The sequence below is a fragment of the Rhodanobacter hydrolyticus genome, assembly GCF_044904645.1.
Window position 1 is genome coordinate 1481833 of record NZ_JADIKK010000008.1, and the last position, 56472, is coordinate 1538304.

Annotated in this window: 55 protein-coding genes (2 of these 55 cut by a window edge); 34 read left to right on the forward strand and 21 right to left on the reverse strand. The window is 67.3% G+C overall.

What is annotated here, in order from left to right; genetic code table 11:
- Nucleotides 1-604 carry the 5' portion of an inorganic phosphate transporter gene (locus ISP25_RS09420; protein WP_192154034.1) on the reverse strand. The gene continues 521 nt to the left of window position 1, outside the view, so the window shows 604 of its 1125 coding nt (coding positions 1-604); its start codon is at nt 602-604; its stop codon lies beyond the left edge, outside the window.
- The gene (locus tag ISP25_RS09425; RefSeq protein ID WP_192104970.1) at nt 601-1230 is read right to left on the reverse strand and encodes a DUF47 domain-containing protein; all 630 of its coding nucleotides are present in this window, start codon (nt 1228-1230) and stop codon (nt 601-603) included. The genes ISP25_RS09420 and ISP25_RS09425 overlap by 4 nt, the downstream gene beginning before the upstream one ends.
- Nucleotides 1231-1361: 131 nt before the next feature.
- On the opposite strand from ISP25_RS09425, the gene ISP25_RS09430 reads away from it, so the two are divergent.
- Nucleotides 1362-2687, forward strand: coding sequence for a hemolysin family protein (locus ISP25_RS09430; RefSeq protein WP_192154032.1), 1326 nt, complete (start codon nt 1362-1364; stop codon nt 2685-2687).
- 70 nt (nt 2688-2757) lie between these two features.
- Here ISP25_RS09430 and ISP25_RS09435 read toward each other — a convergent pair whose 3' ends face one another.
- Nucleotides 2758-3516 (reverse strand): RNA methyltransferase, encoded by a 759-nt coding sequence (locus ISP25_RS09435; protein ID WP_404613424.1) that lies wholly within the window; start codon nt 3514-3516, stop codon nt 2758-2760.
- 101 nt (nt 3517-3617) lie between these two features.
- Between ISP25_RS09435 and ISP25_RS09440 the strand changes: the two genes are divergently transcribed.
- Complete coding sequence (locus ISP25_RS09440; RefSeq protein ID WP_404613426.1) at nt 3618-4436, forward strand: inositol monophosphatase family protein; 819 nt, start codon at nt 3618-3620, stop codon at nt 4434-4436.
- A 22-nt stretch (nt 4437-4458) separates the two neighbouring features.
- Here ISP25_RS09440 and ISP25_RS09445 read toward each other — a convergent pair whose 3' ends face one another.
- From ISP25_RS09445 to ISP25_RS09465, 5 genes are all read right to left on the reverse strand, one after another.
- Nucleotides 4459-4983: a hypothetical protein gene (locus tag ISP25_RS09445; RefSeq protein WP_404613428.1), complete on the reverse strand. Its 525-nt coding sequence runs from the start codon at nt 4981-4983 to the stop codon at nt 4459-4461.
- Between the two features lie 88 nt (nt 4984-5071).
- Nucleotides 5072-5326 carry a DUF2164 domain-containing protein gene (locus ISP25_RS09450; protein ID WP_192154025.1) on the reverse strand — a complete coding sequence of 85 codons (255 nt, stop codon included), beginning with the start codon at nt 5324-5326 and terminating at the stop codon, nt 5072-5074.
- A 34-nt stretch (nt 5327-5360) separates the two neighbouring features.
- A complete protein-coding gene (gene hda / locus ISP25_RS09455; RefSeq protein WP_404613430.1) occupies nt 5361-6047 on the reverse strand; it encodes a DnaA regulatory inactivator Hda in 687 nt (228 codons plus the stop codon).
- Nucleotides 6044-7219 carry an AI-2E family transporter gene (locus ISP25_RS09460; protein ID WP_404613432.1) on the reverse strand — a complete coding sequence of 392 codons (1176 nt, stop codon included), beginning with the start codon at nt 7217-7219 and terminating at the stop codon, nt 6044-6046. The genes hda and ISP25_RS09460 overlap by 4 nt, the downstream gene beginning before the upstream one ends.
- A 161-nt stretch (nt 7220-7380) precedes the next feature.
- On the reverse strand, nt 7381-8376 hold the full coding sequence (locus ISP25_RS09465; protein ID WP_404613434.1) for a DUF2066 domain-containing protein: 996 nt from the start codon (nt 8374-8376) through the stop codon (nt 7381-7383).
- Nucleotides 8377-8523: 147 nt separating this feature from the next.
- Here ISP25_RS09465 and purM point away from each other — a divergent pair, with 147 nt between their 5' ends.
- Genes purM through ISP25_RS09480 form a run of 3 tightly spaced genes read left to right on the forward strand, consistent with a single transcriptional unit; the run spans nt 8524 to nt 10968 of the window.
- Nucleotides 8524-9558 (forward strand): phosphoribosylformylglycinamidine cyclo-ligase, encoded by a 1035-nt coding sequence (gene purM, locus ISP25_RS09470; protein ID WP_192154019.1) that lies wholly within the window; start codon nt 8524-8526, stop codon nt 9556-9558.
- Between the two features lie 7 nt (nt 9559-9565).
- Nucleotides 9566-10219, forward strand: coding sequence for a phosphoribosylglycinamide formyltransferase (gene purN, locus ISP25_RS09475; protein ID WP_404613436.1), 654 nt, complete (start codon nt 9566-9568; stop codon nt 10217-10219).
- Nucleotides 10220-10266: 47 nt separating this feature from the next.
- Complete coding sequence (locus ISP25_RS09480; RefSeq protein WP_404613438.1) at nt 10267-10968, forward strand: DUF3108 domain-containing protein; 702 nt, start codon at nt 10267-10269, stop codon at nt 10966-10968.
- A gap of 108 nt (nt 10969-11076) precedes the next feature.
- On the opposite strand, the gene murA is transcribed toward ISP25_RS09480, so the two are convergent.
- Both murA and ISP25_RS09490 read right to left on the reverse strand, forming a co-directional pair.
- A complete protein-coding gene (gene murA, locus ISP25_RS09485; RefSeq protein WP_192154013.1) occupies nt 11077-12336 on the reverse strand; it encodes a UDP-N-acetylglucosamine 1-carboxyvinyltransferase in 1260 nt (419 codons plus the stop codon).
- 85 nt (nt 12337-12421) lie between these two features.
- Complete coding sequence (locus tag ISP25_RS09490; RefSeq protein WP_192154011.1) at nt 12422-12664, reverse strand: BolA family protein; 243 nt, start codon at nt 12662-12664, stop codon at nt 12422-12424.
- A 158-nt stretch (nt 12665-12822) separates the two neighbouring features.
- Between ISP25_RS09490 and ISP25_RS09495 the strand changes: the two genes are divergently transcribed.
- From ISP25_RS09495 to ISP25_RS09595, 21 genes are all read left to right on the forward strand, one after another.
- Nucleotides 12823-13833, forward strand: coding sequence for a KpsF/GutQ family sugar-phosphate isomerase (locus ISP25_RS09495; protein ID WP_192154008.1), 1011 nt, complete (start codon nt 12823-12825; stop codon nt 13831-13833).
- 40 nt (nt 13834-13873) lie between these two features.
- Nucleotides 13874-14413 carry a KdsC family phosphatase gene (locus ISP25_RS09500; RefSeq protein ID WP_404613441.1) on the forward strand — a complete coding sequence of 180 codons (540 nt, stop codon included), beginning with the start codon at nt 13874-13876 and terminating at the stop codon, nt 14411-14413.
- Complete coding sequence (gene lptC / locus ISP25_RS09505; protein ID WP_404613443.1) at nt 14410-15042, forward strand: LPS export ABC transporter periplasmic protein LptC; 633 nt, start codon at nt 14410-14412, stop codon at nt 15040-15042. The genes ISP25_RS09500 and lptC overlap by 4 nt, the downstream gene beginning before the upstream one ends.
- Entirely contained in the window at nt 14999-15676 is a 678-nt protein-coding gene (gene lptA, locus ISP25_RS09510) for a lipopolysaccharide transport periplasmic protein LptA (RefSeq protein ID WP_404613445.1), read from the forward strand. The genes lptC and lptA overlap by 44 nt, the downstream gene beginning before the upstream one ends.
- Nucleotides 15677-15679: 3 nt before the next feature.
- Nucleotides 15680-16399, forward strand: a complete 720-nt coding sequence (lptB, locus tag ISP25_RS09515) for an LPS export ABC transporter ATP-binding protein (RefSeq protein ID WP_192154002.1) — start codon at nt 15680-15682, stop codon at nt 16397-16399.
- An 86-nt stretch (nt 16400-16485) separates the two neighbouring features.
- Nucleotides 16486-17952, forward strand: a complete 1467-nt coding sequence (locus ISP25_RS09520) for an RNA polymerase factor sigma-54 (RefSeq protein ID WP_404613447.1) — start codon at nt 16486-16488, stop codon at nt 17950-17952.
- A gap of 130 nt (nt 17953-18082) precedes the next feature.
- A complete protein-coding gene (gene hpf, locus ISP25_RS09525) occupies nt 18083-18406 on the forward strand; it encodes a ribosome hibernation-promoting factor, HPF/YfiA family (RefSeq protein ID WP_192153998.1) in 324 nt (107 codons plus the stop codon).
- 127 nt (nt 18407-18533) lie between these two features.
- On the forward strand, nt 18534-19484 hold the full coding sequence (gene hprK / locus ISP25_RS09530; RefSeq protein ID WP_192153996.1) for an HPr(Ser) kinase/phosphatase: 951 nt from the start codon (nt 18534-18536) through the stop codon (nt 19482-19484).
- Between the two features lie 13 nt (nt 19485-19497).
- Complete coding sequence (gene rapZ / locus ISP25_RS09535; protein ID WP_404613449.1) at nt 19498-20397, forward strand: RNase adapter RapZ; 900 nt, start codon at nt 19498-19500, stop codon at nt 20395-20397.
- Nucleotides 20398-20440: 43 nt separating this feature from the next.
- A complete protein-coding gene (locus ISP25_RS09540; RefSeq protein WP_192153992.1) occupies nt 20441-20839 on the forward strand; it encodes a PTS sugar transporter subunit IIA in 399 nt (132 codons plus the stop codon).
- A gap of 23 nt (nt 20840-20862) precedes the next feature.
- Nucleotides 20863-21132, forward strand: a complete 270-nt coding sequence (locus ISP25_RS09545) for an HPr family phosphocarrier protein (protein WP_404613451.1) — start codon at nt 20863-20865, stop codon at nt 21130-21132.
- A 5-nt stretch (nt 21133-21137) separates the two neighbouring features.
- Entirely contained in the window at nt 21138-22868 is a 1731-nt protein-coding gene (ptsP, locus tag ISP25_RS09550; RefSeq protein ID WP_404613452.1) for a phosphoenolpyruvate--protein phosphotransferase, read from the forward strand.
- 232 nt (nt 22869-23100) lie between these two features.
- Nucleotides 23101-24042, forward strand: a complete 942-nt coding sequence (locus tag ISP25_RS09555) for a 4-hydroxyproline epimerase (RefSeq protein ID WP_404613453.1) — start codon at nt 23101-23103, stop codon at nt 24040-24042.
- The gene (locus tag ISP25_RS09560) at nt 24039-25151 is read left to right on the forward strand and encodes an NAD(P)/FAD-dependent oxidoreductase (protein ID WP_404613455.1); all 1113 of its coding nucleotides are present in this window, start codon (nt 24039-24041) and stop codon (nt 25149-25151) included. The genes ISP25_RS09555 and ISP25_RS09560 overlap by 4 nt, the downstream gene beginning before the upstream one ends.
- Nucleotides 25148-25393, forward strand: a complete 246-nt coding sequence (locus ISP25_RS09565; protein ID WP_192153980.1) for a (2Fe-2S)-binding protein — start codon at nt 25148-25150, stop codon at nt 25391-25393. Before ISP25_RS09560 ends, ISP25_RS09565 begins: the two co-directional genes overlap by 4 nt.
- Nucleotides 25365-26654: an FAD-dependent oxidoreductase gene (locus tag ISP25_RS09570; protein ID WP_404613457.1), complete on the forward strand. Its 1290-nt coding sequence runs from the start codon at nt 25365-25367 to the stop codon at nt 26652-26654. Before ISP25_RS09565 ends, ISP25_RS09570 begins: the two co-directional genes overlap by 29 nt.
- A 20-nt stretch (nt 26655-26674) precedes the next feature.
- Entirely contained in the window at nt 26675-27580 is a 906-nt protein-coding gene (locus ISP25_RS09575) for a dihydrodipicolinate synthase family protein (protein ID WP_404613459.1), read from the forward strand.
- Between the two features lies 1 nt (nt 27581).
- A complete protein-coding gene (locus tag ISP25_RS09580) occupies nt 27582-29180 on the forward strand; it encodes an aldehyde dehydrogenase family protein (RefSeq protein ID WP_404613460.1) in 1599 nt (532 codons plus the stop codon).
- Entirely contained in the window at nt 29177-30385 is a 1209-nt protein-coding gene (locus ISP25_RS09585) for a M24 family metallopeptidase (protein ID WP_404613462.1), read from the forward strand. The genes ISP25_RS09580 and ISP25_RS09585 overlap by 4 nt, the downstream gene beginning before the upstream one ends.
- A 59-nt stretch (nt 30386-30444) precedes the next feature.
- Nucleotides 30445-32223 carry a DUF885 domain-containing protein gene (locus ISP25_RS09590; RefSeq protein ID WP_404613464.1) on the forward strand — a complete coding sequence of 593 codons (1779 nt, stop codon included), beginning with the start codon at nt 30445-30447 and terminating at the stop codon, nt 32221-32223.
- 120 nt (nt 32224-32343) lie between these two features.
- Entirely contained in the window at nt 32344-33912 is a 1569-nt protein-coding gene (locus ISP25_RS09595; protein ID WP_404613466.1) for an APC family permease, read from the forward strand.
- 21 nt (nt 33913-33933) lie between these two features.
- On the opposite strand, the gene ISP25_RS09600 is transcribed toward ISP25_RS09595, so the two are convergent.
- Nucleotides 33934-34821 carry a LysR family transcriptional regulator gene (locus ISP25_RS09600; RefSeq protein WP_192153966.1) on the reverse strand — a complete coding sequence of 296 codons (888 nt, stop codon included), beginning with the start codon at nt 34819-34821 and terminating at the stop codon, nt 33934-33936.
- A 92-nt stretch (nt 34822-34913) separates the two neighbouring features.
- Between ISP25_RS09600 and ISP25_RS09605 the strand changes: the two genes are divergently transcribed.
- Nucleotides 34914-35939 carry a YeiH family protein gene (locus ISP25_RS09605; RefSeq protein ID WP_404613468.1) on the forward strand — a complete coding sequence of 342 codons (1026 nt, stop codon included), beginning with the start codon at nt 34914-34916 and terminating at the stop codon, nt 35937-35939.
- A gap of 7 nt (nt 35940-35946) precedes the next feature.
- Here ISP25_RS09605 and ISP25_RS09610 read toward each other — a convergent pair whose 3' ends face one another.
- The gene (locus tag ISP25_RS09610) at nt 35947-36981 is read right to left on the reverse strand and encodes an alpha/beta hydrolase (RefSeq protein ID WP_404613470.1); all 1035 of its coding nucleotides are present in this window, start codon (nt 36979-36981) and stop codon (nt 35947-35949) included.
- A gap of 295 nt (nt 36982-37276) precedes the next feature.
- Complete coding sequence (locus tag ISP25_RS09615) at nt 37277-38182, reverse strand: LysR family transcriptional regulator (RefSeq protein ID WP_404613472.1); 906 nt, start codon at nt 38180-38182, stop codon at nt 37277-37279.
- Nucleotides 38183-38321: 139 nt separating this feature from the next.
- On the opposite strand from ISP25_RS09615, the gene ISP25_RS09620 reads away from it, so the two are divergent.
- Entirely contained in the window at nt 38322-39185 is an 864-nt protein-coding gene (locus ISP25_RS09620; RefSeq protein WP_404613474.1) for a pirin family protein, read from the forward strand.
- Between the two features lie 147 nt (nt 39186-39332).
- Nucleotides 39333-39974: a hydrolase gene (locus ISP25_RS09625; RefSeq protein ID WP_404613475.1), complete on the forward strand. Its 642-nt coding sequence runs from the start codon at nt 39333-39335 to the stop codon at nt 39972-39974.
- A 93-nt stretch (nt 39975-40067) separates the two neighbouring features.
- Here the strand turns inward: ISP25_RS09625 and tsaB are convergent, their stop codons facing one another.
- From tsaB to ISP25_RS09665, 8 genes are all read right to left on the reverse strand, one after another.
- On the reverse strand, nt 40068-40766 hold the full coding sequence (gene tsaB / locus ISP25_RS09630; RefSeq protein WP_404613477.1) for a tRNA (adenosine(37)-N6)-threonylcarbamoyltransferase complex dimerization subunit type 1 TsaB: 699 nt from the start codon (nt 40764-40766) through the stop codon (nt 40068-40070).
- A 271-nt stretch (nt 40767-41037) separates the two neighbouring features.
- A complete protein-coding gene (gene lldD, locus ISP25_RS09635; RefSeq protein ID WP_404613479.1) occupies nt 41038-42174 on the reverse strand; it encodes an FMN-dependent L-lactate dehydrogenase LldD in 1137 nt (378 codons plus the stop codon).
- A gap of 53 nt (nt 42175-42227) precedes the next feature.
- Nucleotides 42228-42626, reverse strand: coding sequence for a nuclear transport factor 2 family protein (locus ISP25_RS09640; protein ID WP_192153956.1), 399 nt, complete (start codon nt 42624-42626; stop codon nt 42228-42230).
- Nucleotides 42627-42737: 111 nt separating this feature from the next.
- A complete protein-coding gene (locus tag ISP25_RS09645) occupies nt 42738-44684 on the reverse strand; it encodes an ATP-dependent DNA helicase (RefSeq protein ID WP_404613481.1) in 1947 nt (648 codons plus the stop codon).
- Between the two features lie 879 nt (nt 44685-45563).
- Complete coding sequence (locus ISP25_RS09650; RefSeq protein ID WP_192153952.1) at nt 45564-46094, reverse strand: tetratricopeptide repeat protein; 531 nt, start codon at nt 46092-46094, stop codon at nt 45564-45566.
- Between the two features lies 1 nt (nt 46095).
- Nucleotides 46096-48435 (reverse strand): penicillin-binding protein 1B, encoded by a 2340-nt coding sequence (gene mrcB / locus ISP25_RS09655; RefSeq protein ID WP_404613484.1) that lies wholly within the window; start codon nt 48433-48435, stop codon nt 46096-46098.
- A gap of 219 nt (nt 48436-48654) precedes the next feature.
- The gene (locus ISP25_RS09660) at nt 48655-51282 is read right to left on the reverse strand and encodes a glycosyltransferase family 2 protein (RefSeq protein WP_404613486.1); all 2628 of its coding nucleotides are present in this window, start codon (nt 51280-51282) and stop codon (nt 48655-48657) included.
- A gap of 105 nt (nt 51283-51387) precedes the next feature.
- On the reverse strand, nt 51388-52878 hold the full coding sequence (locus ISP25_RS09665; RefSeq protein WP_404613488.1) for an alpha-L-fucosidase: 1491 nt from the start codon (nt 52876-52878) through the stop codon (nt 51388-51390).
- A 122-nt stretch (nt 52879-53000) separates the two neighbouring features.
- Here ISP25_RS09665 and ISP25_RS09670 point away from each other — a divergent pair, with 122 nt between their 5' ends.
- From ISP25_RS09670 to ISP25_RS09690, 5 genes are all read left to right on the forward strand, one after another.
- Nucleotides 53001-53384 (forward strand): GntR family transcriptional regulator, encoded by a 384-nt coding sequence (locus ISP25_RS09670; protein WP_192153944.1) that lies wholly within the window; start codon nt 53001-53003, stop codon nt 53382-53384.
- A gap of 1 nt (nt 53385) precedes the next feature.
- Nucleotides 53386-53604 (forward strand): hypothetical protein, encoded by a 219-nt coding sequence (locus ISP25_RS09675; RefSeq protein WP_404613490.1) that lies wholly within the window; start codon nt 53386-53388, stop codon nt 53602-53604.
- Nucleotides 53601-54494 carry an ABC transporter ATP-binding protein gene (locus ISP25_RS09680; protein ID WP_192153940.1) on the forward strand — a complete coding sequence of 298 codons (894 nt, stop codon included), beginning with the start codon at nt 53601-53603 and terminating at the stop codon, nt 54492-54494. The genes ISP25_RS09675 and ISP25_RS09680 overlap by 4 nt, the downstream gene beginning before the upstream one ends.
- A gap of 59 nt (nt 54495-54553) precedes the next feature.
- Entirely contained in the window at nt 54554-56050 is a 1497-nt protein-coding gene (locus ISP25_RS09685; protein WP_404613492.1) for a hypothetical protein, read from the forward strand.
- A gap of 87 nt (nt 56051-56137) precedes the next feature.
- Nucleotides 56138-56472, forward strand: partial view of a M16 family metallopeptidase gene (locus ISP25_RS09690; protein WP_404613494.1) — the beginning only. The gene runs 2332 nt beyond the window's last position; only the first 335 of its 2667 coding nucleotides appear in the window; the start codon lies at nt 56138-56140; its stop codon lies beyond the right edge, outside the window.

Here is a 56472-nt window from a genome sequence, read left to right on the forward strand (position 1 = left end):
CGATCTGCGCCTTGCCGAAGAAGCTGTTGACGAAGGGCGTGCGGCCGAGCAGCCGCAACCAGCCGCTGCGGCGCGAGAACCACGCCAACAATGCATAAAGGCCGCCCATCAGCAGGAAGCCGATCACCAGGCCCGCGAACGGCGACACCACCATCGGCACCACCACCTTCGGAATCACGCCCTTGCCCAGCCACCAGTGCGCGCCGCCCTGCGACCAGATCACCGCGTTGAAATGGTCGCCGGCTTCAGCCATTGCCGCACCTACCAGCGCCCCTACCAGGGCATGGCTGGAGCTGGAAGGCAGGCCCAGCCACCACGTGATGAGATTCCACACGATGGCCGCCAGCAGTGCGCAGATCAGCAACTGCGGGCCGGCCTCGACCACGCCGGTGTTGACGATGCCGGCGGCGATGGTGGCCGCCACCGCCGTGCCCCACAGCGCACCGATCAGGTTGGTCACCGCCGCCAGCAGCACCGCCTGACCCGGCGTGAGCACCTTGGTCGCCACCACCGTGGCGATCGAGTTGGCGGTGTCGTGGAAGCCGTTGATGTAGGTGAAGGCGAGTGCGATCAGCACCACCACTGCCACGAGTCCGAGGCTCATGAGTTCTTCAGCACGATCGAATAGACGATATTGCCAACGTCGCGGCACTTGTCGATGGCCTTCTCGATCAGCTCGAACAAGTCCTTTGCGAGCATCGCCTTCATGGCGTCGTTGCCTTCCACGTAAAGCGTGCGGTACGGCGCCAGCAGCATGCGGTCGCCTTCGGATTCCAGCGTCTGCAGGCGGTCCTGCAGCTTCTTCACCGGATCGATGCGCAGCCCGCGACGCAGTTCGCCGATCATCTCCACCACCACGGTGGCGGAGCGCTCCAGCACCAGTGCACGCTGGCCGAAGTCCACGCCCTGCAGGCGCACGGACACGATGTCGTAGCGCTCGGCGAACTTCTCCACCGATTTGGGGATCTTGTACAAGGCCGAATTCAGCGCCTCGATGTCCTCGCGATCCAGCGCGGTGACGAAGGTGTTCACCAGTTCCTCGCTGATCTTCGAGGCCAGCGATTTCTCGCGCGCACGGGTCGCCGCGAACGCGGCCATCACCGGCGCGTGATCGGCCTGGGTGACCAGCGCGTGCAGCGCCTTGGCACTTTCGTGCGCCGCCTCGGCGCTCTGCTCCAGCAAGCCGTAGAACTTGTCGCCTTTGCCGAAGATCGTCTGCAGTGAAAACATGCGGGTCGCGCCTTGGGTCGAATGGCGGCGATGTTACAGGACAGTTACCTCGCATCGCAGCATGGCGCCCCGTAACGGCGCCGGTTTAGCCGCTAAACTCCCTCAATGCATTCCGCCTCACGCCCCACGCGATGCTGACCGAAATCGCGCTCGTCCTCGTGCTCGCCCTGTGCAACGGCTTCTTCGCGCTGTCCGAGATGGCGCTGGTCGCCTCGCGCAAGAGCCGCCTCAAGCAGATGGCGCGCAGCAGCCGCCGCGCGACGGTGGCGTTGCGGCATGCCGAGAATCCGGAATATTTCCTCTCCACCATCCAGGTCGGCATCACCTTGATGATGCTGGTCACCGGCGCGGTGGCCGGCGACGCACTGGGCGCGCACATCGCCGACCTGCTGCACGGTGGCCACGCCGCGTGGCTGGAGCCCTACGCCCGCATCATCGGCGTGGTGCTGGGCTTCGTGCTGATCTCCTTCATCCAGATCGTGGTGGGCGAACTGGTGCCCAAGCGCCTGGCGCTGTCGGCACCGGAGAAGGTGTCGGCCATCGTGGCCATTCCCATGCTGCTGCTGTCGCGCGCCACCGCGCCGTTCGTGTGGCTGCTCAACACCGCCAGCAACCTGCTGCTGCGCGCGCTGGGTGTGCGCGGCCACAGCCATGCCGCCGCCACGGAAGAGGAAATCCGCCTGCTGGTGGCCGAAAGCGCCGAACAGGGCGTGCTGGACGCGGACGAACACGCCATGGTCAACCGCGTGCTGCGTCTCGGCGACCGCAGCGTGGACAGCGTGATGACGCCGCGCGTGCGCATTGCGTGGCTGGACATGGCCGCGCCGCGCGAGGAGAACGTGGAAGTGCTGCGGCAGACGCCGTACTCGCGCTACCCGGTGTACCGCGGCGACGAGAGCGAAGTGGTGGGCGTGGTCGAAGTGAAGCGCCTGCTGCAGTCTTTCGCCGAGGGCCGTCCGCAACTGTTCGAGCACCTTGCCAAGCCGCTGTACGTGCCGGCCACCGCGCGTGCACTCGACTTGCTGGAAGAGTTCCGCGACGCCGAAACCCCGCTAGCGCTGGTGGTGGACGAATACGGCGACATCGAGGGCGTGGTCACCGTCAACGACCTGCTCGCCGCGGTGGTCGGCGCCAGCCAGCTCGCCCACGGCGACACCGCGGAAAACGCGCCCATCGTCGAGCGTGCCGACGGCAGCTGGCTGATCGACGGCAGCCTGGCCACCGACGACCTGCGCGAACTGCTGCGCCTCGACCACCTGCCCGGCGAAGCCGAGCACGAATTCCGCACCGCCGCCGGCATGGTGATGGCCGCGCTCGGTCACATTCCGCAAGTCGGCGAGGTGTTCGCCTGGCAAGGCATCCGCTTCGAAGTGGTGGATCTGGACGGCGCGCGCATCGACAAGCTGCTGGTCACCCGCGAACCCACGCGCGAGAGCACGGACGAAGCCGAAGGGTAGGAGCGCACCCTGTGCGCGATTGCTTTTCGCTCTGATCGAAGCGCGAGGCAATCGCGCACAGGGTGTGTTCCTACCGTTTTCCGCCTGCCAGCATCGCCATCCGCTGCGCGTCCGCCAGAATCCCGTGCAGCACGCGCAACTCGCGCTGATCCGGCTGCGCACGCTGAAACAGCTTCCGCAACCGCAGCATGATCGTGGTCGGCTCGCGCCCCTTGTGGAAGTCGATGTCGTCCAGTGTCTCGGCAAGATGGGCGTAGAAGCGTTCCATCTGCCCCGCATCGGCGGGCGGCTCGTCGTTCTCGGGCGGCGGCCCAGGCAGCGCATCGCCCAGCATCGCCAGGCGCAGTTCGTAGGCCATCACCTGCACCGCCTGTGCAAGGTTCAACGAACTGAAGTCGTCCACGCTGGGAATGCGCACCATCGCATGGCAGGTCGCCAGTTCCTCGTTTTCCAGGCCCGTGCGCTCGTTGCCGAACAGCAGCGCCACCTGCTCGCCGCGCGCGGCTGCGGCCAGCGCCTGCGCGGCCCCCTCGCGCGGCGACAACTCCGGCAGGTTCACTCCACGCCGCCGCGCGGACAGGCCCAAGGCGAAACTCGTCCCGGCCAAGCCACCGACCAGGGTCTCGTGCACACCCGCCTCGGCCAGCACCTGCACCGCGTTCGCCGCCAGTGCGTCAGCCTCGCGGTCGGGGAAGCGCTGCGGCGCCACCAGCTCCAGCCGCGTGAAGCCCATGGTGCGTATCGCCCGCGCCGCGCCGCCGATATTGCCCGGATGGGAGGTGCGTACCAGCACGAAGCGGAACAAGGAGACGAGATCGGGTGGGTTCATGGGTACCGCCGGCAAAGCAAAGACCGTCTAGGATACGCCAGCCTGCGGCCCGGCTCTGCTAGAATCGCCGGCCGCAACCCGTTCTTTCGACAGCCGAAGCCATGACCCGACCCGCCATCACCATCGCGGTGCGCGCCGCGCGCGCCGCCGGCAACGTGATCCTGCGCTACATGAACCGCATCGAAGGCCTCGCCGTCGTCGAGAAGCAGCGCATGGACTTCGCCTCCGAGGTCGACAAGCTGGCCGAGGCCGAGATCGTCAAGGAACTGCGCCGCGCCTACCCCGACCACGGCATCCTCGCCGAGGAAAGCGGCGCCATCGGCAAGAAGAACCCGCTCACCTGGGTGATCGACCCGCTGGACGGCACCCACAACTACCTGCGCGGCATCCCGCATTTCAGCGTCTCCATCGCCATGCTGGACAAGGGCGTGCCGGTCTATGGAGTGGTGTTCGATCCGTTGCGTGGCGAACTGTTCACCGCCAGCAAGGGCGACGGCGCCTATCTGGACAAGGGCACCGGCCCGACGCGCATCCGCGTCGGCAAGCGCGAGAACCTGGGCGGCGCGATGATCGCCACCGGCTTTCCCTACCGCCAGCGCGCCCACCTCGACGCGCAGCTCGCGATGACCCGCGCCCTGCTCGGCCAGGCCGAGGACATCCGCCGCTCCGGCTCCGCGGCGCTGGACCTCGCCTATACCGCCGCTGGCCGCTACGACGGCTACTTCGAGATCGGCCTCAAGCCCTGGGACATGGCCGCCGGCGTGCTGCTGGTGCACGAGGCGGGCGGCCGCTACGGCGACTTCGCCGGCCGCGACGGCATCCCCGAAAGCGGCAACATCATCGCCGGCAACCTCAACGTGGCGAAGGCGATGACGGACGCGATCGGCGCCCAGGCGACACCGGAGCTGTTGAAGGCCTGATCACTCGACCGGAACCACCAGATCAAGACGGCGAATTGCACGCGGCGATATCCGGCTCGCCCAAACGCTCAGCAATCAATTGATCTCGAGCCTCGTGCCCCGCGCCTGCGGGGCCTGGATCAACCCAGATCCCAGCTTCGCCACGCAAGCCTTTCGGCGTCAGTTGCATGCGTACTCCGTAACCACCATCCGGCGAACGCACCAGCTCAAGATCAGCGGCACCTTCAAGCAACGCCCATGAGAAGAAGCCGCGCTGCTCGTTGCCAAACGGGCCGCCTGTTGCTTTCGACCAGACGAAGCAGCCGTTGGCATATTGCGTGTCGAGGTCGGCACGAAAGAGACGCCCCTGCGCATTCCGTATCGGACGCTCGAACAACACCAGCGTTCCGGTGAAATCGGGCGTTGCGATGCATGGGCCATGGCACACGCGAAGAACGTAGGTTCCCGCATAGGCCGCCGGGTGCGTGGCCGCATACGACGACGGATCGGCCGCGCCTGCTGCCAGGAGAAGCGCTGGAGCAAGCAGGCCGGCATGCATCCATGACATTGGAGGCGTCTCCGTCGCGATTCGTGCGGCCCATCTTCCTGCTCACCCGGCAAATTTCGCAAGGAAAACCCCTGTTGCAGACCGGGCCTCACCGCCGGAATTCGGTCGGCCGCTCCAACTGGTAGATCGCTTCGCCCAGCTCGTCCAGCTTGCCCGAGAGGATGGCTTGGGCGTCGTACAGGCCGCGGTTGTAGAAATAGCCGCCGATTTCGCCCGCGAAGAAATCCAGCAGGAATTCGGCATCGAAGCGCCCGATCTCCTGCTTCAGCTCTTCCGTGAAGTAGAGCTTGATCTTGCGCACGAGGATTTCCTTCTCGTCGCTGCTGAACTGGATGTCGGGCATGGCAATCCACCATGGGTGCAGTTGGCTTCTGCGGCTATTTCAGCAGCTCGCGCAGGAACGGGATCGTCACCCGCCGCTGCGCCGCCAGCGAAGCCTGGTCCAGCCGGTCCAGCAGGTCGAACAGCGCGCCGAGGTCGCGGGTATGGCGGGCGAACAGCCAGTCGAGCACGCCTTCATCCAGTTCGATGCCGCGCAGTGCGGCTTGCGCCTTGAGCACGTCGCGGCGTTCGGCATCGTCCAGCGGCCGCAGCGCGAGCTGGGTGCAGGCGCCGAGGCGCGAGCGAAGATCGGGCAGCCCCAGGCCCAACCGGGCAGGCGTGGTTTCGGCAGCGAAGAGCAGAGCTGCGTCTTCCGCCTTGGCGCGGTTGTAGAGGTCGAACAGCGCGTGCTCGGCCTCGCGGATGCCGGCGATGGCGCCGAGGTCGTCCAGCGCCAGCAAGGCACCGCCCGCAACGCCGCGGATCGCGGCGGCATGATCGGCAAGCTTCGCCAGCGGCAGGTACTGCACACTGCGCCCGGCGTCGCCGGCGGCCTGGCAAGCGGCCATCAGCAGATGGCTCTTGCCGCTGCCCGCCGGTCCATGCAGGTACAGCCATGGCGCGGCGGCCTCGCGCGCGAGCCGTTCAACCGCGGCGAGTGCGGCGGCGTTGGCGCCGGCATGGAAATGTTCGAATCGCTGGCGGCGCGGCCAGCGCAACGCAAGCGGCAGCTGCGGAATCATGGCCGGGCGGATGGCTCGTGCGGCGACGCGGCCTCCCCCGCGTCAGACGCAGTGCTCACGGCGACATCCACTTCGACGACGGTCTCATGGATGGCGGGGTCGGCCTCGCCCTCTTCGGTGTACAGCTCGCTGAGGCGGTAACGCTCCATCAGATAGTGCAACAGCACCATCACCACCGACGCGGCCGGCAACGCCAGCAACACACCGAGGAAGCCGAACAGCTCGCCGCCGGCCAGGACCGCAAAGATCACCGCCACCGGATGCAGGCCGATCTTCTCTCCCACCAGCTTGGGCACCAATACGTAGCCTTCCAGCAACTGCCCCACCACGAACACGCCGCAGACGATCAGCACATGGTTCCAGTCGCCGTACTGCACCAGTGCGGCGATGATGGCCGCGCCGAAGCCGGTGATGAACCCGAGGTAGGGCACGAAGCTCAGCAGGCCAGCGATCATGCCGATCAGCGCACCCACCGACAGCCCGGCGACCAGCGACAGCGAGCCCCCGTAGTACACGCCCAGCGCCAGCATCACCAGCAATTGGCCGCGCACGAAAGCGCCAAGTACGGCATTCGTTTCGCGCGCAAGGTGGGCGATGGTGGGTTCGATCGAGCGCGGCAACAGGCGGTCGATGGCCACTACCAGCCGATCCCAGTCGCGCAGCAGGTAGAACGCCACCACCGGGACCAGCACCAGGTTGGTGAGCCACAACACGAAACCCAGACCGGAACGCGACACCTTGCCCAGCACCAGGCCGGCGACGCCGCCCACTGAACCGATGTGCTCCTTGATGGTGGCAATCAGCTGGTCGCTGTCGAACGTGCGCGGATCGAGGTGCAGCTTCACCTGCAGCCATGGCCACGCCGTGTGCTCGGCCCAGTCCACGTAGCGCGGCACGTTCTGGATCAGGTTTTCGACCTGGTGCGAGATCAGCGGTATCAGCAGCAGCAAGGCACCGCCCAGCAGCAGGAGCAGCACCAGGAACACGATGGTCACCGCCAGCGTGCGGCCCATGTGCAGGCGCTCCAGTCGGTCCGCCAGCGGATCGCCGAGATAGGCCAGCATCGCCGCCACCACGAAGGGCGTCAGCATCGGGGCCAGCCGCCACAGCAGAAAGCCGATGACCGCGATGATCGCCAGCATCTGCCAGCGGCGATAGGCGTCGTGGTTCATCATCCCAAGGCCCTATGCAAAGCCGGCTCTCCCGAAGAGTCCGCACGGAGAAGTGCGGGATTTTGCGAAGGGTCCGCATATGACCGCACATGGATGCGCGGGCCTTCGCGGGCGACTCGCATGCAGGTGTGCGTGGTATCGCGAGGAGCCTGCATGCGAGATCAGTGCAGCCACTGCAGGCTGGCATCCGTATCCGGATGCGCCTCGCTGCGAATCAACCGTCCACTCGCCGCAAGGTTCGCAGCCAGCGCATCGGCCGGCATCACCGATTTCACCTCGAACAACATGCCGTCGTTGTCCGCGCCCAACATGGCGACGCCACGCACCGAAGGATCGTTGCGCAGCAAACTGAGCAGGTTCGCATAGTCCATCGCGCTGGCGAGGCCGCTCACCCACAGCTTCTCGTCGTTGACGGTGGAGCCGATCACGTTGAGTTGCTGCCCGATGCGGTCGACCATGCCGTTGCCGGCATCGGTCATCAGCGCGTCTTCGGTGGCGGCCTTGTCGTTCCAGTGCTGCGCCTTGCCGCCGGACACCAGCGTCCAGTCGGCGCCGCCGTCGTGCAGGCTGCCCAGCAGCACCAGACCGGTGTGGTATTGCTGATTGATCGCCACCAGGGTGGCAGGATCGGCGGCGTCCACCTTGGCCGGATCGGGTGCGTTCGAGGGATCGACGTAGGTCACGCCATAACCGCGCGCGGCGGCGGCACCGGCGAGGCTGGCCAGCGCGTCCTTGTCCAGCAACTGGCCGTCGCTGCCGCGCACCATCAACAACACCGGCGGCTTGCCGCCCACACTGTCCGTTACGCCGAGCTGGGTCACCAGGTGGCGCACCGCGCCCGGCTCGAAATCCACCGAAAGGTTCATGCCGCCGGTGGTGCGTGCGTACTGGAAGTGCAGCACCAGCGCTGCGGCGTTCTTCAACGCATCGTCGTAACCCGCCTTGCCGCGCAGATCCTGCCCGCCGGCCACCCGCGCCAGTACCTGGCTGAGCGCGCTGGCGAAGGCCGCGCCACGCTGGGTGTCGCTGGTGTCGGTCACCGGCACCGTCACCGAATACGGCGATACGGTCTGCGCATGCAGGGGCGGCAACCCGGCCAGGCCCAGCAGCAGGACGATGAGGAACAGGCGCGGCAGGCGCATGGCGAACGGGCGCATCGGCGGGGCACTTGGCGGGGAATACCACGGAAGTCTGCCCAATCGCCCCCGCGGCGTCCATGCCGCCGTCCACGGAACTGGCGCGCGACCGCGTCGGCAACCGTCCGCATGCAGTAGAATTGCGCGTTTCCCACGCCGGTTTCCGCCATGTCCGACGCCCTCACCTACCGCGCCGCCGGCGTCGATATCGACGCCGGAAATGCCCTGGTCGAACGTATCAAGCCGCTGGTGAAGCGCACCAGCCGTCCCGAGGTGATGGGCGGACTGGGGGGTTTCGGCGGCCTGTTCAACCTGGGCGGCAAATACAAGGAGCCGGTACTGGTCTCCGGCACCGACGGCGTGGGCACCAAGCTCAAGCTCGCCCAGCAGTTGAACCGCCACGACACCATCGGCATCGACCTCGTCGGCATGTGCGTGAACGACGTGCTGGTGCAGGGCGCGGAACCGCTGTTCTTCCTGGACTACTTCGCCACCGGCAAGCTGGACGTGGACACGGCCGCTGCCGTGGTGGGCGGCATCGCCAGGGGTTGCGAGCTGGCCGGTTGCGCCCTGATCGGCGGCGAGACCGCCGAGATGCCGGACATGTATCCGCCCGGCGAATACGACCTTGCCGGCTTCACCGTGGGCGCGGTGGAAAAAGCCGCGCTGCTCTCGGGCGACGGCATCGTGTCCGGCGACGTGGTGCTGGGCGTGGCGTCGAGCGGCCCCCATTCCAATGGCTATTCGCTGGTCCGCAAGATCCTCGAACGTGCCGGCAGCCCGCTGGACCTCGACGTGGGCGGCGTGAAGCTCGTCGACGCGCTGATGGCCCCCACCACGATCTACGTGAAACCGATGCTGGAGTTGATCGCCACGCAGGGTGCGTCCATCCACGGCATGGCCCACATCACCGGCGGCGGTCTCAAGGAAAACATCATCCGCGTGGTGCCCGACGGCCTCGGCCTCGCACTTGACGCCCACAGCATCGAACTGCCGCCGGTATTCGACTGGCTGCAACGCGAGGGCAAGGTAGCGCGCGAGGAAATGTGGCGCACCTTCAACTGCGGCGTGGGTTTCACCGTGATCCTGCCGCGCGACGCGGTAGCTGCGGCGTCCGCCCTGCTGGGCAAGCACGGGCTTTCCAGCCGCGTGATCGGCGAAGTGGTCAAGGCCACGGACGACGAGCGCGTCCATATCGGCTGAGCCTGTCGTGAGCCAGTCCCTCCTCAAGGTTGCCGTGCTCGCCTCCGGCCGCGGCAGCAACCTCGCTGCGCTGGTCGCGGCGCGCGATGCCGGTGCGCTGCCGGTGGAAATGGTGCTGGTTGGCAGCGACAAGGCATCTGCCGGCGCGCTGCGGCTGGCCGAGGCGGCGCACATCCCCACGCTGGCACTGAACCCGAAGGACTATCCGGATCGACCCAGCTTCGACCGCGCCCTGTTCGCGCACGTCGCGGCCAGTGGCACGGAACTGCTGGTGCTGGCCGGTTTCATGCGCGTGATCGACGCTGCTGTGGTGGCCCAATGGGAAGGCCGCGCGATCAATATCCACCCGTCGCTGCTGCCGAAGTACCCCGGCCTGCACACGCACCGCCGCTGCCTCGAAGCCGGCGACACCGAGCACGGTGCCAGCGTCCATTACGTCACCGCCGAACTGGACGGCGGCCCGGTAGTGGCGCAGGCACGCATCCCGGTCGGCCCGGGCGATACCGAAGCTTCGCTTGCCGAACGCCTGCTTGCCGAAGAACACCGGCTGCTGCCCGCCGTGGTCGGGGCCATCGCCCGCGGCCGCCTGCGCTGGAACGGCGAAGCGATGTTCGATGGCCGACCGGTGACCGCGCCGCTCACGCTGGCGCAGCTTTCGTAGATACACAGGTCGTGCGGCATTCAGCCACACGGCCTATATTCGGCGGAATGAAAATCTCCCTCCTCCGCGCCGGCCTTGCCGCAACCTTCGTCCTGTCCGCCACTGCAGTTTCCGCCGCGAGCGTGCCGCAGTCCTTCACCGCCACCTACCACGTGCTGCAGGGTGGCGAGCCGATGGGCGAAGCCAAGCTCACGTTGAACCCAGTCGGCAACGGCCAGTTCGAATACACCGACAAGGTCACCGGCACTTCCGGCCTCGCCGCCGCCTTCGGTGCCAGCACGTCGGAAGTGTCGCACTTCACCTGGGCCGGCCAGGTACCGCAGGCGGTGTCGTACAAGTACGCCTTCGCCTCTTCGTTCAAGCCGAAGAACCGCGAACTCGTCGTGCAGGGCAATACCGTGCAAATGGATGACAACGGCAAGCATCACAGCTATCCCATGCAACCGGGCATGGTGGAACGCAATACGCTGCCGCTGGCGTTGGGCGTCGCGCTGCGTGACGGCGCGAAAAGCGCCACCTTCGGCGTTGGCGGCAGGCAGTCTGTCGAGATGCAGACGTTCAAGGTGGCCGCCAGCGAAAAGGTCAGCGTGCCTGCCGGTTCGTTCGATGCCGTACGCGTGGATCGCACCGATCAAGAACGCGATTTCAACGCCTGGTATGTGCCGGCGAAATATCCGGTGCCGGTCAAGATTTCCCAGAAGGATGGCGGCAATCTCACGCTGGAACTCGTGAGCTATTCGCAGCCATAGGGCACTCGCTCAAATAACTTCCGGTGCCAGACAGACGGAGATCGCAGAGGTTCCACGGTCTGCGCTGGCACATGGCATACCCGGCCCATGTGCCCGCACAACCAAAGCTCAGTTCGGTAGACGCCGGATGCGTGCGCCCAGCGTGCCCAGCTTTTCCTCGATGTTCTCGTAGCCGCGATCGATGTGGTACACGCGGTCCACCGTGGTGTCGCCCTGTGCCACCAGTCCGGCGAGCACCAGACAAGCGGAGGCGCGCAGGTCGGTGGCCATGATGGGCGCACCGCTCATCTGGTTCACGCCCTTGATGACGGCGGTGTTGCCTTCGAGCTGGATGTCGGCGCCGAGGCGCTGCAGCTCATGGGCATGCATGAAGCGGTTTTCGAACACCGTCTCGGTGATGATGCCGATGCCCTCGGCCACACAGTTGAGCGCGGTGAACTGGGCCTGCATGTCGGTGGGGAACGCCGGATACGGTGCGGTGGTGATGTTGACCGCCTTCGGCCGGCGCCCGCCCATGTCCAGCTCGATCCAGTCCTCGCCGCTGGAGATGTGCGCGCCGGCATCCTCCAGCTTGGCCAGCACCGCGTCCATCGTGTTGGCGCGCGCGCCGCGGGCGCGCACCTTGCCGCCGGTCATCGCCGCACCGACCAGGAAGGTGCCGGTTTCGATGCGGTCGGGCAGCACCTGGTAGTCGGTGCCGTGCAGGCGGTCAACGCCATGGACCACCAGCGTCGAGGTGCCCACGCCTTCGATCTTCGCGCCCATCGAGATCAGGCAATGGGCGAGATCCACCACCTCGGGCTCCTGCGCGGCGTTCTCGATCACCGTGGTGCCTTCGGCCAGCGTGGCGGCCATCAGGATGTTCTCGGTGCCGGTGACGGTGACCATGTCCATCACGATGCGCGCACCCTTGAGCCGCTTGGCGCGCGCCTTGATGTAGCCGTTCTCCACGGTGATCTCGGCGCCCAGCGCCTGCAGGCCGCGGATGTGCTGGTCCACCGGGCGCGAGCCGATCGCGCAGCCGCCGGGCAGCGACACCTCGGCCTGGCCGAAGCGCGCCACCAGCGGCCCCAGCACCAGGATCGAGGCGCGCATGGTACGCACCAGGTCGTAAGGAGCGATGCAGGTACTGGTGGTGCGCGGATCGACGTGGATCTTCATGCGGTCGTCCAGCACCAGCTGTACGCCCATCTGGCCGAGCAGCTCGATGAAGGTGGTGACGTCATGCAAGTGCGGCACGTTGCCGATGCTGACCGGCGCATCGGCCAGCAGGCAGGCGGCGAGGATGGGCAGCACAGCGTTCTTCGCGCCGGAAATGCCTACCTCGCCCTGGAGCGGCACGCCGCCATTGATCAGGATCTTGGCCATCGAACGGTGTCCTAAACTTGTACGCTCCTCCATGAGCGCGAAGAAGAACCGGCATCCGTGCCGGACTTTTCAATAAGAGCGGAAATCACCCTCGGCGCGCGGCGGCTTCCTCGGGGGTCAGCGTCTTCAATGCCAATGCGTGGATCGCGCCGCCCATCAGTTCGCCCAGCGTGGCATAGACCAGCCGGTGCCGCGCCAGCGGCAGCTTGCCGGCGAACTGGCTGGCAACCACGGTGGCCTCGAAGTGCACGCCATCGTCGCCGCTGACCTCGGCCTGCGCGCCGGGCAGGCCGGTTTCGATCAGGGTCTGGATGCGTGCTGGGTCCATCGGGCTTCCACGAGCAAAGGGCGGCGGACGCGACCGGAATCGGCATCGCGTCGGCTTGTGACGTTAAAATGCGAATATGCCATGGTAATGGAAATCCCCTGTCGCAGAAACGACAGCGATCCCGCCATGGGCATTCCCGCGCCCCGTATCGAGCCCCCATGAACCCACGTCCCGTCCCGCACGCTGCCATCGAACTCGCACCCGAAGCCATCGTGCGCAGCGCCCGTGCGGTGATCGCCACCGAGGCCGCGGCCATTGCCGAGCTCGGGCCGCGCATCGACGGCGCCTTCGCGGAAGCCTGCCGGCTGATCCTGGCCTGCCGCGGCCGCGTGGTGGTCACCGGAATGGGCAAATCGGGTCATGTGGCGCGCAAGATCGCCGCCACGCTGGCGTCCACCGGCACCCCGGCCTTCTTCGTGCACCCCGGCGAGGCCAGCCACGGCGACCTCGGCATGATCCAGCCCGACGACGTGGTGCTGGCGCTCTCGTATTCCGGCGAGACCGACGAGCTGCTGTTCATCCTGCCGATGATCAAGCGCCAGGGCATTCCGCTGGTCGCGATCACCGGCAAACCGACTTCTTCGCTGGCTACCCAGGCCAACGTGCATATCGACGGCAGCATCAGCAACGAAGCCTGCCCGCTGGGCCTGGCCCCGACCACCAGCACCACGGCAGCACTGGTATTGGGCGACGCGCTGGCGATCGCCTTGCTGGAGGCACGTGGCTTCACCTCGGACGACTTCGCCCGCTCGCACCCCGCCGGCAGCCTGGGCCGCCGCCTGCTGCTCAGGATCAGCGACGTGATGCACTCGGGCGAAGACGTGCCGCGCGTGCCGCCCGAGGCCAGCCTTACCGCCGCCCTGGTGGAGATGACCCGCAAGCACCTGGGCATGACCGCCGTGGTGGATGAACAGCAGCAATTGCTCGGCGTGTTCACCGACGGCGACCTGCGCCGCGCCCTGGACGACGAGGGGGTGAACCTGCGCGACGCCACCGTGGCCGCGCTGATGACCCGCGGCCCCAAGACCATCGGCCCCGACAAGCTGGCCGCCGAGGCCGCGCAATTGATGGAGAAGCACCAGATCCATGCCCTGCTGGTGGTGGACGACGAGCGGCGCGTGGTCGGCGCGCTCAACATTCACGATCTGCTCCGTGCACGCGTGGTCTGATCGCACGTTTATCTCTCCCGCCACTTCTGCGAACCGACTCATGTATCTGGCCGATCTCCCCGCCGACCTCCTCGCCCGTGCTGCGAAAATCCGCGTGGCTGCGTTCGATGTGGATGGCACGCTCACCGATGGCCGGCTCTGGTACGGCGAAGACGGCCGCGAAACCAAGGTGTTCCACGTCCACGACGGCCTCGGCCTGAAGCGGCTGCAGGCGAACGGCGTGCAGGTGGCCATCGTCACCGCGCGCATCAGCCACCCCGTGGCGCTGCGCGCCGAAGAACTGGGCATCGCCCACGTCTACCAGGGGCAGGCCGACAAGCGCGCCTGCTTCACCGCCCTGCTGGAAGCGCTGGGTCTCGCGCCCGAGCAGGCCGCCTTCGTCGGCGACGACCTGCCCGACCTGCCGCCCATGCGCATCGCCGGCCTCGCCGTGGCGGTGGCCAACGCGCACCCGTGGGTCGCCGAGGTCGCGCACTGGCAGACCCAGCGGCCCGGCGGCATGGGTGCGGCGCGCGAAGCCTGCGACCTGATCCTGCATGCGCAGGGCAAGAGCGCCGCCGAGCGGGAGCGCTGGCAGTGATCGCCTCCCTGCGGCTCTGGTTCCGCGACCGCAAGCTGCCCGCCATGATCGTGGTGGTGGCGCTGGCCGCCGGACTCGCCCAGGTGTTGCTGTGGTGGGTGGTCGGGACACCCAAGGAGAACGACTTCGTGGGGCCGCCGCGCTCGGGCTACGTGCTCTACAACGCCAAGATGTGGTCCTACAACCCCGAAGGATTGCTCGCATTCCGCATGCAGGCGCCCCATATGGAGCGCCGCGAGGACGATGACACCCTGTACATCAACGCACCGGTCTTCCAGATCTCCCCCAAGAAGCCCGGCATCCCGGACTGGGACGGCCATTCGCTGTACGGCTGGGTGGACAAGAGCGGCACCCTGATCAAGCTGCAGGGCCCGGTGCACATGCAGCGCGCCGCCTACACCGATGCCAAGGGCCAGCCGGTGGACATGGCGACCCTGGACACTTCCGAAGTCACCGCTTGGCCGAAGGAAAACCGCATGGTGACGGCCGAAGCGGCGCACGCCGTGCAGGGCGCCCGTACACTGGACGGCATCGGCATGCGTGCCAACCTCAACGAAAACCATCTGGAGCTGTTCGATGCAAGCCATGGCACCTTCCCGCCGCGCCCGCGTCCGCAACGCAAATCGTGAGGCTCTCGGCATAGCCTGCGTGGCGGCCTTGCTCGCCCTGGCTCCCTTGGCTGCCAGCGCCAAGAAATCGGATCGCCAGCAGCTGATGAACACCTGGTCCGTGAAGACCGACGCCTACAACGCGCCGAACACGGTCACCACGCTCACCGGCAGCGTCAGGATCACCCAGGGCACCATGCTGCTCACCGGCGACATCGCCAAGATCTACCTCGATGGCGACCAGCAGGTATCGCGCGTGGTGGTCACCGGCACGCCCGGCCATCCGGCGCACATCCAGGAACTGGACGAGAACAACAACCTGGTGACCGGCGACGCCGCCACCCTGGACTACGACAACGTCAACAACATCGCCGTGCTCATCGGCAACGCGGTGGTGGTGCAGCAGTGCCGTGGCGAATTCCATGGCGACAAGCTCACCTACAACCAGAACACCAACTACATCACCGGCGACACCGCCAGCAACGGCCTGGTGCATGGCGTGATCCTGCCCAAGAACACCACGGGCGCGCCGGTCATCTGCGCCAAGCCGCCCACCGCGATGCCGGTGCCCGACAACGAGCCGGTGGCCGGCAAACTGCCTCCCAAGGCAGTCGCCGCTCCGGCGAAACCCGCCGCACCGGCAAAGGGCAACTGATCGATGCTGTCCGCCGAAGGTTTGCAAAAGAGTTTCAAGGCGCGCCAGGTGGTGCGCGATTTCGCCTTCTCCATCCGCGAGGGTGAAGTGGTGGGATTGCTCGGCCCCAACGGCGCCGGCAAGACCACCTGCTTCTACATGATCGTGGGCCTGATCGAAGCCGATGGCGGCACGATCAAACTCGACCAGCAGGACATCACCGGCCTGCCGATGCATCTGCGCGCACGCCTGGGCATCGGCTACCTGCCGCAGGAAGCCTCGGTGTTCCGTCGGCTCAGCGTGGCCGACAACATCATGGCCGTGCTGGAATTGCGCGAGAGCCTCACCCAGCAGCAGCGCGAAGTCGAACGGGAGAAGCTTCTCGACGAGCTGAAAATCGGCCACATCGCCACGCAGAAGGGCATCAGCCTGTCCGGCGGCGAGCGCCGCCGCGTGGAGATCGCCCGCGCCCTGGCCGCCAACCCGCGCTACATGCTGCTGGACGAACCCTTCGCGGGTGTCGACCCCATTTCGGTGGGCGAGATCCAGCGCATCGTGCGCCACCTCAAGGAACGCGGCATCGGCGTGCTCATCACCGACCACAACGTGCGCGAAACACTGGGCATCTGCGACCGCGCCTACATCATGAACGAGGGCGAGGTGCTGTCGCGCGGCACGCCCGCCCATATCCTCGCCGACGAAAAGGTGCGCGAGGTTTATCTGGGTCGCGAATTCAAACTTTGACGTTGGCTTCACGGCGGGTGAACTGGCTATGGCCGCGCCCGCCGGCTGCGGAGTAGGATGACTGCCAGTCCATTCCACGGGCCGGCATGAAACCTGCACTGCAATTTCGTCTCCATCAGCAGCTCACCCTGACGCCGCAACTGCAACTGGCGATCCGGCTGCTGCAATTGTCGCAACTTGAGCTGGAAACCGAACTGCGGCAAATCGCCGAAGGCAACCCGCTGCTGGAATTCGCCGACGAGAGCGAAGACAACGACGCCAGCGCGGAGGAAGCCGCACCGGAAGCCGAATACGCGCAGACGCCCGGCCCCGCCGAGGCCGTCACCGACCACGGCATCGACGCCGACGACAGTGCCGAGTGGACCGACGACGGCGGCGGCAATGTCGAAACCCCCATCGACTTTTCCAGCAGCTCCGCCAGCGGCAACGCGCGTGGCGACGAAGACTTCGAGCCGCAGAACGCCGCGCCCGAGACCCTGCAACAGCATCTGTTGTGGCAGCTCAACCTGGCCGGTTTCAACCCGCGCCAGACCGCCATCGCCACGGTGATGATCGACGCGCTGAACGCCGACGGCTATCTCGCCGACGGCATCGAAGCCGTGCGCACGGCGCTGCCCGACAACCTCGACGCCAGTCTCGCCGAGATCGAGGCCGTGCGTCGCCGCCTGCAGGGTTTCGACCCGTTGGGCGTGGCCAGCCTGGACCTGCGCGACTGCCTGCGCAGCCAGCTGCAGCAGTTCGACGCCAGCACGCCGCAACGCGAGCTGGCGCTCGCCATCGTGGAAAACGAACTGGAACTGCTTGCGCGCAACGACGTCGCGAAACTCGCGCGCAAGCTTCGCGCCGACGAGGAAGAAGTGGCCGCCGCCGCCACCCTGATCCGCAGCCTCGACCCACGCCCCGGCGCGGCGCTGGACGCCACCCCGGTGGAATACGTGGCGCCGGACGTCTATGCCGTGCGCGAAGGCAGTCGCTGGCAGGTGCGCCTGAATGCGGACGCGCAGCCGCGGCTCGGCCTCAACCAGCATTACTGCAACCTGATCGCCCGCGCGCGCGGCGACGACGCCAACTGGATGAAGGGCCAACTGCAGGAGGCGCGCTGGCTGCTAAAGAGCCTGGAGTCGCGTGCCGAAACCCTGCTCAAGGTGGCGGGCGCCATCGTGCGGCGACAGAGTGCCTTCCTCGACTACGGGCCGGAGGCGATGCATCCGCTGGTGTTGCGCGAAGTGGCGGAGGAGGTTGGCATGCACGAATCCACCATCTCGCGCGTTACCACGCGCAAGTACCTGCATACGCCGCGCGGCACTTTCGAGCTGAAATATTTCTTCTCCAGCGGCGTCTCCACCGAAGACGGCGGCAGCGCCTCGGCCACGGCGATCCAGGCGATGCTGCGCAAGCTCATCGATGCTGAGAATCCGCGCAAGCCGCTGTCCGACCAGGCCTTGGCCGCGGAGCTGAAAAGCAAGGGCATCCAGGTCGCGCGACGCACCGTGGCCAAATATCGCGAAGGATTGCGCATCCCGAGTTCCAGCGAACGCCAGCGCAAGAGTTGAGCAGGGAACTTGCTCCCCGGAAAAACGCTCTCATATTTGTAGCGAAGGATGTTCGAAGGCGCGCCCGCATCCATCGAAGCGCGCCGATCCCGCCGCGAAACGCGGCCTGCACCACCAGAGGAGGCGTACCATGCAATTCCAACTCAGCGGCCAGCAGATCGATGTCACCCCCGCGCTGCGTCAACACGTCGAGTCCAGGCTCGACCGCCTCCACCGCCTCGATGACAAGCTGGTCAGCCTCGCCGTGATCCTCTCGGTGGACAAGCTGCGACATCGCGCGGATGCCACGCTGGGTATCACGGGTGCCACCCTGCACGCCGAGGCCGCCGAGGCGGACATGTACGCCTCCATCGACGCACTGTTCGACAAGCTGGTGGCACAGCTGCGCCGCCACCGCGAAAAGATCGTGGACAAGCACCATCGCGCCACGCGCACGGAAGTGCAGTACGGTTGACGCTTGCCGCAGGCCGCCCGGCGCACGGGCGGCCTGCTCTTCCCCGCACAGCTCCGCCCCAAGCTGGCACAATGGCCCTGCTCCGCCGCAACCTCCACGCGCGGCGCGCGACGCAAAGGACCGAAGCTTGGATCGGCTCACCGCACGACAACTCTTCGACGGCGTCAACGAGCGCATGGCGCTGCGTTGGATCGCCGGCATGCGCGGTGAATCGCGCATGCTGGAACCCAACGTGGCGCAATCGCGCCGACCTTCGCTGATCGGCTATCTCAACGTCATCTACCCGAACAAGATCCAGATCATCGGCTCGGAGGAACTGAATTTCCTCGACGCCATGGACTCGCGCCAGCGCTGGGAAGCGATCCACAAGATCGCCGCCACCCGTCCGGTGGCGATGATCGTCACCAAGGATCAGACCATCCCCTCGGATCTGCGCGAGGTGGCCGAGGAAACCGACACCCCGTTGTGGGTCAGTTCGAAGCGTGGGCATGAGCTGCTGACCTTCCTGCAGTACCACCTCGCCCGCCAGCTGGCGGCCAAGGTCACCCTGCATGGCGTGTTCCTGGAAGTGTTCTCGATCGGCGTGCTGATCACCGGCGAGGCAGGTTCCGGCAAGAGCGAACTGGCGCTGGAGCTCATCAGCCGCGGCCACCGGCTCGTGGCTGACGATGCCACCGAGTTCACCCTGATCGCACCCGACGTGATCGACGGCACCTGCCCCGAGCTGCTGCAGGACCTGCTGGAAGTGCGCGGCCTCGGCGTGCTCAACGTGCGCGAGATGTTCGGCCATATGTCCGTCAAGCCGTCCAAGTACCTGCGGCTGGTGATCCACCTGAAGCCGCTGCGCGAAGGCGAGGACATCGACGCGCTGACCCGCCTGACCGGCGACACCGGCCACCGCGAGGTGTTCGACGTGCGGGTGCCGATGATCACCATCCCGGTGGCGCCGGGCCGCAACATCGCCGTGCTGGTCGAAGCAGCCGTGCGCAGCCACGCGCTGAAGAGCAAGGGCATCGACCCAGCGCAGACCTTCATCGACCGCCAGGCGCATCAGCTGCGCCGGCTGCCGCCATGGTGAGTAGAGCCTGTTCATGAACGAAGAATCCACACCGAGCAACCTGTTCACCAACCCGCACGAAACCCACCTGATCGTGCTCACCGGCATGTCCGGAGGCGGCAAGACGGTGGCCCTGCGCGCGCTGGAGGACCTGGAGTTCTACTGCGTGGACAACCTGCCGCCCTCGCTGCTGCCGCAACTGGTGGACGCGGCAGGACGCGGCGCGGGCCGTTACCGGCGCATCGCGGTGGGCGTGGACGTGCGCAATCGCGGCGCCGACCTCGAACACCTGCCCGAGGCGCTGTCCGAACTGGCCGCCACCGGCGTGCAGCTGCACCTGATCTTCCTCGATTGCAGCGACGATGTGCTGCTCAAGCGCTATTCGGAAACCCGCCGTCGCCATCCGCTCGCCACGCGCGGCAAGTCGCTGGCCAACGCGATCGCCGAGGAACGCCGCCTGCTGCGCCCGCTGATGGCGATTGCCGAGAAGGTGATCGATTCCAGCGAACTCAACGTGCACCAGTTGCGCCGGCTGGTCGCTACGGGCTACGCGCAGGCCACCGAGGGCATGACCCTGATGTTCCAGTCCTTCGCGTTCAAGCGCGGGTTGCCGCTGGATTCGGATTTCGTGTTCGACGCGCGCTGCCTGCCCAACCCGCATTGGCAACCGAAGTTGCGCCCGCTCTCCGGCAAGGACGCGCCGGTGCGCGAGTTCCTCGAAGCCGAGCCGCTGGTCAACGAATACCTTGCCGACACCACGCGCTGGCTGGATGCATGGTTGCCGCGCTTCGAACAGGACGATCGCAGCTACGTCACGATCGCGATCGGCTGCACCGGCGGCCGCCATCGCTCGGTATACCTCGTCGAGCAACTCGCCGCGCATTACCGCGCTACGCGCGAAGGCGTGCTCACCTTCCACCGTGAGCTGGACTGACTGCCATGTCGCCGCGACAAACCAACCAGACGGAAGCACGGCCATGAGCGTCGGCGTGCTGCTGATGACCCACGAGGCGGTCGGCCAGGCACTGATTTCCGCCGCCCATCACGTGATGCCGAAACTGCCCTTGCAGGTGGAGGCGGTGGAAGTGCCGCCGCAGGCCGATCCCGACGTGATGCGCACGCTCACCGCGCGCCATGCGCGTGCGCTCGACCAGGGCGAGGGCGTGCTGGTGCTGGCCGACCTCTACGGCGCCACGCCCTGCAATATCGGGCTGTCGCTCAGCTCGCTGGGCGTGCGTCTGCGCTGCGTATCCGGCCTCAATCTGCCGATGTTGCTGCGCGTGCTCAATTACTCCGACAAGACGCTGGACGAACTGGCCGAGATCGCGGCCAGCGGCGGCCGCGGCGGCATTTTCATCGACAAAGCCTGTCCATGAGCCATTCTCGAAAAGCCTGACCCATGCTTGAAAAAGAAATCGTCGTCTCCAACAAACTCGGCCTGCACGCGCGCGCTTCGGCCAAGCTGGTGCAACTGGTGCAGGGCTACAAATCCACCGTGCTGCTGCTGAATCGCGGCCGCGAGGTCAACGCGCAGAGCATCATGGGCGTCATGATGCTGGCCGCCGGCATCGGCACGCCGCTGACGATCCGCGCCGATGGCCCGGACGAGCAGGCCGCGCTGGATGCCGTGGCCGATCTTTTCGACCGCAAGTTCGACGAAGGAGCCTGATCGGAATGAGGCATGTCCTGCCCGGCACCCTGGCCTCGCGCGGCATGGCGCTGGGGCGCGCACGCCTGGTGCGCCCCAGCCGCTACGCCGTGGACAACCGCCCGTTGGCCGAGGACGAAGTCGAGGCCGAGCTGGAGCACCTGCATCGCGCGCTGGACACGGCGCGGCAGGAGCTGCGCGAACTGCGCGGCAAGCTGCACGGCGCGCTGGCACGCGAGGTCAACGAGTTCATCGACGCGCACAGCCTGCTGCTGGACGATGCCGAATTGCTGCGCGGCCTCGACGACCTGGTGAAGATCGGCCACTACCGCGCCGCCGCCGCGCTCAAGAAACAGCGCGATCGCCTGGCCGCAGTGTTCGAGGCGATGGACGATCCTTATCTGCGCAGCCGCAAGGAGGACATCGACCAGGTCATCGCCCGCGTAGTCTCGGCTCTGCAGCGCCACACCACACCGGAAGAACGCAAGATCGCTGCGCGCGTGGGCGAGATCCTGATCGCCGACACCATCGCGCCGGCCGACATGGCCCAGCTGGCCGGCAACGGCCTGCTCGGCGCGGTCACCAGTTCCGGCAGCGCGTACTCGCACAGCGCCATCCTCGCGCGCAGCCTCGGCCTGCCGATGCTGGTGGGCGCGCGCGATGCGCTGTCGCTGCTGCACGACGACGACCTGATCCTGCTCGACGCCGACCGCGGCGAGGCCATCGTGCACCCCACCGCACAGGACCTCGCCCGCTACCGCGCGTGGCAGCGCGAGGCCGCCGCCGAGGGCCGCCGCCTGGCCACGCTTGCCAACGCGGCCACGCGCACCCGCGACGAAGTGGCCATCCGCCTGCTGGCGAACGCGGAAACACCCACCGATGTTGCGCTGGCGCGCACGCGCGGCGCCGACGGCGTGGGCCTCTACCGCACCGAATTCCTGTTCCTGCGCCACAAAGGCCTGCCCACGGAAGACGAGCAGTTCAATGCCTACCGCGACCTGGTGCTGGGCATGGGCGGCCTGCCGGTCACGATCCGCACGCTGGACCTCGGCGCCGACAAGGCCGACGCCGCCGGCCTGGTGATGCGCGGCGAAGACAATCCTGCGCTGGGCGTGCGTGGCGTGCGTCTGTCGCTGCGCTACCCTGCGGTGTTCACCACGCAGATCCGCGCCATCCTGCGCGCCGCCTGCTACGGCCCGATGCGCGTGCTGGTGCCGATGGTGACCCAGCCGGACGAACTGATCGCGGTGCGCACACTGTTCAAGCTGGCGCGGCAGGACCTGAAGCGCGAGAACATCGACCTGCCCGAGAAACTGCCGCTGGGCGCGATGATCGAAGTGCCCGCCGCCGCGATCAACGTGCGCTCGCTGCTCGAACATGCCGACTTCCTCGCCATCGGCACCAACGATCTCGCCCAGTACGTGCTCGCCGCCGACCGCGGCAACGACGCGCTGGACAACATCTACACCCCGCTGCAGCCGGCCTTGCTGCGCCTGCTCTCGCACGTGATCGGCGCGGGGCGCCGCGCGAAGAAGCCGGTAAGCCTGTGCGGCGAAATCGGCGGCGACGTGAACTTCACCGCGATGCTGCTCGCGCTCGGCCTCACCGAATTCAGCATGCACCCCAGCCAGTTGCTGCTGGTGCGCGACCGCCTCGCCACGCTGGACCATGCCATGCTGCGCAGCCACTGCGCCCGCCTGCTGCGCGCCACCACCCACGAGCACGTGGCCGAGCTGCTGGCGCAACTCGGCGGCTAACGGCGATCCCCTCGTTGCGCCGGGATGAAATTGGCGTACGCGTAGCGGGCCGCCGTTTCCTTCACGAGAAGCGCCATGCCGGGCCGTCCGCCAAGCGGCGCATTCACTTCGTTCGCCGGAATTTCCGCGGCCACTGTGCCGATCCGGCAGACCATCGAAGTATGCCGATTTCCGCATCGGCGAACCGCAAGAGCCCATAGACGCCCGGCCGCAGCGGGGCGAGCATAAGCGCATGACTACGATAGACGTGATCGACTCCCATACCGGCGGCGAACCCACCCGCGTCGTCATCAGCGGGTTCCCCGATCTGGGCAACGGCACGCTGATGGAACAGCGCGAACGCTTCCGCCGCGACTTCGACCGCTGGCGCAGCGCCATTGCATGCGAGCCGCGTGGCAGCAGCACCGTCGTCGGCGCGTTGCTGCTGCCGCCGCAGACGGCCGGCGCCTGCGCCAGCGTCATCTACTTCAACAATGTTTCCTACCTCGGCATGTGCGGCCACGGCACGATCGGCCTGGTGCGCACATTGCAGCATCTTGGCCGCATCGCTCCGGGCAGGCACCGCATCGACACGCCGGTAGGCACCGTGGAGGCCGAGCTGCATGACGACGGCCGCGTCACCGTGGGCAACGTGGAAAGCTACCGCCACGCCGCCGGAGTCGGCGTCGACGTGCCGGGCTATGGCCGCGTCACCGGCGACATCGCCTGGGGCGGCAACTGGTTCTTCATCACCGGGGACACGCCGCTGCCGCTGGAAATCCGGCACCAGCGCGAACTCACCGCTTACACCGAGGCGATTCGCCGCGCGCTTGAATCGAACGGCATCGCCGGTACGGACGGCGCCGAGATCGATCACATCGAGATCAACGGCGCCTCACCGCACCCCGGTCTGGATGCGCGCAACTTCGTGCTGTGCCCCGGCCTGGCCTACGACCGTTCGCCCTGCGGCACCGGCACCAGCGCCAAGCTGGCCTGCCTCGCCGCCGACGGCAAGCTGGCGCCCGGTGCGCCGTGGCGGCAGGAAAGCATCCTCGGCAGCGTGTTCGAGGGGAGCTATGCGCCCGGCCCGCGCGGCGTGCTGCCGCAGATCACCGGCACCGCGTTCGTGGTTGCCCGCGCGACCCTGCTGTTCGACGAGGCCGATGCTTTCGCCTGGGGCAGCGGCGCCGAATGAAGGGCGCCATCGCCAGCCATGACCTGATCGTGGTCGGCGCAGGCATCGTCGGTGCCTGCTGCGCCGATGCAGCGGCAGCGGAAGGCCTGCGTGTGGCCATCATCGAGCCCGGACCGATCGGCGGCGGCGCCACCGCGGCGGCGATGGGGCATCTGGTGGCCATGGACGACGACCCGGCGGAACTCGCATTGGCGCACTACTCGCTGCAGCAATGGGAGGAATTCTCCGACCTGCAGGAAGCCGAATTCAGCCGCTGTGGCACGCTGTGGGTGGCGCGCGGAGAACACGAGCTGCGTGCGGCCGGACAACGCAGCGCGCGGCTCGCCGCCGCCGGCATCCAGGCTCATGCCGTCGATGCGAAAACCCTCTACGAGCTGGAACCGGAGCTGGCGCCGGGCATGCACGGAGGCATGCTGGTGCCGCGCGAGGCGGTGGTGTATCCGCCGCGCGTGGCGCGCTACCTGGTGCGTCGCGCGCAATCGCGCGGCGCGCAGCTGCATGCCGGCCGCCGCGTGCAACAGCTGACCCGCGACGGCGTGCAGCTCGATGACGGTACTCGGCTGGATGGGCCGACCCTGGTCGCCACTGGCTGCGCGCTGCCCGAGTTGCTGCCGCAACTGCCGCTACGGCCGCGCAAGGGCCATCTGGTGATCACCGAACGCTACCCGGCCCTGCTGCGCCACCAACTGCTCGAACTGGGCTATGCCGACAGTGCGCATGGCGACGCGGGCAGCAGCGTCGCCTTCAACGTGCAGCCGCGTCCGACCGGGCAAATCCTGATCGGCTCCGCGCGCGAGTTCGACGCCGCGGACGCGGAAGTCTCGCCCGTCATGCTGCAACGCATGCTGGAACGTGCGTTCGCCTTCATGCCGGTGCTGCGCAAGCTGCAGGCCTTGCGCGCGTGGACCGGCTTCCGCCCCGCCACGCCCGACGGGCTACCCTATCTCGGCGCCGTGCCCGGACGCGCCAACCTGTGGGTGGCAGCCGGCCACGAAGGCCTCGGCATCACCACCGCACCGGGCAGCGCGCGCCTGTTGCTGGACCTGATCCATGGCCGCACGCCGGCGATCGACCCGGCGCCCTACGCGCCGTCGAGAGTCGCGGCATGAGCGGCCTGGTCCGACTCACGGTGAACGGTTGCGCGGTCGAGATGCCGGACGGCAGCAGCGTCGCCGCCGCGGTCGCCACAGTCACCCCGCACTTCCGCCGTTCGGTGCGCGGCGAGTCGCGGGCGCCGCTGTGCGGCATGGGCGTTTGCTTCGAGTGTCGCCTGCGCATCGACGGCGTCGCCCACCAGCGCGCATGCATGATTCCGGCACGTAATGGCATGCAGGTGCAGACCGATGACTGAGCACTACGACGTGCTGGTGGTCGGCGCCGGCCCCGCCGGCCTCGCCGCGGCGCAGGCGGCGGCCGGCCATGGCGCGCGGGTGGGCGTGATCGATGCCCAGCCGCGTCCCGGCGGCCAGGTCTGGCGCCACGATGTCCGCCATGCGTCGCCGCACGCCGCACGACAGGCCTTCGCAACGCTGGCACGCGTGGAATGGCTGGCCCGGCACAGCGTGATGGGCGCCGAGACGCAGGTCTTGCGCGTTGAGCACCCCGACGGTGTACGCCTGCTCGGCTACGGCGCGCTGGTGCTGGCCACCGGCGCACGCGAACTGATGCTGCCATTCCCCGGTTGGACGCTGCCCGGCGTCAGCGGTGCCGGCGGACTGCAGGCACTGGCAAAGCAGGGCTGGCCCGTCGCCGGCAAGCGCGTGCTGGTCAGCGGCACCGGCCCGCTGCTGCTTGCCGCGGCCGCCACCTTGCGCACGCATGGCGCACACCTGCTCGGCATCCACGAGCAGGCGCCGACGCCGGCGGTGCATGCCTTCGCGCGGCAGATGCTGCATTGGCCTGCGCGCGCAATGCAGGCGATCTCCCTGCGCACACGCCTGGCAGGTGTGGCCTATCGCTGCGGCTCGTTCGTCCGTCGCGCCAACGGCGACGACCGCCTGCGATCGGTGGACATCGAAGGCCCCGACGGCGCGCAACAGGTCAAGTGCGATCTACTCGCCACCGGCTATGGCCTGGTGCCGAACGTCGAACTGGCGCAACTGCTCGGCTGCGCGCTAGCCACGCATGACACGCATCCGCACGTGCAGGTCGATGCACTGTTGCGCACCAGCGTTGCCGGCATCCACGCCGCCGGCGAGCTGTGCGGCATCGGCGGCCTCGCCGCTGCGCGCATCGAAGGCGCGATCGCCGGCCACATGGCGGCTGGCGACCTGGCCGCCGCCAGCGCCCTGCTGCCCGCGCGTGCCAGGGCCCGGCGGTTCGCCGGATTGCTGTCCACCCACTTCGCCCTGGATCCGCGCCTGCGCACGCTGGCCACGCCACAGACCACGATCTGCCGCTGCGAGGACGTCACCCTGGGCGAATTGGATGGCTATACCGATGCGCGCGACGCCAAGCTGGCCACGCGCTGCGGCATGGGTGCCTGCCAGGGCCGCATCTGCGGCAGCGCGCTGGCCGAACTCGGCCGCTTCCCACGCAGCGGTTCGCGGCCGCCCCTGTTCCCTGCCCGGCTGGCCACGCTGGCCGAGGCTTCCCCACCTCTTTCCGACTGACACATCCGAGGTAGTTGACCATGAGCAATGCATCCATCTGGCACGGCGTCATTCCCGCCATCACCACGCCGTTCGCCGCCGACGGCCAGGTCGATCACGCCTTTCTCGCCGAGCACGCCCGCACCCTGATCGACAGCGGTTGCAAGGGCATCGTGCCGCTGGGCTCGCTGGGCGAGGCGGCGACGCTGACGTTCGACGAAAAGCTGGCGATCATCCGCACCCTGGTGAAGGCGCTGGACGGACGCGCGCCGGTGATCCCCGGCATTGCCGCGCTGTCCACCGACGAAGCCGTGCGCCTCGCCCGCGAGGCCAAGGCCCTGGGCTGCGGCGGCCTGATGGTGCTGCCGCCCTACGTGTACTCCACCGACTGGCGCGAGATGGGCGCGCACCTGCGCGCAGTGATCGCCGCCACCGACCTGCCGTGCATGCTCTACAACAATCCGATCGCCTACAAGACCGACTTCACGCCTGAGCAGATCGCCGAACTCGCGCACGCCTACCCCAACGTGCAGGCGGTGAAGGAGTCCTCCGGCGACGTGCGCCGCTTCGCCGCCTTGCGTGCATTGCTGGGCGACCGCCTCGAACTGCTGGTGGGCATGGACGACGCCATCGTCGAAGGCGTGGCGATGGGCGCGCGCGGCTGGATCGCCGGCCTGGTCAATGCCTATCCGAAGGAATCGGTGAAGCTGTTCGAACTGGCACGCGATGGCGGCGCCGATGCAGCCGCCGAGCTGTATGCCTGGTTCCTGCCGCTGCTGCGGCTGGACACCGTGCCGAAGTTCGTACAGCTGATCAAGCTGGTGCAGCAGAAGGTCGGCTTGGGCAACGAGCGCGTGCGCGCGCCGCGGCTGCTCATCGAAGGTGCCGAACGCGATGCCGCGCTGCGCGTGATCGACCATGCCATCGCCAACGCGCCGGCGCTCTGAGATGGCCGCGCAACCTGTATTGATCGCGGGCGAGTGGCGGCCGGCCAACGAACCGACCGCCAGCTTCCGCGCCGAGGATCCCGCCACCGGCAACGCCATCGGCGCGGAGTTCCCGGTCAGTGGCGCCGCCGACGTGGAAGCCGCCATCGCTGCGGCAGCTGCGGTGGCGGACGAACTGGCGCGGACGCCGCCGGAGCAGATCGCCACCTTCCTCGACGCCTATGCCAACGGTATCGAACGCGATGCCGAAGCGCTGGTCGCGCTGGCCCATGCCGAAACCGCGCTGCCCGCCGAGACCCGGCTGGCCAAGGTGGAACTGCCGCGCACCAGCGGCCAGTTGCGCCAGGCCGCGCGCGCCGTGCGCAATTTCGGCTGGACGCAGCCGGTGATCGATACCGCGGCAGGCCTGCGCAGTCATTGTGCTCCGCTGCACAAACCCGTGCTGGTGTTCGGGCCGAACAATTTCCCGTTCGCCTTCAACGCAATCGCGGGCAGCGATTTCGCCTCGGCGATCGCAGCGCGCAATCCGGTGATCGCGAAGGCGCATCCGTCGCATCCGGCCACCTGCGAGCGGCTGGCGCAGTTGGCCCATGTCGCGCTGCGCGAGGCCGGACTGCCCGCGGCGGCGGTGCAGATGCTCTACCGGTTCGACGCGTCGCTTGGGCTGAAACTGGCCGGCGATCCGCGCCTGGGCGCCATCGGTTTCACCGGCGGCCGTCCGACCGGCCTGGCACTGAAAGCCGCTGCCGACGCGGCCGGCGTGCTGGCTTATCTGGAGCTGTCCAGCATCAACCCGGTCTTCCTGCTGCCTGGCGCCCTGGCCGAACGTGGCACGGCGCTGGCGCAGGAATTCTTCAGCTCCTGCACGATGGGCAGCGGCCAGTTCTGCACCAATCCCGGCGTGGTGGTGGTGCCGCGCGGCGCCGACGGCGATGCCTTCGTTGCCGCCGCCACCGCGCACTTCGCCGCGGCCGCCCCGGGCGTGCTGTTTTCGCGCGGCGTGCTGGAGCACCTGCAACGCGGCGTGGACACCCTGCGCAAGGCCGGCGCCGCCACGCTTGCCGGTGGCGCCGCCGCAGGGCCGGGCCATCGCTACCAGCCCACCCTGCTGCAAGTGGATGCCGCGCAGTTCCTGCATGCACCGCAGGCGCTGCAGACCGAGGCGTTCGGCCCGGTCAGCCTGCTGGTGCGCGCCGACGATGTCGCGCAGATGGCCGCGCTGGCAGCGGCGTTCGAAGGCAACCTCACCGGCACGATTTACAGCGCCGCCGGCGACAGCGACGACCATGCATGGGCGCAAGTCGCCGCTGCGCTGCGTCCGCGCGTGGGCCGGCTGATCGGCAACCGCATGCCGACCGGCGTGGCGGTGAGCCCGGCGATGAACCACGGCGGCCCCTACCCAAGCACCGGCCATCCCGGCTTCACCGCGGTCGGCATGCCGGCGGCGATCCAGCGCTTCACCGCCCTGCACTGTTACGACCATGTGCCGGACGGGCAGTTGCCGCCGGAACTGCGCGACCGCAATCCGGGCGGCGTGGCGCGGCAGATCGACGGCCACTGGTGCGTCGACGATGTCGATGCCGGGGCGCCCGCCGCATGATGCCGGCGCGGCAGATCGGCGGTTTCGACCTCGCCCACGCCCGGGCGATGCTGGCGCCGTGGCCGACACCGGCAGCGGCCATCGCCACCGCCGAATACGAGCAGCGACTGGAACGCGCCCGCGCCCTGATGCGCGAGCAACGCATCGACGCACTGCTGATCACCGCCGGCGCCTCGCTGCGCTATTTCTGCGGAATCGGCTGGGGCGCCAGCGAGCGCCTGCTCGGCCTGCTGCTGACCGCGCGCGGCGAGCCGCTGGTGATCTGCCCGGCGTTCGAGGCCGGCTCGCTGGCCCACGCCCTGCGCATCCCGACTGAACTGCGCTACTGGGAAGAGCACGAAGATCCGCAGGCCCTGGTCGCCGATGCGCTGCACGAACGCGGTGCGGGCAACCTCGCGCTCGATCCGGCCGCGCCCAGCGTGGTCGCCGAACGCCTGCGCGCAGCCCTGGCCGGCACGCCGGTGGTCGATGCCAGCGCCATCGTCGATGGTTGCCGCATGTGCAAGTCGCCGGCCGAACTCGCCCTGATGCAGCAGGCCACCGCGATGACGCTGCAGGTGCACCGGCTGGCCGCCGGACTGGTCCGCGAAGACATCAGCAGCATCGAACTGACCCGCTTCATCGACGATGCGCACCGTGCGCTGGGCGCCGACAACGGCTCCACGTTCTGCATCGTGCAATTCGGCCGCGCCACGGCGTATCCGCACGGCATCCCGGGCGAGCAGCGCCTGGCCGAAAACGAACTGGTGCTGATCGACACCGGCTGCAGCGTGCAGGGCTACCAGTCCGACATTACCCGCACCTACATCTTCGGCCGGCCAACGGCGGAGCAGGAACGCATCTGGGCACTCGAGCAAGCGGCGCAACGCGCGGCGTTCGAAGCGGTACGGCCCGGCGTGCCATGCGCCGCGGTGGATGCCGCGGCACGCGCCGTGGTGGAGCGCGCCGGCCTCGGTCCCGACTATCGCCTGCCCGGCATCCCGCACCGCACCGGCCACGGTTGCGGCCTGAGCATCCACGAGACGCCCTACCTGGTACGCGGCAACGCCACCGAGCTGCAGCCTGGCATGTGCTGCAGCGACGAACCGATGATCGTGCTGCCCGACCGCTTCGGCGTGCGACTGGAAGACCACTTCCACGTCACCGGCGACGGTGCCGCCTGGTTCACGCCACCGTCGCCCGCCATCGATCAACCGTTCGCCTGATCCTCCCGACACCACGCCATCCCGACACGCGCCATCGACCACCTCGGAGACCACCGCTCATGAGCAAGCTGTTCGCCAGCCTGGGATGCGCCGCCTGCCTGGCCGCCGCCTCGGTTCATGCCGGGACCGCCGACGATGCCGCTGCCCGCTTCCACGCGATCTACACGCAGGAATGGAGTTGGCGCCAGCAGCAGTTCCAGGGGCTGGACGACGAGGACAGCCAGGGCGCGCCTTCGGACCACCTGCCCAGGGTCGACGCCGCCACCCAGTCGGCGCGCGAACGCTACTGGACCGAGGTGCTGGAAAGACTCGACGCGATCAAGCCCGCCGAACTGCACGGCGAAGAGGCGGTGAACTACGCGGTCTACCGCTTCCAGATCGAAACCCTGCTGGCCGAGCAGCACTTCCGCACCTGGGAAATGCCCTTCAACAGCGACTCGGGCTTCTGGAGCGACCTGGGCTTCACGGCCCGCGCCCACTACGCCCAGCCGAAGGAATACCAGGACTACATCGGCAAGCTGCGTGACATCCCGCGCTATTTCGCCGAAGAAACCGACAACATGCGACTGGGCCTGGCACGCGGTTTCAGCCAGCCGAAGGTCATTCTCCAGGGACGCACGCAATCGATCAGCGACGTGATCGACGCACCCGGCGAGAGCAATCTTTTCTACACGCCGTTCAAGCAGATGCCGGCCAGCATTCCCGCCGCCGAGCAGGCGACGCTGCGCGCCGACGCGCTGGCGGCGATCAAGGATGCGGTGATCCCCGCCTACGCGAAGCTGCTCCGCTTCATGCAGGACGAGTACATCCCCAGGGCACGCACCGGCATCGCCGCCGAGGACCTGCCCGATGGCAAGGCCTTCTACCAGGCGCAGATCCGCGAATACACCACGCTGGACATGAGCCCCGACGCCATCCACCAGCTCGGCCTCGAGCAGATGGCGATCATCCACCGGCAGATGCTGGATACCATCACACTGGCCGGCTTCAAGGGCAGCTTCGCCGACTTCCTGCACTTCCTGCGCACCGATTCACGCTTCTATGCCAGGACGCCGGAGGAATTGCTGAAGGATGCGGCCTGGATCGCCAAGCAAGTCGACGGCAAGGTCGGCGACTACATCGGCCGCCTGCCGCGTCGCCGTTTCGCGATCGAGCCGGTGCCGCCCGACCTGGCACCGATCTACACCGGTGGCCGCGGCGGCCCGGGCATCTACCTGGTCAACACCTACAACCTTCCCTCGCGTCCGCTGTATTCGCTGCCCGCGCTGACCCTGCACGAGTCCTCGCCCGGCCATGCGCTGCAGATGCCGCTGGCGGCGGAGATGGAGGGCCTGCCGGACTTCCGCCGCTATTCGTACATCTCCGCCTACGGCGAGGGATGGGCGCTGTACTGCGAATACCTCGGCCAGGAAATGGGCATCTACCACACGCCTTACGAACAGTTCGGCTATCTGAGCTACCAGGCCTGGCGCGCGGCGCGGCTGGTGGTGGACACCGGCATCCATCACCTGCATTGGACGCGCGCGCAGGCACAGGACTATCTGCGCGAAAACACCGCGCTGGCCGACCACGAGATCGAGACCGAGGTGGATCGCTACATCGCCTGGCCGGGACAAGCGCTGTCTTACTACCTCGGCGAGATGGCCATCCGCCAGGATCGTGCGCGCGCCGAGCAGGCGCTGGGGACGAAGTTCGACATCCGCGCCTTCCATGACGCGGTGCTGTCCACCGGCTCGGTGCCGCTGCCGGTATTGAACGAGCGCATCGACCGCTTCATCGACGACGGCGGCAAATCGCCTTACGCCGACGACGGGCATTGCGACTGCAAGTCACCATGACGGTACGGCGCCGGCCGGGATCGGCCAGCGCCACGTCGAAGCCTGCGTCACTCCACTGCCGCCCGTGACCATGCATCCATGGCCACGGGTTCCGTCCAAGCCGCCGCCGGATCACGCCTCATGCCATCGACGGGAAAATTCCATCGCCAGCTCAGCCTTGCCGACCTGACCTTCATCGGCCTCGGCGCCATTTTCGGTTCCGGCTGGCTGTTCTCGGCCAGCCATGTCTCGGCGATTGCGGGTCCGGCCGGCATGCTGTCCTGGTTGATCGGCGGCGCGGCCGTGCTGCTGCTCGGCATCGTCTACTGCGAACTCGGCGCCGCGCTGCCCCGCGCCGGCGGCGTGGTGCGCTACCCGGAGTATTCGCACGGGCTGCTGCTGGGTTCACTGATGGGCTTCATCACCCTGATCGCGTTTTCCAGCCTGATCGCGATCGAGACCGTGGCGTGCCGCCAATACGCAGCGGCCTGGTTCCCCGCGCTGAGCCGGGATGCGGCAGGCGACCCCACCGTGCTCGGCTGGCTGGTCCAGCTGGCGCTGCTGGCGCTGTTCTTCGCGCTCAACTATTTCAGCGTGAAGACCTTCGCCAAGGCCAACAATCTCATCAGCATCTTCAAGTTCGTCGTGCCGCTGCTGGTGGTCGTCGTGCTGATGGCACACTTCCAGCCGCGGAACATGAGCCTGCACGGCTTTGCCCCGAACGGCTTCAGCGGCGTGGAAGGCGCGGTTTCCGCCGGCGGCATCATCTTCGCCTACCTGGGACTGACACCGATCATCTCGGTGGCCAGCGAGGTCCGCAACCCGCAACGCACGATCCCGATCGCGCTGATCCTCTCGGTGCTGCTTTCGACCGTGATCTACCTGCTGCTGCAGATGGCCTTCCTGGGCAGCATCCCCACCGGCCTGCTGGCCGGGGGCTGGAGCAGCACCGGCACGATGTTCTCGTTGCCCTACCACGACATCGCGCTGACGCTGGGCATCGGCTGGCTGGCCGCACTGGTGGTCTGCGATGCGGTGATCTCGCCCAGCGGCACCGGCAACATCTACATGAACGCCACGCCGCGGGTGGTCTATGGCTGGGCGCGCAGCGGCACGTTCTTCAAGGTGTTCACGCGCATCGACGGCAAGTCCGGCATCCCGCGCCCGGCGCTCTGGCTGAGCTTCGCGCTGTCGATCTTCTGGACCCTGCCGTTCCCCTCGTGGGAGGCGATGATCAGCGTGGTCTCGGCCGCCCTGGTGCTGAGCTACGCCGTGGCGCCGATCACCGTGGCGGCATTGCGCCGCAACGCGCCGCAGTTGCCGCGACCCTTCCTGGTGCGCGGCTTCGGCGTGATCGGACCAGCCTCGTTCGTGATCGCGACGTTGATCGTGTACTGGTCGAGCTGGCAGACAGTGTCGTGGCTGCTGGGCCTGCAGATCGCGCTGTTCGCCATCTATGTGCTGTACCGGCTGCCCTCGCCCGCAGGCCGCGCCAGGCTGCGCCAGGAGGTGTATTCGTCGGCGTGGCTGATCGCCTACTACGCGCTGCTCATCGCGCTGTCCTGGCTGGGTACCTTCGGCGGCCGCGGCATCATCGGCCATCCCTGGGATACCGCGGCCGTCGCGCTGGTCGGCGTGGCCATCTACTACTGGGGCGCCCGCACCGGCCTGCCGGCGCACCTGCTCGACCTGGGCCGCGACGACGACTGATGCCGATGCGCCGCGACGCGGCTAGCGTTCCAGGCCGGCCTGCGCGATGAAGGCGTCCAGCAGCGCGCCGCGGTATTTCTGGCGATGGACCAGCATGGACAGCTTGCGGCGCAGGTCGAGGAACGGCGTCTTCAACGCCTTCAGGCGACCGGTGGCGAGCGCGTCGGTGACCGCCACCTGCGGCAGGCAGGCGATGCCGAGGCCGGCGATCACTGCCTGCTTGATCGCCTCGATCTGATCCAGCTCCAGCACGGTCTCGCCGGGCGGCAGCTGCGACAGCACGCGCTCGCTGGTGGCGCGGGTGGCCGAGCCCGGCTCGCGCATCACCCAGCGCGCACCGGCGAAATCGGCAGGCTTCAAGCCGCGCCTGCGCGCCAACGGGTGGTCTGGTGGCGCACACACCACCAGCAGGTCGTCGCGCCATGGCCGCACTTCCAGTTGCGGATGCGTCACCGGACCCTCCACACAGCCGAGGTCGAGACTATGGTCGAGCATCGCCGCGGCAATCGTGTCGGTGTTCGCCACACGCAGGCGGATCGCCACCTGCGGCTGCGCACGCACGAACTCGCCCAGCAGTTCGCCCACGCGATAATTGCCCACCGTGTTGCTGGCGCCGATGCGCAGCTCGCCGGAAAGCGCGTCGCCCTCCTCGCGCCCACGACGGCCGAATTCGGCGTGGCGCTCCAGCAGTTCCTGCGCCAGCGGCAACAGCTCGCGGCCACGCGGGTTCAGCCGCAAGCGGCCGCGCTCGCGGGCAAACAGCGGCGCGTCGAGCTGCCGCTCCAGCTCGGCCAACGCCATGCTTGCGGCCGGCTGGGTCAGGTACAACCGCTCGGCCGCGCCGCGCACGCTACCCAGCAAGGCGATCTGCACGAACACTTCGAGCTGGCGCGGGCTGATGTTGTTCATCATTCAATCTTATACGAACGATCAGATATTCCAAGTTTTCCTGATTGAATGCGGCGCGGACAATGGCGCGCATCGACATAAGGCCGTACCCCATGAACGCCCCTCTTGCTGCCGCCCTTGCCCGCCCTACCCTGCGCAGCCGCGCGCCCGGCCTGCTGCTCGCCATCGCGATCGCGCTCGTCGCGTGGTGGCTGGGTCGGCTGCTGCCGCTGATCGGGGGGCCGGTGATCGGCATCCTGCTCGGCATCGCGGTGCGCAACATCGTTGCCCCGGATGCGCGCTTCACGCCCGGTATCGCCTTCGCCGGCAAACAGGTGCTGCAGTGGTCGATCATCGCGCTGGGCTTCGGCCTCAGCCTCACCCAGGTGGCGAAGACCGGACTGGAGTCGTTGTCGGTGACCCTGGTGACACTGACCGTGGCCTTCCTCAGCGCGTGGGCGCTGGGCCGCTGGCTGGGCGTGCACGACAAGCTGAAGATCCTGATCGGCGTGGGCACCGCGATCTGCGGTGGCTCGGCCATCGCCGCGGTGACGCCGATCATCAAGCCCGACGAACACGACACCGCGTTCGCGATCTCCACCATCTTCCTGTTCAACGTGGTGGCGGTGCTGCTGTTCCCACTGCTCGGTCACCTGCTGCACCTCAGCGACCTCGGCTTCGGACTGTGGGCCGGCACCGCGATCAACGACACCTCGTCGGTGGTCGCCGCCGGCTACAGCTTCAGCCACGCGGCAGGCGACTACGCCACCATCGTCAAGCTCACCCGCGCCACGCTGATCATCCCGATCTGCTTGATTCTCGCCTTCGCGGTGGCCGCGCGCGAAAAGAAGATGGGCGCCACCGACTTCAGCCTGCGCCGCATCTTCCCTTGGTTCATCCTGTGGTTCCTGGTGGCCTCGGCGCTGCGCACCGCCGGCCTGATCCCCGTCGCCATCCAGCCCGCGCTGCACGCCGCCGCCGAGTTCCTGATCATCGTCGCGCTCACCGCGATCGGCCTCTCCGCCAACCTGCGCAAGATGATCGCCAGCGGCCCGCGGCCGATCCTGCTGGGGCTGGGCGTGTGGGCGGCGGTGTCGGTAAGCAGCCTAGCGGTGCAGTTGTTGATTGGGCAGTTGTGATTGCCGATCACTGGGTCTTTCGCATGTCTTCCCTTGCAATCGACAACGCTTGGTCGATGGCATCGATCACGATTTGCGGGTGTTCGTACTGGATGTAATGGCCCGAATTCGGCACGATCTCGTTCACGCCGCGCGTGGACATTGCGGCCACATCCAGATGCAGCGACTCCCACAGCAGCGTGCGCTGGTTCCGTTCTTCCTGGGTTTCGTCCTTCGCTTTCGGATAGGGCGAGTGGGTCAGCACGATGATCGGCATGTCGCCGTAATGTCTGCGCGTGGCGCGCGCCTGGTCGGCGCTGGCGTAGGCCACGGACTGGCGCTCGGAGGCAATCGCCGCCTGCCAGCGCACGGTCGCGGCGTAGCGCGCTTGTGCCGCATTGATGGCTGGACTGAAACGCGGATCGGGATCGCCGACACATTTCTTGTAGGCTGGGGTGCCGGGGACGAGGCCGCGCTTCGCCTCATCCACGCAACTGCCGTATTCCTTCAGGAAGGCGTCCCACTTGGCTTGCTGACCCGGTGCGCCAATAGCCCATCCACGCACCCATTGATCCTCGTGCGAGCCTTCGACCGAAACCATGCCGACTACCTCGTCGGGATAGCGGTCGGCATAGACGCGGATGTACATACCCGCCGCCGAGTGACCGACAAGAACATAAGGCGGAGCGACATGAGCCGCCTTGAGCAAGGCATGCAGATCCTCGGCGATGTTGGCCGCGGTACTCGGGCGGCTTGAGCCATCGCTGAAACCCAGGCCGGCGCGATCGTAGGAACAGACCTTCGTTCTGGCGGCGAGGGCCGGCTGCACGAGTGCCCACGAAATGGTGGAATCGCCCATGCCTGCATCCAGGACGACGGCCGGCGAACCGGACCCCAGGCAATAGATGTTCATGCGCCGCCCATGATCCATGTCCACGAGCTGCTGTGGCTTCGTGTACACGGAGCTGGTGACCAATGGCTTGGCGGCTTCCTGTCCCAGGCATTGGGCTGCGAAGACCACACCGACAGAAAGGATCGCCGCTGCGGCAATGCGTAGATACATGCTTGTCCCCCTGTTCGACTGGCCGCCGTGAAGCGGTCGCCCGCTTCTCTCGCGCCACTCTATGGCAGGGACACGATCACCGTCCATGTGGATTCATTGCCGCGGAGTCGCCGGCCTCACGGATACATGCGGGCCAAGCTTTCCCCTGCTTCACCAACGCCAATGCCACCTTGTCGCGCAGATAGGTCGGCAAGGCGCATTCCGCCTCCCGCGCACGACCGGACAACTCCGAGACCCTGCCCGCACCCACGGACAACGCGGATTCGGGCAACCGCACTCCGGGAAGTAGCGCCGGTCAATCGTCCGAGGTGGCCGCAAAGCGCGCGCCGAGGAAATCGATCAACGCCCGTACCGACGGCAGCAACCCGCGGCGCGAGGCGAACACCGCATGCACGATCTCGCGCCGTGGCTGCCAGGCAGGGATCACGCGCTGTAACGTGCCACTGATCAACTGCTCGCTGATCATCATGGTTGGCAACTGCACGACGCCCACGCCGGCCATCGCCGCGTCGCGCAGCGCAGGCATATCGCGGGTGATGAAGCGTGGACGATGGTGGAGCGCAGCCTCGGCACCATCGGGGCCGAACAGATGCCACACATGCTCTCCCTGCGGCACACCGAGACCCAGGCTGGGAAAGCGCGACAGATCCGCTGGCCCCTGCACCGCTCCATGCCGCGCCACCAGCGCGGGGCTCGCGACCAGGCACTGGCTGCGCTCGGCCAACACGCGCATCACCAGTTCGCTGTCCTCCAGCGGCGGCGGACGCACGCGCAGCGCCACGTCGATGCCCTCGCCTACCACGTCGACGCGGCGGTTGGTCTCTTCCAGGTGCACCTCCACCTGCGGATGCTCGACCATGAAGTCGGCCAACATCCGGCCAACCAGCGCGTCGAGCAACGCCATCGGACAGGTCATGCGCACGATGCCGCGAGGCTCTGCGCGGGTGACCTCGATGGCCTCCTCCGCGGCATCGGCTTCCACCAGCATGGCCTTGCAATGAGTATGGAAGTCCCGCCCGATCTCGGTCACCGAGAAATGGCGCGTGGAACGCTGGATCAGGCGCACGCCCAGGCGCTCCTCCAGCAGGGCGATGCGGCGGCTGAGCCGGGACTTGGGCATGCCCAGTGCGCGCCCGGCCGGCGCGAAACCGCCGTGCTCGACCACTTGGACGAAGTAGTAGAGGTCGTTCAGATCCCGCATGGCGCGCCCTCATCGTTCCATACATAGGACTCTGAGGATAAATCATGCCGACTACCGGCACCATCGTTCCACGAACATCATGCACCCAACGCCAACGGACCGCACCTTGCGGTTCCCGCGCAACGATTGGAGTCGGCACATGAAAAAGATCCTCGGCGTCTACAGCGCCCCCCGGCCGCACTGGGTCGGCGACGGTTTCCCGGTGCGTTCGCTGTTCTCCTACGACAGTCACGGCCGCGAACTGAGCCCGTTCCTGCTGTTCGACTACGCCGGTCCGCATCGCTTCGACGCCGCCGCTGGTCCCCGCGGCGTGGGCCAGCATCCGCACCGCGGCTTCGAGACCGTCACCATCGTTTACGAAGGCGAGGTGGAGCACCGCGACTCTACCGGTGCCGGCGGCAAGATCGGCCCGGGCGACGTGCAGTGGATGACCGCCGCCTCCGGCATCCTGCACGAGGAGTTCCACTCGCGCGAATTCACCCGCAGCGGCGGCACGCTGGAGATGGTGCAGCTGTGGGTGAACCTGCCGGCCAAGAACAAGCTGGCCGCGCCGGGCTACCAGACCCTGCTCGACGCCAACATCCCGTCGGTGGCGCTGCCCGACGGCGCCGGCCAGTTGCGCGTGATCGCCGGCGAGTACGCCGGCCACCACGGACCAGCCCGCACCTTCACCGCGATGGACGTGTGGGACGTGCGCCTCAAGGCCGGCAAGTCGGCAGCCTTCAGCGTGCCTGCCGGCCGCACGCTCGCTCTGGTGGTGCTGAAGGGCGCCGTGCTGGTGAACGGCAGCGAGGTGACACGCGAGGCGCAGATGGTGGTACTGGAGCGCGACGGCAGCGAGGTCGCGCTCGAAGCCAATAGCGACACCACCCTGCTGCTGCTCGACGGCGAACCGATCGACGAGCCCATCGTCGGCTACGGCCCGTTCGTGATGAACACGCGCGAGGAAATCGGCCAGGCCGTGACCGACTTCAACAGCGGCCGCTTCGGCCGGATGCAGTAAACCCCGCGCCGGCCCGGATCCGGGCCGGCGCCTTCCTGGCGGATGTACGGAAGAACCACGAGGACCCGATCCGAGCCGCAGCCGACACACCAGCTTTCCGCAACACGCGTGCCGCGTTCCAGCACATCCACGCAACGGAGTACTTCCATGGCAAGCGAACCCATCCGTGATCCCCTGAAGGACGAACTGCTGACCCCGCAGAACTCGGCCCTGATCGTCATCGACTACCAGCCGGTGCAGGTGAACTCGATCGCCTCGATGGACCGGCAACTGCTGGTCAACAACATCGTCGGCACGGCCAAGGCAGCCGTGGTCTACGGCCTGCCGATCGTGCATTCCACGGTCAACGTCAAGACCGGATTGAACAAGCCGCCGATCCCGCAGTTGCGCAAGGTGCTGGACAAAGTCCCCACCTACGACCGCACCTCGATCAACTCGTGGGAGGACGTCGAGTTCCGCAAGGCGGTAGAAGCCACCGGCCGCAAGAAACTGATCATGACGGCACTGTGGACCGAGGCCTGCCTCACCTTCCCCGCGCTCGACGCGCTGAAGGCCGGCTACGAGGTCTACGTCGTCGCCGATGCCGTCGGCGGCACCTCGGTCACCGCGCACGAAATGGCGTTGCGGCGCATTGAGCAGGCCGGTGGCAAGATGATCAGCGTGGCGCAGCTGTTCTGCGAACTGCAACGCGACTGGCAACGCCAGGAGACGGTGCCAGCCTTCATCAACCTCTTCATCGAGACCGGCGGTACCGCAGGCATCCAATTCTCGTACGACCGCACCGCGTGAAAGCGCCACGCGTCGCCTCCCGGCATCAGCCGGGAGGCGACGCGCATCATTCATCCACGAGCGGGCAATGTGCGTGGCGCTGTCGGCCCGCGACTACGCCTTGCCCTGCTCCACCAGCGTCAACGCCACCTTGTCGCGCAGATAGACCGGCAACGCCAGTTCCGGCGCCTGCGCTCGGCCAGCCTTGAACTCGCGGGCGGCAAGCTCGGCCACGTGCAAGGCCTGCGGATAGCGGGCACCGTCCGCGAAGCGCGGCGCGCAGCCCAGCTTTTCACCCAGCACGCTTTCATAGGTAGCCCAGCCGCTGCCCACTACCTGCCAGGCACCGGCTTCCGGCAGCACCAACGCATCGGCGGTGCAGACGCGTTCGTGGTCGAGCGCGACCAGGCCGCCTTCTCCATCGCGGCGATAACTGGCGGCGTAGATCTCGCCCATGCGGGCATCGATCACGGCGAGGATGGCGTCGGTGTCATCGCCATCGTCCGGCGCCTCCAGCGCCAGCGCGGCGAGCGAGGAGACGGTGACCACGGGCACGTCCAGCGCCAAGGCCATGCCTTGCGCCAGCGACACCGCGAGGCGCACGCCGGTGAAGGCACCGGGGCCACGGCCGACCGCGATCACATCCAGGGCATGACGCCCCAAGCCCGCCTCGGCCAGCAGTTCGTCCGCCATCGGCAATACGCGCTCGGCGTGGCGGCGGGGCGCGAGTTCGCTGCGGGCGACCACTTCGTCGCCGTGGATCAGGGCGACGGAGCAGGCTTCGGTGGCTGTTTCGATGGCGAGCAGGTTCATGGCCGGCCCATGATAGCTGCAGGTTGTGCGCATCACGCTGCTGCAACGCGTTGCGCGTGAAGGCACTGGATGACTCGCTACGCTCGCCCCTGCGGGGCCGCCGCTTGGGCGTTCTGCGCGCAGCGCGCTTGTCCTGCTTGCGCAGGGATGATGGGCAAAAGACCTCCACCGACCATGATCGTAGCTCCCTGTTGCGGAAGTACGAATCACAACAACACGCGAGGTGTTCCCGCAGACAGATGTGGGCCACGAACGGACTGCAGCGTGGCTTTTATACGGCGGCCAGGCTGTCGCGCGAAATGCCGGCCAGCGACCTCGCGCCGGTCAGCGTCATCGCGACGCGCATCTCGCTGGCGATCAGGTCCAGCAGATGGGCGACTCCCTGCTCGCCCCTCGCCGCCAGCGCATAGACGAAAGCCCGGCCCAGCAGCACGCTGTCGGCGCCCAGCGCCAGCATGCGCACCACGTCGAGGCCGCTGCGCACGCCGGAGTCGGCGAGTATCTTCAACTCGCCCTTCACCGCGTCGGCGATCGCCGGCAGGGCGCGCGCGGAAGACAGCACGCCATCCAGCTGACGGCCGCCGTGGTTGGACACCACGATGCCGTCGGCACCGAAGCGCACCGCTTCCTTCGCGTCCTGCGGGTCGAGAATGCCCTTGATGAGCATCGCGCCCTTCCAGGATTCGCGTATCCATTCCAGGTCGCGCCAGCCGATGGACGGATCGAAGTTCTTGCCCAGCCAGCCGATGTAGTCCTCCAGCCCGATGCGGTGGCCGAGATAGGCCGATACATTGCCGAGGTCATGCGGCCGGCCCAGCAGGCCCACGTCCCACGACCAGCGCGGATGACACATCGCCTGCCAGATGCGGCGCGACGCGGCATGCGGCCCCGACATGCCCGAATGCGCATCGCGGTAGCGCGCGCCCGGCACCGGCATGTCCACGGTGAACACCAGGGTGCGCACGCCGGCGGCCCAGGCGCGATCCAGCGCGTTGCGCATGAAGGCGCGGTCGCGCAACACGTAAAGCTGGAACCAGATCGGCCGCGACACCTGCGCCTGCACTTCCTCGATGGGGCACACCGACACCGTGGACAGTGTGAACGGCACGCCCTTCGCCGCCGCCGCGCGCGCCGCCTGCACCTCGCCACGCCGCGCGTACATGCCGGTGAGCCCCACCGGCGCCAGCGCCATGGGCAGGCTCAGCTTCTCGCCGAACAGTTCAGTGGAGAGATCCACCTCCCCGACCTCCTTCAATACGCGCTGGCGCAACGCAAGATCGCGCAAGTCATCCACGTTGCGGCGCAGGGTCTGCTCGTCGTAGGCGCCACCGTCGATGTAGTGGAACAGGAACGGCGGCAGCCGGCGTTGCGCGGCCGCGCGGTAATCGAGGGCGGAGGAAATGATCATGGCGACGAACTCTGCTACGCCACCACGCGGCACGCAATACTCGGAGCCTGCTCTCAGGTATCCGCGACCACCGTGCCCTGATGGAACACGATCTTCCAGCCGTCCGCATCGCGTCGCCAGATCGTGGCCCGACGCGTCACGCGTTCGCCCTGGCGCAAGGTATAGGTCAGCAGATAGACCGCTTCGGCAAGCTGACGGCAGTGGAAGTCGCCGGTTTCATACGGGTCGGGCTGCGGATTGCGCTGGCGTTCGTCGAGGACGTCGAGCACGTGCTCGCGGCTGTAGCGGTTACCGGAAGCGCCCACCTCCCAGAAATCCTCCGCCGTCATGGCAAGGTGGTCGGTGCGAGTCGCGCCGAATTCCGGACGATGGAAGATCGGTTCGCGCCGGCGCAGTTCGTCCAGCACGGGCAGCAACGCCGGATCAGTGCGCAGCTCGGGTTCGCGGCTCATGCGGCTGGCTCCCCATGACATTCCCATTCTGGCGTCCTGCCCGCGAAAGCGGGCATCCATTTTCGAATACGCCGGAGATCCACATGGACGCCCGCTTTCGCGGGCACGACGTCAACACACATTGCGCTCATCGACGAGCGGCGCGAAGAACGCCTCTGCATCCACCAGTTCGCGGGTGCGCGGCATCGGCGGCAGGCTGGCGAGGAACAGCTTGCCGTAATTCTTGGTGGCGAGGCGCGGATCGCACAACACCAGGATGCCGCGATCGGTGACGCTGCGGATCAACCGGCCAGCCCCCTGTTTCAGCGCGATGGCTGCGGCGGGCACCTGCCAACCCATGAATGGATTGATGCCCTGCTGTTCCAGCGCTTCCAGCCGCGCGACCAATACCGGATCGTCGGGTGCGGCGAACGGCAACTTGTCGATCACCACCACGCTGAGCGCGTCGCCGGCCACGTCCACACCTTCCCAAAAACTCGCCGCGCCCAGCAGCACGCCGTGTCCCGAATGGCGGAAATCCTCCAGCAGCTGGTGGCGCGGCGCCGTACCCTGCACGAACAGCGGCCACGGCACGCGTTCGGCCAACAGTTCGGCGGCGCGACGCAACGCGCGATGCGAAGTGAACAGCAGGAAGGCACGGCCGTTCGATGCCTGCAACACCGGCAGCACGACATCGAGCACGCGCTCGGTGTAGTCGCGCGCGGCGGGATCAGGCAGGCCTTGGGGCATGTAGCACAGCGCCTGCTTCGCATAGTCGAACGGACTTTCCAGCAACAGCGCCTGCGGCTCGTCCAGCCCGAGCTGGCGCGCGAAGTGCTCGAACCGGCCGGCCACCGACAGCGTGGCCGAGGTGAACACCCAGGCGGCCTCGCTGCGTTCGCGCATCGCTCGCAGCGGCGCGGCGAGATCCAGCGGCGTGGCGTGCAACGCGAATCCGCGCGGGAAGAGTTCGTACCAGCGCACGTCGCGATCGGACGCCTGCTCGAGGATGCGCTCCAGCCGTTCGGCCAGCATCGCCGCCCGCTCATATGCGTTGGCGAAACCGCGCGAGCGCTCGGCCTGCGAAGCGAGCAGGTCAGCCAGCGTGCTCAGCAGGTCACCGACTTCGCGCAGCCCGTCGCGCACCTCGCCCGATCCTTCCAGGGCGGCGAACGTGCCGCGCAGCCCCAACGGCTCCATGGCGAGGCGCAGCTTGCGCAATGCCTCCTGCAGCGCCTCCACCGGCTCCAGCAGCAAGCCGATGGCGCCGGTGACGCCGCTGCATTCGCGCAGGCTGTCCTGCGCGAGGTCCCCGAGCTGGCGCGCGCTCACGCTTTGCGAGAAGAATTGCCCGGCAAGCTCGGGCACCTGGTGCGCCTCGTCGAGGATGAAGGCCGCCGCGCCTGGCAGGATCTCGCCGAAGCCTTCCTGCTTGAGCGCAAGGTCGGCGAACAGCAGGTGATGGTTCACCACCACGAGATCGGCTTCCTGCGCTTCGCGACGTGCCTTGAACACGTGGCAATCGTCGTAGAACAGGCACTCCACGCCCAGGCAGTTCTCCGGCGTGGAGGTGACCTGCGGCCACAGCGGCGATTCCTCCGGCACCTCGGCCAGTTCCATGCGGTCGCCGCGTCGCGTACGCGCCGACCACGCACGTATCGTCGCCAGTTGCGCGGCCTGTGGCTTGTCGAAGCTCGCGCCTTCGCGCACGGTCTGGTCGAGCCGGTACAGGCACAGGTAGTTCGCGCGCCCCTTCAGCAGTGCCGTCTTTAGTCGCAGGCCGAGCACGGAGACCACCTTCGGCAGATCGCGAAAGTAAAGCTGGTCCTGCAGCGCCTTGGTGCCGGTGGAAACGATCACCCGCTCGCCCGAGCGCAGCGCGGGCACAAGGTAGGCGTAGGTCTTGCCGGTACCGGTGCCGGCCTCGGCGATCAGCGTCTCGCGCCCGGCGATGGCCTGTGCCACGGCCTCGGCCATCGCCTGCTGTACGGCACGCGGCGCGAAGTTCGGCAGTTCGCGCGCGAACGGGCCATCGGGGCCGAGCAACGCGGCGGCGTCGATATCGTCGTGATCAATCATCTGCGCCAGTATCGCCGCAGCGGCTGCGCCTGCAAATGCGCGGTGTGCGCGGACCGCCCTCGAAGCGGCGGAAGTCCTCCAGCAACCCGGCGGTGCGGGGGCACCGCCGGGTTGCCGGAAAAGCGCCATCCCGACGCAGACCTGCATGCTCGCGGGGCAAGGCATGCATACCACTCCAAGCCGTCGGGTCGGCGGCGTATTCACGAACGCCCCTGCTCCTGAGCGCCACAGACGGTGGCGACAGCCTCGGGATACCCGAACCATCGACGACCGCAGCGACGCATTCCGACCCGTCTCAGGTAGTCAGACGTTTGAGGGACGGAAAATTGAAATGGCGACCTTCAGGCCGATGAAACGGCCACAGCCTAGGCCCGGACCGGTCACTCGCGACCACATGGCCTGAGCACCCGTTCAAAGTTTCTTGCGGCCCGCGCCGGAAGCTGTCTGCACGCAACCCGAGAAAGAGCGGACGCGTGAGCATCCGTCCATGACCGAGCGATGACGCCGACCTGTGCGCAAAGAGACCTGCCCTCCCCGGTGAACTGGCCCCCCAGTTTCCAGATACGGCGCGGCGTGGGCGTCCGGTCTATCGCATGGGCGGGAGCGGCTCCAATACCGTCGACACAACCTGCTTGCAGTTCCGGCGGATTGAACCTGGCCTCTTTTGGGGCCACCTTGCTTGACTCCGGGCGTCCTGCCCTCCGCCCTTCGGGCCGGTTTCGCCGTTCGCCACCGCTCGTGCGGTGGCGTGGGTCAGCAAGGAAAGGGGACTCGGCGAAGGCCGGCGAACGAAACCGCCATGTTCCTTGCGACAGCGAGGAAGATCTCCCCCCGTCGAAACAAAGGTCTTGAACAGACCCTAAGAGCCTGCCCGATAGATCAGAACCGATTGACGCCTTGCACGTGGCACTTCGGCAACCACTTTTCCGCAGTGTCGAAGCCTGTGTCGTCGCCGGCTTCCTTGCGCAGTTGCGCGATGGTTTCCCAGTTGCGCGCGCACAGCGGACCGAACTTGGGACCCACCGTCCACGAATGCTGCGCGAGCTTCTGCGCCATGTCGTAGTCGTGCTGGTATATCGCCACTTCGGCGCGGTCCTGCAGCAGATCGGGCGAATTCGGGCTTTGCTTGATCGCCTGGTCGAGCGTGGCCGCGGCCGTATCGTAATGACCGGCCTGCACGCTGGCCTCGGCGGCCTGTTGCCACGCGGAAATGCCCGGGTCGGCCAAGGGCTGCACCGCGATCACGGATTGTTCGCGGTCGCCCGCGGCGCGGATGGCCGCGACCATGCTCGCAGGCGAGACCGCGGGATGCCTGGGTGCCTCGACCGGCGCTTCCGTGGCACAGGACGCCAGCAGGACCGCGGCCAACGGCAAGCACCACGCACGCGTGGATCGAAGAACAGTGGCCATATCAGTTTCCGTTGGGGAGGGGTTGGACGGCCGCAGGCGGCGCGGCTGGGCTGGGCGGAGCGGCACTCGACGATGAACCTGCCGGGCCGGTACCGCCGAACAGACTTTGCCAGAAGCCGCAACCTTCGACATCGCCGGGCAATGAACCGGCCACCACCGGCACCTGCTTCGCACCCGTGCACTGCGGCTCGGTGGGCTTGCCATCGGCGGGGTTGATCCACGCCATCTGCAGGCCATCGCCGAGCGTGACCGGCAGTGGCCGGGTAGGCAGCTTGGCGAACAGGTTGCGCCACACCGGCAGCGCACCGGTGGCGCCGAACAGGTGGGCAGGCTTGTTGTCGTCGCGGCCCAGCCAGAACACCGCGAGATGGTCGCCGGTGAAGCCTGCGAACCAGCTGTCGCGCAAGTCGTTGCTGGTACCGGTCTTGCCGGCGACGTGCAGCGAGGCCAGGCTGGAATCGCCCAGCGAATGCGCGGTGCCGTACAGCGCCACCTGCTGCATCGCCCAGGTGACGAGTCGCACTGCCGGCTGGTATTCGCCCGCGCCCGCCTTCACCTCGTAGCGCTTGATGGTGTTGCCGTTGCCGTCCACCACGCCGCGCACGGCGAGCAGCGGCAGCGCATGACCGTCGGAGGCGATGTACTCGTACATCTGCGCCACCTGCAGCGGCGAGAGATCCAGCGCGCCGATCAGCAGCGAAGGGCCAGAGTTGACGTTCTCCAGGCCGAAGGATTGCAGGAACCCGCGGATACGCGGCAACCCCACCGCAAGCCCGAGGCGGATGCTCGCGAGGTTCCACGACTGCGCCAGCGCCTCCACCATCGGCACCATGCCGTGGCTCTGGTTGTCGTCGTTGTGCGGCTCCCACAATGTGCCGTTCTGCATGCGCATGCTGATCGGGCTGTCGTCCAGCGCAGTGGCTAGATTCCAGCGCGAGGGATCGGTGAGCGCGACGAGGTAGACGAAGGGCTTGATGGTGGAACCGATCGGCCGCTGCGAATCCAGCGCGCGGTTGAAGCCCTGGTCGCCGGCGAACTTGCTGCCCACGATGGCCAGCACGCTGCCGTCGTGGGCGTCGGTGACGACGCCGGCCGCCTGGATCGGATCGGCACGCTTGCCCAGGCTCTTCATCGTCGCGTCCACCGCCTGCTCGCTGTAGAGCTGCGCGGCCGGGTCCAGCGTGGTGAAGATCGACAGGTTGCCTGCGCGCAGCGTGTCCTCGTCGAAGTCGCTGGTGATCTGCTGGCGCACCAGCTGCATGAAGGCGGGGAAACGGTTGTGCGGCAACTGGCCATCCTGGATCACGCCCAGCGGCGTGGCCTGCGCGGCCTTGGCCTGGTCGGCCGTGAGCAATCCGGTGTCGACGAACTCCTGCAGCACCAGGTTGCGCCGCGTCAGCGCGCGGTCAGGATAACGGCGCGGATCGTAATAGCTCGGCCCCTTCACCAGGCCCACCAGCATGGCGATCTCCTGCGGGCGCAGGTCGCGCAATTGACGGCCGTAGTAGAACTCCGCCGCCGCCGCGAAGCCGTGTACCGCCTGGCCGCCCTGCTGGCCAAGGAAGACCTCGTTGACGTAGGCCTCGAGGATGCGGTCCTTGCTGTAGTGCATCTCCAGCAGCATCGACATCAGCGCCTCGTTGATCTTGCGCTTGAAGGTCTGCTGGCGCGAAAGGAACAGATTGCGTACCAGTTGCTGGGTCAGCGTGGAGGCGCCCTGCACGGTATGGCCGGCGCGCAGGTTGGCGAACATGGCGCGCAGGATCGCGCTGAAGTCGATGCCGATGTTGTGCTTGAAATCGCGGTCCTCGACCGCCTGCAGGCCTCCCACCAGCAACGGCGGCAAATCGGCGAGATGCACGATGCGCCTGTCTACCTGGTCGGCGCCATACACCGTGGCGATGCGCGCCGGGTCGAGGTGGGTGAGGTCGATGGCCTTGCCGTTGCCCAGGTCGCGCACCGACGCGATGACGCCCCTGCCCAGCAGCACCTCGATGCGCTTGGGCAGCTCGCCGCCTTCCGGCCCCGCATAGCCGCGGGAGGAAATCGTGTAGTGCGAACCCTTCATCGCCCAGCTGCCCGCCACCTGGCCGGCACTGTCCTGGGTGTAGCCGGCGAAGGTGAGCTCAAGCTGCAGCGTCTCCGCCGTCATCGGCTCGCCCGCCACCAGCGGCAGCGGTCGCGCGAACACGCGCGTGGGCACGGCGAACACCAGGTCGTTGAAGCGCTCCTGCACGCGCTTGTTCAACACCAGCGTGTACGGCAGCACGAAGCCGACGAACAGGCCGAGACAGACCCAGAACGGAATGCGCAACCAGGGCCAGCAGGCTTGGAAGATCAAGCGGAGGCGATTCAGCAACGCAGGAGATCCAGGGGACGGAGGCTTGGATGATAGGGCCTGCCGCCCGGCGCGGATATGAACGGGGCGGGCGCGGAAGGTGGCTGAATCAGGGCATGACTCGCATCCTGCTCCGTAGGAGCGCACCCTGTGTGCGATGGCTTTGGCTCCGATCAAGCGCCAGGGCCACCGCACACAGGGGATTCCTACGGGGCCACGGCGTCAGCCAGCCTTGTCGCCTGCCTTGTGCGCAATCCACGCGCCGACCACGGCCGAAACGTAGGGAATCGACTGCGCGGTGAGGATGAACATCCACAAGGTGCCTTCGATGTAGCGGGTACCGTAGCCGTGCGCCATGCCGATCACGCACAGCGCCAGCGCCACCGCCATCAGCATTTCCTCGCGCACCGGCGCAAAGGCGGCGAAGCTGCTGCCGCCCATGCGCCGGCTCTTGGCGGTCACCACGAACGAGGTCTTCTCGCGGGTGAGACCGTGCAGGATGCCGCGTGCGATGGCATGGGAAAGGCTCATGCTGGCCAACGAGGCCATCAGCGTGTCGTACCAGCCGCAGGGTACGCGGGCGCGGTACAGCACGACGCCGAAGATCGCCTTGGCGAAGAAGAAGCCGATCACCGGGATCAGGAACAGCTGCATGGGCAGGCTGAAGTACTGCGGAAGCGCCACCATGCCCGCGGTCCAGAACAGCGCCATCAGGGTGAAGATCAGATGCAGCGCGTCGGCGAACCAGCTGAACCAGCCGGTGAGGAAGTGGAAGCGCTGGCCGCTGGAAAGCGGCCCCTTCCTGACCATCCAGTTCCAGCGGCCCTTGAGGATCTGCATCGCGCCGAAGGCCCAGCGGTAGCGCTGGCTCTTGTACGCCTTGAAGTCGGCGGGCGTGAGGCCCTTGCCCATCAGCTCGTCCACGTACACCAGCTCGTAGCCGGCGTGCATCAGGCGCAGGCCGAGTTCCGCGTCCTCGCAGATCGTCCACTCCGACCATCCGCCGGTGCCTTCCAGCGCGGTACGGCGCACCATGGTCATGGTGCCGTGCTGGATGATGGCGTTGCGCTCGTTGCGGTGGTGCATGCCGATGCGGAAGAAGCCGTCGAACTCCCACGCGGTCATGCGGCGGAAGCGGTTGTGCTCGAAGTCGCGGTGCGCCTGCGGGCACTGCACCACGGCCACCTTGGGGTCATGGAAGTAACCGGTGAGCGTGGCCAGCCAGTCGTGGCGCACCACGTAGTCGGCGTCGATCACCGCCACCACGTCGGCCTCGGGCGAGGTTTCCTTCAAACCGAAGTTCAGCGCGCCGGCCTTGAAGCCCGGCCACGGTTCCAGGTGGAAGAAACGGAAGCGCTTGCCCAGCTTCTCGCAGTATTCCTTCACCGGACCCCACACCGCCGGGTCCTTGGTGTTGTTGTCGATCACCAGGACTTCGTAGTTCTCGTAATCCAGCTCGGCCAGCGAGTCCAGCGTGACGATCACCATGTCCGGCGGCTCGTTGTAGCAGGCCAGGTGGATCGATACGAAGGGCTGCTTCTCGGGCGTGTCCGGCCGCAGCATGCCGGCGTGGCGCACCCACCCGCGCCGCCACAGCACCTCGGTGAACTCGAAGCCGTTGATCAGCAGGATGGCGAGGATGGCGATCTGCGCCGGGAACAGCAGCACCAGCATCGTCCAGTCCACCCAGCTCAGGTAGAACTGCAGCGGCAGCGTCGCCGACCACACGACCAATCCGCAAGCCAGCTGGATCAGCGCGCAGAAGAAGAAGCGTCCCATCAGTTTGAAGCGCGCATAGCGCCGCGCGAACCACACCATCGGCCACAGCGCCAGCAGGCTCGCCACCAGGGCCTTCCACGGCCACGCGGTGTCCTCGGTCACCGGGCCGGTGAACGGGAACTTCGGCTGGCGGTCGGCGCTGAACATGCCCCAGTAGGCGCCGGTGCGCCCTTCGCCCAAGCCTTCCTTCCACGGCTGGTCGAAGGCCTCCATCACGTAGTACTCGATGTGGTCGCGCTTGGCCACATTGAACCACTGGCGCAGGAAGATCGCCTCGTTCGACACCGAGGGATAGGCATACTTGACGCGGTCGCCGTTGGAGGGCCAGCCGATCTCGCCGATCACGATGTGCTTGTCGGGGAACATCTTGCGCAGCGTTTCGTAACTGCCCAGCGTCGCGGCGAGCGCCGGGAAGCGATCCAGCCCGTTGCCGTTGCCGGTCAGCGAAATGCCGTTCCAGTACGAGAACAGCTGCACGGTGATGAAATCCACGTGCTGCGCCAGTTCGGGGTACTTCTCCCAGATGTAGTCCGGCTCGGCGGTGGACACCGGCTGATGCAGCGCAGCACGCACGCGATCCAGGTAGGCCATCAACTGCTCGGGCGGGACGTTGTTGCGGAACAGCACCTCGTTGCCCACCAGCACGCGGTTGATGGTGCCGGGGTAGCGTCGCGCCTGCGCGATCAGCGCATTGATCTCGGCATCGTTGTTGTCCAGCCGCGTGTCGATCCAGGCACCGGCCAGCACCTTCAGTCCCTCGCGCTCCGCCAGCCGCGGCACCTGCGGAGCTTGCAGCATCGAGTAAATGCGGATGTTCGGACTGTACTGGCGCACCAGCTTGAGATCGCTCTCGATCTGCTCATCGCTGGGGAACTTGTCGTGCAGCGGGTCCTGGTAGCGCTGGTACGGCTCGAAGGCGAAACCGCTGATGGGGCCGTGCCAGTCCTCGGGGCCATGCGGCCGGTTGCCCGCCCACCACAGACCGATGTTGAGCGCGGCCACCACCAGGGCCAGCAGAATGGCAACAAGCAGCGAAGGACGGCGGTGGAGATTGGAAGGACTGGCGCTCAAGAAAATCCCCGTGGGCGCCACTCCGGGCGCGGACCTAACCCTGTGAGCTTAACCAATGCGTGCCGGCTGCCTCAATAAATGGCGGCCATGACGGTCAGCGCAAGCTCAGGCCTGTACCGCCGAGATGCGCAGCGTCCATGCCAGCGAGCCTGCCAGTTGCCGGCGCACCGCCGGCGGCAAGGCAACCTCGACGCCATCGCTTCCCTGCTTCCACGTCAGCTCGCCATCCGCGCCCAGCACTTGCAGACGCGCGCCCTGCGCAGGTTGCAGCGAGCGCAGCGTGATGTTCGCCGGCGGCTCGTGCTCGCCTTCGTCGGCCAGCCAGATCGCATTGACGCTGCCGTCCTTGCCCTGGGTGAAGCGGAACTGGCCTTCGCCGTAGGGAGCGATGGCCCGGCTGCCGTGGATGGCGGAGCCGTTGACCTGCATCCATGAACCGATGGCCTTCAGCCGGTCCAATGCTTCCGCCGGCAGCTGGCCGTCGGGCTGCGGGCCGACGCCCAGCAGCAGATTGCCGCCCTTGGCGACGATGCCGACCAGGGTATGCACCAGTTCGCGCGGCGATTTGTACTTGTCGTGCGGACTCCACGACCAGGAGCCGCCTGCCGTCATGCAGGTCTCCCACGGGTACGGCAGCGGCTTGTCCGGCACCGTCTGCTCGGGTGTGCGGTAATTCTCGTAAGGCCCGCTGACGTCGCGGTCGACCAGCACAATGCCCGGCTGGTTGCGCCGCGCGATGGTGGCCAGCCCCGGCATGTCGATGTCCTGCGCCCACGGCACGTCCATGCTGTAGGCCTTGGCGTCGGGATGACTGTTCGCGTTTACCCAGCCGGCATCCAGCCACATCAGGTCGATGCGGCCGTACTGCGTGGTGAGTTCGTTGATCTGCGCGTGGGTGAAATCGACGAAGCGCTTCCACAGCTGCGGGTACTTGCCCACGTCGTAATTGTTGTTGCGCGTCGGCGTGGCCCAGAGCGGCGACCAGTAGTCCGGGTGGTGCCAGTCGGCCTTGGAGAAATACGCGCCGATGCCGAAGCCGCGTTGGCGGAACGCATCGAACACGGCCTTGGCGATGTTGGCGCGCGGGCTGGCGTGGTACGGCACATCGGGCGCGGTGACGCGGTAATCGGTCTGCGCGGTGTCGAACATGCAGAAACCGTCGTGGTGCTTGGTGGTGAACACCAAGTAGCGCATGCCGGCGGAGTGCGCGGCCTCCGCCCATTTCGCCGGATCGAACTTCGCCGGATTGAACTGCGTGCGCAGTTGCTCGTAGCGCTGCTTCCACTCCACGTAGCCGACGCCGCCGGGACGCTTGATCCAGTCCTCCGAGCACAGCGTCCATGACTCGACGATGCCGAGCACGCTGTAGATGCCCCAATGCAGGATGAGGCCGAACTTCCAGTCCGACCACTGCGCCAGTTTCTCCTTCACCAGCGGATCGGTGATTGGCACGTAATCGTCGCCCGTGGGCTTGGCATGTTCCTGCTGCGCGACCTGTGCCCCGGCCTTGGCCTGGTCATGGCCGAAACCCTCGCCGAGCGGCGACAGCAGGGCCAGTGCTCCAACACCTTGCAACATGCGGCGGCGGGTGACCATGGGTGACTCCTCGTTACGGTGACGGCAAAGGCCCAAGTCTTGCACAGGCGTCGCGCCGACAGCAGCGCCCTGCCACAGGTCATGCTTGACATCGAACCATGTGTATCGTTGTATTAATACACATGGATGCCTCACTGCTCACCATTCAACCGAACGCCCCCGAGCCGATCTATCGGCAGATCGTGGAGCAGTTGCGCCGGCTGATCGCCAGCGGCCAGCTCGCCACGGGCGACCTGCTGCCTTCCGTGCGCGAGGTGGCCGGCTTCCACGCCATCAACCCGATGACCGTATCGCGGGCCTACGGCCTCGCCGAGACCGAGGGGCTGCTCGAACGCCTGCGCGGCAAGGGCATGGCAGTGGCCGCCACGCGCCGCGCCACCCAAAGCGAGAACCAGCGCCTTGCCTTGCTGGAACCACAGCTGCAGGAACTCGCCCGCCACGCACGCGAACTGGAATTGCCGGTCGAGCCGGTGTTGCGTCGGCTGAACAAGTTGCTCGGGGACTGAGATGCTGGCCACGCTCGCCATCGCCGCGCTGGAGCTCTACCTGCTGGTCGCCGAACCGTTGCCGGGAGGCCGCGGCCATCGCCGCCTGCTCGCCTGGCTGTACTGGTCCACCGACAGCCTGCTGCCGATGCGGCTGCACGTGCTGATCGACCGGCGCCCTGCCTTCGTGCACGCACCGGTTCCATCCAACCAACGATCGTCTGCGAGGGAAAGGGCATGAACGCCGTACCGAAGGAAATCGCACAGGCCGTCGCACCGCTTGCCGCGCACGGCCTCACACACAGCTACGAGGGCAGCAGCGTGCTGCGCGGCGTGGATCTCGCGCTGGAACCCGGCAGCGTGCTGGGCCTGATCGGGCGCAACGGCGCGGGCAAGTCCACGCTGATCCGCGCGATGCTGGGCCTGCTGCAGCCGTTGTCCGGCAGCGCCTTCGTATTTGGCGAACCGGCACTGCAGCTTGGCGACGACGCCAAGGCGCGCCTCGCCTATGTGCCGCAACAGCCCGAGGCGCTGGCGTGGCTCACCGCACAACAGATGCTGGATTACGTCGGCCGGTTCTATCCGCGCTGGGACGAAGGATTCGCGCACAGGACGCTGGAACGCTGGAAGCTCCAGCCGAACAAGCTGCTGGGCAAGCTCTCGCCCGGCGAACGCCAGCGCGTGGACCTGATCCGCGCATTGGCCTCGCAGCCGGAACTGCTGGTACTGGACGAGCCCGCCGCAGCGCTCGATCCGGTGGCTCGCCGCGAACTGCTGCGCGAAGTGGCGCTGCGCGCAGGCGAAAGCGGCACCACGGTGCTGTTCTCCACGCACATTGTTTCCGACCTGGAGCGTGTGGCCTCGGAAATCGCTTTCCTGCACGAAGGGCGCCTGCTCTTGCGCTGCGGCGTGGACGAAACCAAGGAGCGCTACGCCCGCCTGTGGCTGCCCGCCGCGAAGAGCGCCGCCGCGCCCGCGCAGACCTTGAGCCGTCGCCGCCACGACGACGGCAGCCTCAGCCTGGTGGTGGAGCGCGATGCGCAAGGCCGCTGGCCCGAAGCCGCCGACCTGCCAGGCGCACGCATCGATGCGCTGGGGCTGGAAGACCTGTTCGTGGAGATTGCGGAGTGAATTCCGACGCCGCCATCGACGTCGTTCGCATCGAACGCAAAATGCGTGGGAGGCAACACATGCCACTGATAGACATCTTGATGGTGCCCTGGCGCTCGGCCAATCGCGCATTACGCTGGCTGTCGCTGGCCATCGTGATTGCCTGCGCGCTGTGCGCGGCCGCGATCGGCTTGCATATGCGCTTTTCCGATCGCTGGTGGCTAGGCAGCTGCCTGATCTACTGCGTCGGCGCGGGTTACGCGTGGGCATTCTGGCTCTCGACGTCGCTGCTGCTGGCCATCGACGCCCGCAAACTGCGATTGCCCGGCATGCAGCGCGCCGTGCATGCCAGCGTGCTGCTTTACGGCTCTCTCATGATAGGCCTGCCCACACTCGTGATTGGTGCGCCAAGTGCGCACGCGTGGCAGGTCCTGCTGCTGGCGACACTGGCGGTGACCGGAGGCCTTGCCTTCGTGTTGCTGCCGCGCTGGTGTGCGATGGTGGTCGGCTTCCTGCCCGCACTGGGCACGAGCGCACGCTATTTCTTCCAGTTGCCATCGCTGTCCGACCCGCGCTGGCTGGACTGGGGCGCACTGGCGCTGGCCGTGCTGGTGATCGTGGACGTGCTGCGCTGGCGCCAACTGCTGCACGGCGATACCGACAACGAACTGGGCTTCGGCAGCGCGATGGTGCTGCAGTTCCGTCGACAGGGCACGCTGAACAACTGGAACGGTCTGCAACAGCTCGACAGCGGGCAGATGATCCGCCAACGTCCGGACTGGATGCAGCCGCGCGCAGATCTGCGCCGCACCGGGCCGCAATCCACCGTGCGCTCACTGCGCGTGGCGCTGGGCGGCTGGTATATGCCCAAAACGATGGCCGGCCATCTGCGCGCATCGGCGCCGGTGCTGCTGCCTGTCCTGCTAATGGTTCCGGTGATGGCGCTGATGTTTGCCGGAAATCACCGCGCCGACGCCCCGAACATCGCCTTGATCGGTTTCGGCGCGGGCCTGGTGTGGTGCGTACTGTTCGGAGGCCTGATGCTTGCCGCCATGGCCACGGTGCTGATACGCCAGCGCTGGCAGCGCACCAATGCCGAACTGCCGCTGCTGGCCTTGCTGCCGGGACTGGGCGATGGGCAATACCTGCGACACAGCTTGCTGCGCGCAGCACTCACCATTCCGCTCCTGACGCAACTCCTGCTATCGGCGATCCTGTTGATCGCTGCACTGGCAGCCGCGCGCTTCATGCATCTGGACAGACTCACCCTGCTGCTGATTGCACTGCCCCAGTTCGCCGCCGCCGGCACGATGGTCGTGCAGGTGCTGTGCACGCTGGGCGGCCGCAAACTGCCGACCTGGATCGAATGGCTGGTCTACGTTCCGCTCTTCGTGTTGTTTTTCCTCAGCATCTTCGTCCCGGCCACCGCGATGGGCAAACATCCCTGGCAGGGCGCCGACCTCACCCAATCCTTGCTGCTTGCCGCCTGGGCGGTGATGGCGATGGTGCTGGCATGGATCGGCCGCCGTGGCTGGCAGGGCCTGCTGGCGCGACCGCATCCGTTCATGTCGAATTGACCACTATCCGCGATATTCGCTCCGCATCATTGCCGCACCGGGACGCGAGGCCCGCGTCCGCCTTCTCGAACGACACCAGGAAGCACGATGAAGAAACAAGCCCTGCGACTGGCCGCCGCCATCGGCCTTGCTCTCGCCTCCGCCAGTGCGACGGCCGCGACCGGCGACTCCGACGTCACCCGCGCCACCCTGGACAACGGCCTGCGCGTGGTGATCGTGCGCGACACGCTGGCACCGGTGATCACCACGGAGATGAACTATCTCGCCGGCTCCGACGAGGTACCGGATGGCTTCCCCGGCACCGCGCACGCGGTGGAACACATGATGTTCCGCGGCAGCCCCGGCCTCAGCAAGGACCAGCTCGCGGCGATCGCGGCGAACATGGGCGGCGCATTCAATGCGGACACCACGCAGAGCGTGAC

Coding starts and splice junctions, on each gene's coding strand:
- lldD (WP_404613479.1), bottom strand. CDS start 42,174: ATGATCATTTCCTCCGCCCTCGATTACCGCGCGGCCGCGCAACGCCGG.
- ISP25_RS09495 (WP_192154008.1), top strand. CDS start 12,823: ATGAACCCACGTCCCGTCCCGCACGCTGCCATCGAACTCGCACCCGAA.
- hpf (WP_192153998.1), top strand. CDS start 18,083: ATGCAATTCCAACTCAGCGGCCAGCAGATCGATGTCACCCCCGCGCTG.
- lptB (WP_192154002.1), top strand. CDS start 15,680: ATGCTGTCCGCCGAAGGTTTGCAAAAGAGTTTCAAGGCGCGCCAGGTG.
- ISP25_RS09555 (WP_404613453.1), top strand. CDS start 23,101: ATGACTACGATAGACGTGATCGACTCCCATACCGGCGGCGAACCCACC.
- ISP25_RS09680 (WP_192153940.1), top strand. CDS start 53,601: ATGAACGCCGTACCGAAGGAAATCGCACAGGCCGTCGCACCGCTTGCC.
- lptA (WP_404613445.1), top strand. CDS start 14,999: ATGGCACCTTCCCGCCGCGCCCGCGTCCGCAACGCAAATCGTGAGGCT.
- ISP25_RS09650 (WP_192153952.1), bottom strand. CDS start 46,094: ATGGCCACTGTTCTTCGATCCACGCGTGCGTGGTGCTTGCCGTTGGCC.
- ISP25_RS09560 (WP_404613455.1), top strand. CDS start 24,039: ATGAAGGGCGCCATCGCCAGCCATGACCTGATCGTGGTCGGCGCAGGC.
- ISP25_RS09575 (WP_404613459.1), top strand. CDS start 26,675: ATGAGCAATGCATCCATCTGGCACGGCGTCATTCCCGCCATCACCACG.
- ISP25_RS09440 (WP_404613426.1), top strand. CDS start 3,618: ATGACCCGACCCGCCATCACCATCGCGGTGCGCGCCGCGCGCGCCGCC.
- ISP25_RS09625 (WP_404613475.1), top strand. CDS start 39,333: ATGGCAAGCGAACCCATCCGTGATCCCCTGAAGGACGAACTGCTGACC.
- ISP25_RS09490 (WP_192154011.1), bottom strand. CDS start 12,664: ATGGACCCAGCACGCATCCAGACCCTGATCGAAACCGGCCTGCCCGGC.
- ISP25_RS09580 (WP_404613460.1), top strand. CDS start 27,582: ATGGCCGCGCAACCTGTATTGATCGCGGGCGAGTGGCGGCCGGCCAAC.
- ISP25_RS09465 (WP_404613434.1), bottom strand. CDS start 8,376: ATGCGCCCGTTCGCCATGCGCCTGCCGCGCCTGTTCCTCATCGTCCTG.
- murA (WP_192154013.1), bottom strand. CDS start 12,336: ATGGCCAAGATCCTGATCAATGGCGGCGTGCCGCTCCAGGGCGAGGTA.
- ISP25_RS09500 (WP_404613441.1), top strand. CDS start 13,874: ATGTATCTGGCCGATCTCCCCGCCGACCTCCTCGCCCGTGCTGCGAAA.
- ISP25_RS09450 (WP_192154025.1), bottom strand. CDS start 5,326: ATGCCCGACATCCAGTTCAGCAGCGACGAGAAGGAAATCCTCGTGCGC.
- ISP25_RS09590 (WP_404613464.1), top strand. CDS start 30,445: ATGAGCAAGCTGTTCGCCAGCCTGGGATGCGCCGCCTGCCTGGCCGCC.
- ISP25_RS09520 (WP_404613447.1), top strand. CDS start 16,486: ATGAAACCTGCACTGCAATTTCGTCTCCATCAGCAGCTCACCCTGACG.
- purM (WP_192154019.1), top strand. CDS start 8,524: ATGTCCGACGCCCTCACCTACCGCGCCGCCGGCGTCGATATCGACGCC.
- ISP25_RS09620 (WP_404613474.1), top strand. CDS start 38,322: ATGAAAAAGATCCTCGGCGTCTACAGCGCCCCCCGGCCGCACTGGGTC.
- ISP25_RS09670 (WP_192153944.1), top strand. CDS start 53,001: ATGGATGCCTCACTGCTCACCATTCAACCGAACGCCCCCGAGCCGATC.
- tsaB (WP_404613477.1), bottom strand. CDS start 40,766: ATGAACCTGCTCGCCATCGAAACAGCCACCGAAGCCTGCTCCGTCGCC.
- ISP25_RS09585 (WP_404613462.1), top strand. CDS start 29,177: ATGATGCCGGCGCGGCAGATCGGCGGTTTCGACCTCGCCCACGCCCGG.
- ISP25_RS09480 (WP_404613438.1), top strand. CDS start 10,267: ATGAAAATCTCCCTCCTCCGCGCCGGCCTTGCCGCAACCTTCGTCCTG.
- ISP25_RS09430 (WP_192154032.1), top strand. CDS start 1,362: ATGCTGACCGAAATCGCGCTCGTCCTCGTGCTCGCCCTGTGCAACGGC.
- ISP25_RS09615 (WP_404613472.1), bottom strand. CDS start 38,182: ATGCGGGATCTGAACGACCTCTACTACTTCGTCCAAGTGGTCGAGCAC.
- rapZ (WP_404613449.1), top strand. CDS start 19,498: ATGAACGAAGAATCCACACCGAGCAACCTGTTCACCAACCCGCACGAA.
- ISP25_RS09640 (WP_192153956.1), bottom strand. CDS start 42,626: ATGAGCCGCGAACCCGAGCTGCGCACTGATCCGGCGTTGCTGCCCGTG.
- ISP25_RS09540 (WP_192153992.1), top strand. CDS start 20,441: ATGAGCGTCGGCGTGCTGCTGATGACCCACGAGGCGGTCGGCCAGGCA.
- ISP25_RS09425 (WP_192104970.1), bottom strand. CDS start 1,230: ATGTTTTCACTGCAGACGATCTTCGGCAAAGGCGACAAGTTCTACGGC.
- ISP25_RS09675 (WP_404613490.1), top strand. CDS start 53,386: ATGCTGGCCACGCTCGCCATCGCCGCGCTGGAGCTCTACCTGCTGGTC.
- ISP25_RS09645 (WP_404613481.1), bottom strand. CDS start 44,684: ATGATTGATCACGACGATATCGACGCCGCCGCGTTGCTCGGCCCCGAT.
- ISP25_RS09565 (WP_192153980.1), top strand. CDS start 25,148: ATGAGCGGCCTGGTCCGACTCACGGTGAACGGTTGCGCGGTCGAGATG.
- hda (WP_404613430.1), bottom strand. CDS start 6,047: ATGATTCCGCAGCTGCCGCTTGCGTTGCGCTGGCCGCGCCGCCAGCGA.
- ISP25_RS09445 (WP_404613428.1), bottom strand. CDS start 4,983: ATGTCATGGATGCATGCCGGCCTGCTTGCTCCAGCGCTTCTCCTGGCA.
- ISP25_RS09665 (WP_404613488.1), bottom strand. CDS start 52,878: ATGGTCACCCGCCGCCGCATGTTGCAAGGTGTTGGAGCACTGGCCCTG.
- ISP25_RS09610 (WP_404613470.1), bottom strand. CDS start 36,981: ATGTATCTACGCATTGCCGCAGCGGCGATCCTTTCTGTCGGTGTGGTC.
- ISP25_RS09435 (WP_404613424.1), bottom strand. CDS start 3,516: ATGAACCCACCCGATCTCGTCTCCTTGTTCCGCTTCGTGCTGGTACGC.
- ptsP (WP_404613452.1), top strand. CDS start 21,138: ATGAGGCATGTCCTGCCCGGCACCCTGGCCTCGCGCGGCATGGCGCTG.
- ISP25_RS09600 (WP_192153966.1), bottom strand. CDS start 34,821: ATGAACAACATCAGCCCGCGCCAGCTCGAAGTGTTCGTGCAGATCGCC.
- ISP25_RS09460 (WP_404613432.1), bottom strand. CDS start 7,219: ATGAACCACGACGCCTATCGCCGCTGGCAGATGCTGGCGATCATCGCG.
- ISP25_RS09605 (WP_404613468.1), top strand. CDS start 34,914: ATGAACGCCCCTCTTGCTGCCGCCCTTGCCCGCCCTACCCTGCGCAGC.
- ISP25_RS09685 (WP_404613492.1), top strand. CDS start 54,554: ATGCCACTGATAGACATCTTGATGGTGCCCTGGCGCTCGGCCAATCGC.
- ISP25_RS09545 (WP_404613451.1), top strand. CDS start 20,863: ATGCTTGAAAAAGAAATCGTCGTCTCCAACAAACTCGGCCTGCACGCG.
- ISP25_RS09595 (WP_404613466.1), top strand. CDS start 32,344: ATGCCATCGACGGGAAAATTCCATCGCCAGCTCAGCCTTGCCGACCTG.
- ISP25_RS09570 (WP_404613457.1), top strand. CDS start 25,365: ATGGCATGCAGGTGCAGACCGATGACTGAGCACTACGACGTGCTGGTG.